Annotated in this window: 40 protein-coding genes and 2 pseudogenes; 4 read left to right on the plus strand and 38 right to left on the minus strand. The window is 37.7% G+C overall.

Annotation, left to right across the window (positions count from 1 at the left end):
* Positions 1 to 547 precede the first annotated feature (547 nt).
* The 18 genes and pseudogenes from ACFFIX_RS23815 to ACFFIX_RS23900 form a co-directional block, all read right to left on the minus strand.
* A complete protein-coding gene (locus ACFFIX_RS23815; RefSeq protein ID WP_378938530.1) occupies positions 548 to 1,543 on the minus strand; it encodes a hypothetical protein in 996 nt (331 codons plus the stop codon).
* A gap of 536 nt (positions 1,544 to 2,079) precedes the next feature.
* Positions 2,080 to 2,193, minus strand: a pseudogene (locus tag ACFFIX_RS23820) (5-dehydro-4-deoxyglucarate dehydratase); the annotation flags it as partial.
* A gap of 191 nt (positions 2,194 to 2,384) precedes the next feature.
* A complete protein-coding gene (locus ACFFIX_RS23825; RefSeq protein WP_378938532.1) occupies positions 2,385 to 3,065 on the minus strand; it encodes a GntR family transcriptional regulator in 681 nt (226 codons plus the stop codon).
* Between the two features lie 79 nt (positions 3,066 to 3,144).
* Positions 3,145 to 4,440 (minus strand): Nramp family divalent metal transporter, encoded by a 1,296-nt coding sequence (locus ACFFIX_RS23830; protein ID WP_378938534.1) that lies wholly within the window; start codon positions 4,438 to 4,440, stop codon positions 3,145 to 3,147.
* 278 nt (positions 4,441 to 4,718) lie between these two features.
* Positions 4,719 to 5,711 (minus strand): 2-hydroxyacid dehydrogenase, encoded by a 993-nt coding sequence (locus tag ACFFIX_RS23835; protein ID WP_378938536.1) that lies wholly within the window; start codon positions 5,709 to 5,711, stop codon positions 4,719 to 4,721.
* A gap of 21 nt (positions 5,712 to 5,732) precedes the next feature.
* Complete coding sequence (gene gucD, locus ACFFIX_RS23840) at positions 5,733 to 7,190, minus strand: alpha-ketoglutaric semialdehyde dehydrogenase GucD (RefSeq protein ID WP_378938538.1); 1,458 nt, start codon at positions 7,188 to 7,190, stop codon at positions 5,733 to 5,735.
* 115 nt (positions 7,191 to 7,305) lie between these two features.
* Positions 7,306 to 8,226, minus strand: coding sequence for a dihydrodipicolinate synthase family protein (locus ACFFIX_RS23845; RefSeq protein ID WP_378938540.1), 921 nt, complete (start codon positions 8,224 to 8,226; stop codon positions 7,306 to 7,308).
* 27 nt (positions 8,227 to 8,253) lie between these two features.
* The gene (locus ACFFIX_RS23850; RefSeq protein WP_378938542.1) at positions 8,254 to 9,030 is read right to left on the minus strand and encodes an HpcH/HpaI aldolase family protein; all 777 of its coding nucleotides are present in this window, start codon (positions 9,028 to 9,030) and stop codon (positions 8,254 to 8,256) included.
* A 497-nt stretch (positions 9,031 to 9,527) separates the two neighbouring features.
* On the minus strand, positions 9,528 to 10,859 hold the full coding sequence (locus tag ACFFIX_RS23855; protein ID WP_378938544.1) for a TRAP transporter large permease subunit: 1,332 nt from the start codon (positions 10,857 to 10,859) through the stop codon (positions 9,528 to 9,530).
* 171 nt (positions 10,860 to 11,030) lie between these two features.
* The gene (garD, locus tag ACFFIX_RS23860; protein WP_378938546.1) at positions 11,031 to 12,566 is read right to left on the minus strand and encodes a galactarate dehydratase; all 1,536 of its coding nucleotides are present in this window, start codon (positions 12,564 to 12,566) and stop codon (positions 11,031 to 11,033) included.
* A 78-nt stretch (positions 12,567 to 12,644) separates the two neighbouring features.
* On the minus strand, positions 12,645 to 14,006 hold the full coding sequence (gene gudD, locus ACFFIX_RS23865; protein WP_378938605.1) for a glucarate dehydratase: 1,362 nt from the start codon (positions 14,004 to 14,006) through the stop codon (positions 12,645 to 12,647).
* 29 nt (positions 14,007 to 14,035) lie between these two features.
* The gene (gene gucD / locus ACFFIX_RS23870; protein WP_378938548.1) at positions 14,036 to 15,499 is read right to left on the minus strand and encodes an alpha-ketoglutaric semialdehyde dehydrogenase GucD; all 1,464 of its coding nucleotides are present in this window, start codon (positions 15,497 to 15,499) and stop codon (positions 14,036 to 14,038) included.
* A 71-nt stretch (positions 15,500 to 15,570) separates the two neighbouring features.
* Positions 15,571 to 16,509, minus strand: a complete 939-nt coding sequence (gene kdgD / locus ACFFIX_RS23875; RefSeq protein WP_378938550.1) for a 5-dehydro-4-deoxyglucarate dehydratase — start codon at positions 16,507 to 16,509, stop codon at positions 15,571 to 15,573.
* 209 nt (positions 16,510 to 16,718) lie between these two features.
* Entirely contained in the window at positions 16,719 to 17,726 is a 1,008-nt protein-coding gene (locus ACFFIX_RS23880; RefSeq protein ID WP_378938552.1) for a tripartite tricarboxylate transporter substrate binding protein, read from the minus strand.
* A 73-nt stretch (positions 17,727 to 17,799) separates the two neighbouring features.
* The gene (locus tag ACFFIX_RS23885; protein ID WP_378938554.1) at positions 17,800 to 19,302 is read right to left on the minus strand and encodes a tripartite tricarboxylate transporter permease; all 1,503 of its coding nucleotides are present in this window, start codon (positions 19,300 to 19,302) and stop codon (positions 17,800 to 17,802) included.
* Positions 19,303 to 19,314: 12 nt separating this feature from the next.
* Entirely contained in the window at positions 19,315 to 19,827 is a 513-nt protein-coding gene (locus ACFFIX_RS23890; RefSeq protein ID WP_378938556.1) for a tripartite tricarboxylate transporter TctB family protein, read from the minus strand.
* Positions 19,828 to 19,851: 24 nt separating this feature from the next.
* Positions 19,852 to 20,862, minus strand: coding sequence for a mannonate dehydratase (locus ACFFIX_RS23895; RefSeq protein WP_378938558.1), 1,011 nt, complete (start codon positions 20,860 to 20,862; stop codon positions 19,852 to 19,854).
* Between the two features lie 358 nt (positions 20,863 to 21,220).
* Entirely contained in the window at positions 21,221 to 21,931 is a 711-nt protein-coding gene (locus tag ACFFIX_RS23900; protein WP_378938560.1) for a FadR/GntR family transcriptional regulator, read from the minus strand.
* Between the two features lie 283 nt (positions 21,932 to 22,214).
* On the opposite strand from ACFFIX_RS23900, the gene ACFFIX_RS23905 reads away from it, so the two are divergent.
* The 3 genes from ACFFIX_RS23905 to ACFFIX_RS23915 all read left to right on the plus strand — a co-directional run bounded on the left by ACFFIX_RS23905 (position 22,215) and on the right by ACFFIX_RS23915 (position 25,392).
* Positions 22,215 to 23,111: a vanadium-dependent haloperoxidase gene (locus ACFFIX_RS23905; protein ID WP_378938562.1), complete on the plus strand. Its 897-nt coding sequence runs from the start codon at positions 22,215 to 22,217 to the stop codon at positions 23,109 to 23,111.
* A 195-nt stretch (positions 23,112 to 23,306) separates the two neighbouring features.
* Positions 23,307 to 23,981, plus strand: coding sequence for a hypothetical protein (locus ACFFIX_RS23910; RefSeq protein WP_378938564.1), 675 nt, complete (start codon positions 23,307 to 23,309; stop codon positions 23,979 to 23,981).
* 346 nt (positions 23,982 to 24,327) lie between these two features.
* A complete protein-coding gene (locus ACFFIX_RS23915; RefSeq protein WP_378938566.1) occupies positions 24,328 to 25,392 on the plus strand; it encodes a M14 family zinc carboxypeptidase in 1,065 nt (354 codons plus the stop codon).
* Positions 25,393 to 25,460: 68 nt separating this feature from the next.
* Here the strand turns inward: ACFFIX_RS23915 and ACFFIX_RS23920 are convergent, their stop codons facing one another.
* From ACFFIX_RS23920 to ACFFIX_RS24010, 19 genes and pseudogenes are all read right to left on the minus strand, one after another.
* On the minus strand, positions 25,461 to 25,850 hold the full coding sequence (locus ACFFIX_RS23920; RefSeq protein ID WP_378938568.1) for a hypothetical protein: 390 nt from the start codon (positions 25,848 to 25,850) through the stop codon (positions 25,461 to 25,463).
* A 3-nt stretch (positions 25,851 to 25,853) separates the two neighbouring features.
* Positions 25,854 to 26,660 carry a hypothetical protein gene (locus ACFFIX_RS23925; RefSeq protein WP_378938570.1) on the minus strand — a complete coding sequence of 269 codons (807 nt, stop codon included), beginning with the start codon at positions 26,658 to 26,660 and terminating at the stop codon, positions 25,854 to 25,856.
* Positions 26,661 to 26,830: 170 nt separating this feature from the next.
* On the minus strand, positions 26,831 to 27,808 hold the full coding sequence (locus tag ACFFIX_RS23930; protein WP_378938572.1) for a 2-hydroxyacid dehydrogenase: 978 nt from the start codon (positions 27,806 to 27,808) through the stop codon (positions 26,831 to 26,833).
* Between the two features lie 70 nt (positions 27,809 to 27,878).
* The gene (locus ACFFIX_RS23935) at positions 27,879 to 29,012 is read right to left on the minus strand and encodes a glycerate kinase (RefSeq protein WP_378938574.1); all 1,134 of its coding nucleotides are present in this window, start codon (positions 29,010 to 29,012) and stop codon (positions 27,879 to 27,881) included.
* 225 nt (positions 29,013 to 29,237) lie between these two features.
* Positions 29,238 to 29,564 (minus strand): ATP-binding cassette domain-containing protein, encoded by a 327-nt coding sequence (locus ACFFIX_RS23940; RefSeq protein ID WP_378938576.1) that lies wholly within the window; start codon positions 29,562 to 29,564, stop codon positions 29,238 to 29,240.
* A gap of 18 nt (positions 29,565 to 29,582) precedes the next feature.
* Positions 29,583 to 29,711, minus strand: a pseudogene (locus ACFFIX_RS23945) (molybdenum ABC transporter ATP-binding protein); the annotation flags it as partial.
* A 23-nt stretch (positions 29,712 to 29,734) separates the two neighbouring features.
* Positions 29,735 to 30,037, minus strand: a complete 303-nt coding sequence (locus tag ACFFIX_RS23950; RefSeq protein ID WP_378938577.1) for an ATP-binding cassette domain-containing protein — start codon at positions 30,035 to 30,037, stop codon at positions 29,735 to 29,737.
* A gap of 255 nt (positions 30,038 to 30,292) precedes the next feature.
* Positions 30,293 to 31,072: a fumarylacetoacetate hydrolase family protein gene (locus ACFFIX_RS23955; protein ID WP_378938579.1), complete on the minus strand. Its 780-nt coding sequence runs from the start codon at positions 31,070 to 31,072 to the stop codon at positions 30,293 to 30,295.
* A 41-nt stretch (positions 31,073 to 31,113) separates the two neighbouring features.
* Positions 31,114 to 32,310: an NAD(P)-dependent malic enzyme gene (locus ACFFIX_RS23960; RefSeq protein ID WP_378938581.1), complete on the minus strand. Its 1,197-nt coding sequence runs from the start codon at positions 32,308 to 32,310 to the stop codon at positions 31,114 to 31,116.
* Positions 32,311 to 32,355: 45 nt separating this feature from the next.
* Positions 32,356 to 33,699 (minus strand): (Fe-S)-binding protein, encoded by a 1,344-nt coding sequence (locus ACFFIX_RS23965; protein ID WP_378938583.1) that lies wholly within the window; start codon positions 33,697 to 33,699, stop codon positions 32,356 to 32,358.
* Positions 33,700 to 33,718: 19 nt separating this feature from the next.
* Positions 33,719 to 35,155 (minus strand): FAD-binding oxidoreductase, encoded by a 1,437-nt coding sequence (locus ACFFIX_RS23970; RefSeq protein ID WP_378938585.1) that lies wholly within the window; start codon positions 35,153 to 35,155, stop codon positions 33,719 to 33,721.
* A gap of 13 nt (positions 35,156 to 35,168) precedes the next feature.
* On the minus strand, positions 35,169 to 37,064 hold the full coding sequence (locus tag ACFFIX_RS23975) for a sigma 54-interacting transcriptional regulator (protein ID WP_378938587.1): 1,896 nt from the start codon (positions 37,062 to 37,064) through the stop codon (positions 35,169 to 35,171).
* Between the two features lie 139 nt (positions 37,065 to 37,203).
* Positions 37,204 to 37,929 carry a 3-isopropylmalate dehydratase large subunit gene (locus ACFFIX_RS23980; protein ID WP_378938589.1) on the minus strand — a complete coding sequence of 242 codons (726 nt, stop codon included), beginning with the start codon at positions 37,927 to 37,929 and terminating at the stop codon, positions 37,204 to 37,206.
* Positions 37,930 to 37,962: 33 nt separating this feature from the next.
* Positions 37,963 to 39,129 (minus strand): pyridoxal-phosphate-dependent aminotransferase family protein, encoded by a 1,167-nt coding sequence (locus tag ACFFIX_RS23985; protein WP_378938591.1) that lies wholly within the window; start codon positions 39,127 to 39,129, stop codon positions 37,963 to 37,965.
* Positions 39,130 to 39,395: 266 nt separating this feature from the next.
* Positions 39,396 to 40,202 (minus strand): enoyl-CoA hydratase, encoded by an 807-nt coding sequence (locus ACFFIX_RS23990; protein ID WP_378938592.1) that lies wholly within the window; start codon positions 40,200 to 40,202, stop codon positions 39,396 to 39,398.
* A gap of 80 nt (positions 40,203 to 40,282) precedes the next feature.
* The gene (locus tag ACFFIX_RS23995) at positions 40,283 to 40,807 is read right to left on the minus strand and encodes a gamma carbonic anhydrase family protein (RefSeq protein WP_378938594.1); all 525 of its coding nucleotides are present in this window, start codon (positions 40,805 to 40,807) and stop codon (positions 40,283 to 40,285) included.
* 53 nt (positions 40,808 to 40,860) lie between these two features.
* Positions 40,861 to 42,078: a CaiB/BaiF CoA transferase family protein gene (locus ACFFIX_RS24000; RefSeq protein ID WP_378938596.1), complete on the minus strand. Its 1,218-nt coding sequence runs from the start codon at positions 42,076 to 42,078 to the stop codon at positions 40,861 to 40,863.
* A gap of 345 nt (positions 42,079 to 42,423) precedes the next feature.
* Positions 42,424 to 43,698, minus strand: a complete 1,275-nt coding sequence (locus tag ACFFIX_RS24005) for an SLC13 family permease (RefSeq protein ID WP_378938597.1) — start codon at positions 43,696 to 43,698, stop codon at positions 42,424 to 42,426.
* A 641-nt stretch (positions 43,699 to 44,339) separates the two neighbouring features.
* Positions 44,340 to 44,984 carry a GntR family transcriptional regulator gene (locus tag ACFFIX_RS24010; RefSeq protein ID WP_378938599.1) on the minus strand — a complete coding sequence of 215 codons (645 nt, stop codon included), beginning with the start codon at positions 44,982 to 44,984 and terminating at the stop codon, positions 44,340 to 44,342.
* Between the two features lie 248 nt (positions 44,985 to 45,232).
* Between ACFFIX_RS24010 and ACFFIX_RS24015 the strand changes: the two genes are divergently transcribed.
* Complete coding sequence (locus ACFFIX_RS24015; RefSeq protein WP_378938601.1) at positions 45,233 to 47,407, plus strand: FUSC family protein; 2,175 nt, start codon at positions 45,233 to 45,235, stop codon at positions 47,405 to 47,407.
* A 256-nt stretch (positions 47,408 to 47,663) separates the two neighbouring features.
* Here the strand turns inward: ACFFIX_RS24015 and ltrA are convergent, their stop codons facing one another.
* Complete coding sequence (gene ltrA / locus ACFFIX_RS24020; protein ID WP_378938603.1) at positions 47,664 to 48,983, minus strand: group II intron reverse transcriptase/maturase; 1,320 nt, start codon at positions 48,981 to 48,983, stop codon at positions 47,664 to 47,666.
* Between the last annotated feature and the right edge of the window lie 932 nt (positions 48,984 to 49,915).

Raw genomic sequence — 49,915 nt, forward strand, 5'->3', positions numbered from 1 at the left:
AGCGTGATCCACCTCGTCCTGCAAATGCGAATCGTACGTTAATCTTAAAGACTGTACTGACCAGGGTGCACTTTCTGCAGAATGAAAACGAGGCATTTTATTCACTTCAGACCCGAAAAGTGGTGGTTAGCTTTTATAGAAGCTTCCTGACAGTTGCTTCCTTATGAACCTAAAATTGGTTATTAAGATTGGTTGGTGTGTTCGGCATGCACAAAATCCAAGAAATAGTATTTGACATAGTACGCTAGACATATAAAAAAGCGCATCAACTCAATGCTGCTCGCTTCTTATTAACTTATATATAAAGCCCACTATTTTTCATCAGACCGCTCTAATTGACCATCTCATATTTTAGTAAAACGAATGATTGATACAAAGAAATACAATACTTTGATTTTTCATCAACTACTGATTAGACACCACGTAAACGTTAGACCTGACCTGAGGCACTTAGGCCAGTCGCAATGATTAATCTTTCAATTGTTGGAATTTCCACAAGTAAAGGTAAATATCTGTCTTGTTCGGACTAAACCCGATTGTTTAGATTTCAACTTAGAATACTATTAATTATCGTTAAATAAATCGCTGCTCCTATAAGAACGTAAATACCAAATAAACCGTTCGTATAAATGCCTACATAAAAAGGAGTACGGTTAACGATACGGGCAGTAATCATGTTTGGCGGTGAAAACGGGGATATCATGGAACTTAACCACCAAGCTAATAAGATGGTCATCGCATAAATCACAGGCACTACTCCAATATTCTCCCAATCTACAGTTGCAGTAATGATAGTGATTGTGACCAAATGATGAACACCAGTTATAGCAATAGCGACAACTACGAGATTAAAGAGAATAATGAACAAAAAGACAAAAAATGGTGAATTTCCTGGTAATGTTGGCAAATGTATTTCCCAACTTATATTCATAAGAGTACTTGCAAAAAAACCAATTGAAATAAACAAAAAGGCTTCTTCACGTATATTCAGTAAATCCTTCGTAACAAATTTTTTCAACGCTCTCAGATATGACATAAACTTTCCAAATACAACACACCAAAGGAAACTAAAAACGATACTTACTAATGAAATGATTAAAATAACATCATAATTAGTAAAATGACTTAGCAATACTACAGATATTACTAATAAGCAAAAATAGAATATAATGATTCCAATCGTGAGTATATCATTTTTCGAAAAGGTAACGAGGTTTTCTTCATTTGGCTTATTAATTAAAAAGCTAGCAATCCAAAATAATAATACAATAATAGTAAAAAACAACCCAATTCCAAGAATGAGCGCAGGGCTGCTACTACTGTATGCAATCGCAATGGAAAAGGCAGAAAAATAAGGTGACCAAAAAGCAGCAGAACTAAATGATCTACTCAATATTGCTCCAAACGTCACGGGAGACCTTTTCATAGAATCAGCAAAAAACTCACCAATTACACGAATTCCGCCCACATTTATAAAGGAGCATAAAATAAAATTACTAATGATTAACATAGGCGATAGACGTTCATAGGGTATCTCTCTCATTTTTGGTATCAGCTTTTCTAAATACCTTCCCGACTCGATAGGAACTTTTATAAGAGGAGTACAAACAAACAGCGCAATAAAAATGGTATGAGAAATAAGGGCATCTATTACATTTTCAACTGGTATTTTATATTGGAAACTTAAGAGTAAGCTTAAGATAAAAAAAGTGGAATAAGAGATTCGTAGAAGCCCTGAAGTTTTGATTACTAAAACAATCAAAAGTATACCCACGCATACAACCAACAGAATACGTAATCCGAATATATCAAAAAAAGATATTATGATGCTTGAAACTGCAATCAACAATAAAAAAATAATGTGTGTAAGGTTAAGTAAATTCATAAATCTCCCATCCATCGGTCTTAAAGCTTCAGCTATAATATTAGATGATTGAAAAAGATCAGTCCTGTAGGCAAGATACCTCTCAAGTGTACGATCAATACTTTAAAAGTATGCTTTCATGCCTACAGAGACTCACTGTTTTATTATTTATTAATGTGTACAGGATATTTTTCTAGTGCTTTCTTTAATATGGCTTACAACTGTCGATAGTGTTCTTTCTCAACTGGAATTAATAGTGGTCTCACTGTTGAACCAATAGGCAGACCTATGATTTCCATTCCAGCCTTTATGAGGGAAACATTATACCCTCCTGTTCGTCAAGTCTCCCGTTCTCATCAAATGGAGTGATAGGGAAACCAAGGATTCCTGAAGGAGATTTTCTTTGAATATTCATTAATAAAATCCTTTAAAATAATCATTTGATATTTGATATATCAACAAAATCTAAAGAAATCTACCAATACGAAAACAATACCTTAATTGTACACAATCCTTAGTGTTATTCAACCTTGCCGTTCTTTTGTTTTAATGCAAATGTTGTAGAACGATTAATGTGATTACGCATTGCATCTTCTGCTCCAACTGCATCTTGCTCTTTGATCTTTTCGAAAATGAAATAATGGTCTTGAAAAGCTCGATCGTGTTCATCTGTAACAGACAATGCTTTTTTACGGAAAAACTTGTCAAAGGAGCAAACCGCATCTATCTGGTTGGAGATGTAATTATTCTTTGCAATTTGTTGAATGAAATCATGAAAAGTAGTATTATATTTTTCCAACATTTCTCTGTTTTTTTCTTGAGTATAGAGTTTCATACTTTTAATAGTAGATTCAAGTTTTTCTAATTCTTCATCAGTCCTTTTAATGGCAGCTAAACGTGCGGCAACACCTTCAAGCGCCGCCCTTGCCCATCTAATTTCTTCCACGGAAGTCATGACACTTGTAGATACAAAGGAGCCTTTTCTTGCTTGTGTAACCACTAATCCATCTTTTTCAAGTTGTCTTAGAGCTTCTTTAATTGGTGTAGTACTTACTTCAAACTCTTTTGCCAGTTCTCTTTCTCTCAAATGAAAACTAGGTTCGTATTTTCCATTTAATATTGCTTCTTTAAGTTCTTCATAAATCAACTCTCTTACGGAGCGTGATTGCATACTTATCTTCTTTTTAATATCTTCGTACATTTCTACTGTGCTCCTTCTGAACAATGTTACGTCTAGTATAGCATTAGAAACTATATTAGATTAACTGTAACAAAATAAATTAAGCAAAGAAACTTATAATTATTTGATACGATCCCCAAATTGCCAATATTGTTGTAGCTACTAGCATGATGTTTTCAAACCAGTTATTCGTATGTTTGCCTAAATATTTCTTCTGATTAGAAATGATGAGTAGACCAATAGAAATTGCTGGTAAACCTACTACATTTAGTGCATTCGTAAATAGTGTAAGAGCTACAAATCCAGTAACCCCTGGGATTGACCAGATGATTGGGGAAACAAGCAGAAACAAACTGATCCATTTAAACTTCGAATCACCCTCTATTTTCTCATCTTTTGTCAATACCTTATTCGTAACCTTATAATAACAATCCGTAATTACTTTTGCATAACCATTTGCGGTTCCAATTACACTACTGTATAGGATTCCAAAAACACCTAAGTAGAAAATCCAAGATCCGAGATCACCCATGTACATAGATAAAGCACGAGATATATCCTCTACGCTTTCCACTTGAATACCATTCGGACGAAGTATTTCAGCACCAACAACCCAAATTGCTAAATTGAGGATAATGGCACAAATAAATCCAAATAATAAATCGTTACGTTGAATTCTTTTATGAACTGGCTTCGTCCAGCCTTTATCTTGTAAAAAATAAGGATAAATTAGATTTGTAAGTGAACCAGCTACTGCACCGACTAATGAAATTGCCACAAGAATTACACTGTAAGCACCAGTCTCATCTGGTAAGCCAAATCCAACCGTGCCCTTGAGAATGCTTCCAACACTAGGTCCACTATATACTGCCAAGCCTACAAAACAAAAAGTTAAAATACCTAATAAAACTTTCATGACTAGTTCCACTTTTTTATAAGCATTTCTTCCCATAATAAACAAACTAGCTAATACGACAACAATTGACCAAATGAATGCGTTGCCGAATCCAAACATCCATGCAAGTGCAATTCCTGAGCCTTTTATCATTTGTGCAACAATTAAATGTCCGATAACTAAGCCAGCAATCCCAAAAAAGATTGGAAAAAGCTTGTGGATACGTGAATAGCCATCTAAAATAGTCATACCTTGGTTATTGTAAATTTGGAAGCGTCCCATAATATTACAAATCACAAACCGAATTAATAGTGATGCAGCAAGAAGCCACATTAGGCTATACCCATAGTTGGAACCTGATACAGATGAAGTTACAAGGTCACCTGCACCCATCATGGTAAGTATCATCACAATTCCAGGTCCATACATTTTTAAAGCTTCCCACATCTTTTGCAATTGAGTCTTGTCATGTTGGACGTTAATTTCCTTTTGTAATTCCATTTTCATTAAACCTCCTTATCGATAACTAGTAATGGTAGAATTTTTTATTCGCTAAATTAACACACTAGAATTACTTTCAAAGAACGATTACTCCCAATTTTGTTTTAGTAAATAAATATAAGTAAAAATGAAATCGCTTACAAAATTTTAGTGCCTTATTCCTCACAGTAAATCCGTTTCACCCCCTTTAAATGAAGCTCACACACATAATATTTATAATATTCTGAATCATTTTTACGGAAGAATATAAGAATTCCCCCTATCTACCCTGAAAAAATTTATATTCTATTCCATTCACTTAGCTTTAAAACATCATGATTTATTAGACTAGGTGGCGTTTCCCCTTTTAAACCTTTGAGTAAGTTCTCTACTGCTAGATTTGCCATTTTGTACCTTGTTTCAGTAGTTGCTGAACCAAGGTGAGGCAGCGTCACAACATTTTTTAAATGACGAAGTGGACTTTCTAAGTTCAAAGGTTCTTCCCTGTAAACATCTAAGCCTGCTGCTAATATTTCCCTATTCTCTAGGGCTTCAATTAACTCATCTTCATTTACAAGTGCTCCTCGAGACCCATTAATAAAAATGGCACTTTTCTTCATCAAACGGAATTCTCTTTTTCCAATTAAATTCACTGTCTCTGGAACAAGTGGTGCCATCACACAAACGAAATCTGATTGTGCCAACAAGGAATCCATACTAGCATACTCAGCGTTTAACTCTTTTTCAGCAGAAGTGTTTCGTGAACGATTGTAATATAAAATGTTCATTTTGAAACCATAATGCGCCCTTTCAGCAATGGCACGTCCGATTCTTCCCATTCCAATTATACCTAAATTTTTATGATGGACGTCCACACCAAACAAGTCTTCTGTGATTTTATCTTTCCATTGACCAGATTTCACATAATGATCTAGCTCCGGTATTCTTCTAGCCGTTGACAACAGTAGTCCAAATACAGTGTCAGCAGTCGTATCTGTTAGGACGTCTGGTGTATTTGTGGCCATAATACCTCGTTTGGTTAGTTCATCAATATCTAAATTGTTATATCCTACCGAAATATTCGTGACAACTTTTAGCTTATGTGCATGATTCAATAGTTCTCGGTCTACCTTTAAACCGGATCCAATAATCCCTTCAACTTCACGCAAATCATGGGAAAAATCAGGTTCGGAACTAGATTCTAAGTCATATTGTTGTACATCACAATTTTTTTCTAATCTTTCCAGTAAGTCATCTGGTAACCGGCTATATAAAATAACTTTTGGTTTCATGTCATCCCCTCACATTCCATCTTAAAGTGTTGGTGTAATCGTTATTGTCTTAATAGAGGTAAAAAACTCAATTGCTGCTGTACCTTGCTCCCTTGAGCCCGAACTAGATTGTTTCATACCACCGAACGGAGCTTGGAGTTCAACCCCAGCACTTTCTCCATTTACTTTTACCATCCCTGCTTGTATTTCTCTTACAAATTGTAAAGATTTCGCGAGGTCTCGTGTAAAAATAGAAGCGCTTAAGCCAAATGATGAGTCATTCGCCTGGGTCAATGCATCCTCTAGAGAGTCTACCTTTATCAGGGCAAGGACAGAGCCAAAAATTTCTTCACGGGCAATGGTCATATTATTTGTAACATTCCCAAATACTGTTGGTTCGATGAAGTGACCTTTGTCATACGCTGGTCCATGAAGTCTCTTACCGCCATAAATCAACTCTGCGCCTTCTTCTTTTCCCTTTTCAATATACTTCAGGACTTGTTCCAATTGGGCGCTTGACGAAAGTGGGCCCATATATACGGATGAATCTAAGCCAGAACCGACTTTAATAGCCTCAACTCGTTTAAGTATTCTTTCTTTAAACTCATTATATATGTCACTATGCACATATACTATACTTGTTGCCGTACACTTTTGACCTGTATGCTTCATTGCTCCATTTACTGTCAATTCTTCAGCTAGATCTAAATCCGCATCATCCAAGACAATGGCTGGATTCTTCCCACCCATTTCCAACTGATATTTTGCTCCTCTTTCGATTGCCCCTAAAGCGACTTTCTTTCCTACATCATTTGAACCTGTAAAAGTAATGCCATCAATATCTTTATGTTCAATAAAAGCATCTCCAATGACTGAACCTTTGCCTGTAACTAAATTAAATACACCTTTTGGAATACCGCCCTCATGAAATGCCTCGGCGATTTTAACTGCTGTAATGGCGGTTTCTGTTGCAGGTTTAAATACAACGGTATTCCCATAAACGAGAGCTGGCGCGATTTTCCAAACTGGTATAGCAATAGGGAAATTCCATGGACTAATCACTCCTACCACTCCGAGTGGCGCTCTTGTTGTATAAAGTAAATTGTTACTGTTTTGAGATGGGATGACATCTCCCGTTTTCCTTAAACCTTCTTGTGCAAAAAATCGTAAAATAGACACCGCACGTGCCACTTCACCCTTAGTTTCGGCCAATGTTTTTCCCATTTCCTTTGTAGCTGTAATTGCAATATCTTCTATTCTAGTTTCTAGAACATTAGCAACTTCATAAAGAATATTACCTCTTTCAACAGACGAAGTATTCTCCCATTTTTTTTTGGCTTCTTTGGCCGAATTAACAGCACTATTTACATCATCAACCGAAGAACTCTGCACATAACCGGCGATTTCATCTATGTTAGCAGGATTAACACTTGGTATTGTTTCACCATTACTTCCAAAAATCCAATCGCCATTTATATAGTTCAAATAGACTTGGCTCATTTTTCACAATCCTTTACATTTAATTATATAAAACTATTATCATATTTCCCTACATCATCTATCTATGATTCGCTTTTTAAAGAGATAGTTGATAGTCACAGCAGTGATTTTCCTTTTATACCATCGTTTTATTTAGTAATCCCCAGCTTTGAAGAATTTTTGCTACTGCTAATTTGTCACTTTCATCCAACTCCGCTACTGGAGGTCTTGTAACACCTGCGGTAAAACCTATTTGTCTAAGAGCTTCTTTAATCACTGCTACATTATTTCCATCGTTGTTCTTCGCTCTTAGTTCCTCGAATGGAAGTAATTCCTCCCATATTTCCCACACCTTATCGACCTCTTTCTTTTTTAGCGCGTCTAATAATTCAAATGATTTTTCTGGGTAAATGTTAACCAATCCAGACGTAAAACCTGTTGCACCGGCAAGAAAGAAATATGGTGCCCACTTTTCGGCTGTGCCACAAATCCAAGCAAGTTGGTGTTGTTTTGGCATAGAACGGATTGTTTTTGTAAAACGAGGAAAATCATTAATTGCATATTTTACCCCAATGAATTTTTCTAAAGGTGCTAATTCTTTTAAAACATCATCACTTAGATTAGGGTTTTTAAAATAGAGAACAGTTGGAATATCAAGTGCATTTATAATTTCATGGAAGTAATCGACTGCTCCTTTATTATTGGAATAAGGATGTATTGGTTGGTGAATCATTACGCAATCTGCTCCCGCAGCTTGGGCATATCGCCCTAATTCAATTGCTGTCGGCACAGCGTATCCTATACCAACCATTACAACAGCCCTTCGATTCACAATGTCAATAACTTTTTTTGTCACCTGTTTTACTTCTTCGAGGCTCATCGCGTAAAACTCTCCGGTATTTCCTCCAGGAACAATCACTTTTACGCCATGATCAATAAGAAAGTTAATATTTTTTTCCAAGCTATTCCAATCAATTTCTTTCGTATCCTCATAAAAAGGCGTCAAGTTTATTGCAGAAATCGTGTTCAAACTTTGGATAAGATCTTTGTAACTCATAACATTGCACTCCCTAAATTTATAGATTTATAGTTTAAGTAAGTTTAGACCATTTACATATTGAGAAAAGGATTGGTTAATAAGTGAGGTTACTGTGAGTCCAATATAATCGGCTCCCCATTCCTTTCTCATTCGTGCTCCATTACTATCTTTTGTATGAATACCCACTTTCACTTCAGCCTTTCGAGCGGATTGGTAAATATGATCAATTGATTTTAAAACCTCTGGGTGATCCATTCGTCCTCCATACCCAAGCGACACAGACAAGTCTGTTGGACCAATATAGACCATATCAATATCTTTCACACTCAGGATTTCATCTAGATTCTCCATCGCTTTTTCACTCTCGATATGAATACATATAAAGGATTCTCGATTTGCATGTTCTAAATACTCATAGATTGGAACGTTTCCGTAATCAGCAGCTCTCATCGAAAAAGCAGCTCCTCTTTTACCTACAGGAGGGTATTTAACAGCTTCAACTATTCTTTCTGCTTCTTCTTTCGATTCTACTTGAGGTACATGAACACCGTGAGCACCTCTATCCATCGCTTTTAAAATTTCATGCGTGTTACTTGAAACGACCCTAACTAAAGGAGTAATTCCTCTATTCTCGGCCGCAATTACCATATGCTCGACATTTTCAGGTGAAAGTATGCCATGCTCATTGTCGATTACTACCACATCAAAATGATTTAGTGCCGCCATTTCAACGACTTGAGTAGATGGAAAGCCAATGAAAACTCCCAACCAGGGTTTGTTTGAGATCCCGTTTAATTTTTGTTTAAATTGGTTTTGATACATATGTTTCTCCCCTCTTACCTTCTTGATATATGGTATATGATATATCAGATTTTTGTTTACGTCAACAATAGAATTCTGAATTTTTTATTTATTATAATAAGTTTAATATAATTCATTATTAGGTTTTATAATAATTCCTCTTCTCTCAAATAAATTGAGTGATGACAGTCACATCATATTAGCTTTCCAAAAGTCTTCTCATTCAATTATTCTATTATTGTTTATACCTTTTTTGCACTGACTATTCTATTCTTTCTGCTAATTGTTGTAAAAAAAAGTAGCTCTTCTCTTTTTACGATTGAGTAGACGAGGATATTAGTACGAACAGCAATTAACTATATATTTTCAGATAACTGATTTTTTGTGTTGATGACAAAATTACGGGATTTCCCCTCGTCTTGAAAATAAAGGGTAATTCTATAAAAATATGATATAAGCTATGAATTCCATGGTTACAATAAAAGAATGAAAGATCGGTAATTTTCTCTTTGCCCTATTTAACGGACAAACATAATAATCCCTATACCAAGAATAGCAACGATAGATAAATGCAACCCATTCGCACGAAGACCTACTTCAAATCCTGATATCCCAACAATCCGACTAACCATCAGATTTAATCCTGAGAAGGGACTTAAAGCCGATGAAATTGACCAAGCAAGTAATAAAAGCATCGCTAGAGAAAGAGTGCTTATACCTAGCTCTTGAGCGTTCAATTGCATTGCCAAAGCGGAAATAACTGCGATCTGATGGATCCCAACATACGTAACAACAAGGACAATCACCATTACAGCTAAAGCAAACAATATAAATGATTGATTTGCGACACTAGTTAGGAATTGACTTATTTCATTCGCAAAGGTCGTTCCTTGAATTGCATGCCCCAACAATCCCGCACTTGTAAATAGCATAATTTCGTTATTCATCATAGGCACCGACTGATCAAGATATGTTCTCCAATGGGGATAAAGACGTTTCCAACTATTTGAAATAGCACCCCACATGAGTGGTAAGATAATAGAAATTATACTTACAACAACAATCATGGACCATTGGGTGAAATATTCAATCGTTAACGAAGTAAACATTAGAAAGAATGTAAACATAGCCAATTGAATGAGCTGATTACGAGTTCTATTTTCTAAAGGAATTTCTGGATCTGATGGCCTATCTAGCGGATACCGACGCTCCCAAATAGCAAACAATACATTCCCCACAAGCAATGAAAGAAAGGATATTCCTAATCCATACAATATATATTTGCCAACTGGCATTTCCAAGTAGTAAAGAACCAGAGTTACAGAGGCAAAGTACGGTGACCACATGACAGCAGTGGAAAAACCAATTAAATAGCTTTTAGCAGACATGGCCGATGGGAGTTTAAGATCTGAAAGGAATTCACTTATAATTCGGACTGAGCCTAAGCTTAAGATTGGACTTAATATGAACAAGGTAGTTGTTATACCAGCAAATAGTCTTTGCGGATGGTTCAATAAATTTCTAAGTAATGAATCAACTGATTCGAAATAGCCTCCCAGTTTTAGCGGAAGAGAAAGAAGTGGAGCAAGAGTAACAAGGCATAGCAATGGCAAAATTAATAAAATTCCTTCACTAATTCCATCTAGACCTGTTCCCTTATTGATTTCTAGGATCATCCCTGTTCCCATCATGATGATACCAATCCAACGAGGAAAGCCACTTGAATTCATAGTACTGATGATAAACGATAACAGAGCGAAAACTACTACAATATATTCCAACCAAATTAGATCAATGAAATAATGAATCAAAAACAGTACACACATCGATAAAATGAGATAACTTCGCAAACAACTTTCACTCCTTTTAAACCAACAAGAAAAAGGTCTTCCCACAGACAATGAAGTTGTTGGTCAAGAAAAGCATTTTTAACTGGGGCGGTTATTAGGAATGATTCTATTTTTTAATATAAACCAATAAAGGCATCCTTCTATTAAGGATAACCTTTCATGAAAAAATAGTTATGTTACTGGAGCGGGATTGAACAAACTTAAATCATTGTGTAATCCCCAGTGTTCAGCCCATGTTTGCTTACGTCCGCTTGCAACATCCAAAATTAAGTGAAAAAGTTCCCAGCCAACTTCTTCAATCGTTGCTTCTCCAGTTGCTATTCGTCCTGCATTGACATCGATTAAGTCACCCCATTGTTCCATTAAGGAATTTCGAGTTGATACTTTTATCACGGGTGCCATTGCCAATCCATAGGGTGTTCCTCGTCCCGTTGTGAAAACTTGAAGATGCATCCCAGAAGCTAATTGCAAGGTTCCACAGACAAAGTCGCTAGCCGGTGTCGCTGCAAATATTAATCCTTTATGTGTTGCCTTTTCTCCAGGAGACAAAACACCTGAAATCGGGCTGCTTCCTGATTTTGCAATTGAACCAAGTGATTTCTCCACCACGTTGGCTAAACCGCCCTTTTTATTGCCAGGTGAAGGATTTGCACTACGATCCGCGTCTCCTTTTTGTAAATAATTATCATACCACTTCATTTCTCGAATCAACGCAGTACCTACATCTTCATTAATTGCTCTCGGTGTTAATAAGTGAACGGCATCTCTAACCTCCGTAACTTCTGAAAATAGGACTGTTGCCCCTGCTTGAACCAGTAAATCTGCTGCATAACCTACAGCAGGGTTTGCCGTGACACCAGAGAATGCGTCACTCCCTCCACATTGTAAACCAACCACTAAATCGGAAACAGGACAAATGACTCGTTGCCGATCATTTAATTTTTCTAATCGCTCCTCAGCCATTTCAATAATCGTTTGAACCATTTTCGTAAATCCCTGGTGATCTTGAAGTGAGACAATGTTAGCTGTATCACCGTCCGGTACTAACCTTTCAGGAAGTAGCTTTTCACATCCTAATCCAACAACCATGATTTCACCACCAAAGTTCGGATGAATCGCCATGCTTTGAATCGTCCGAATTGGTATTTTTGCCTCCGGTGCATTAATTGCAACCCCACACCCGTATGTATGATTTAACGCAACTACATCATGGACATTAGCATATTTGGGGAGGATCTCCTTTTTAATTCTGCTGACCGCATAATTTAACACTCCTGCAACACATTGAACACTTGTTGTAATACCAAGGATATTTTTAATTCCCGCGCTACCGTCCTTATTTCGATATCCTTCAAAGGTGTGTCCTTCAAGAGGGGGAAGCAAATCCGGCACTTTGTCTGAAATGGACAATTCATCTAACTTCGGAGGGGAAGGGAGCTTTACTAACGATTCGTCAATCCAACTGCCCTTTTTTATTGAAGTAACAGCATACCCAATTACTTCACCATAGCGAATAATCGTTTGATCTTGTGTTAAATCTGTCAAGGCTACTTTATGGCCTTGAGGTACATTTTCTTTCAGTTCAAGCCCACAGGGAAAAACAGTTCCTTGTTTTAATCCCCCATAATTAACAATTATCGCAACATTATCCAGTGAATTTACTTTGATGTAAAGCGGGACTTCGTTTAGTTTTCCGTTTATAGACATAAAAGATTTCTCCTTTGCTCAAATGTTTTTAAGAAGGAAACTACGAAGCTCTAAATCATTTACGAGTTCAACCTCAACTTAATTTTGCACGAGACACGGACGCTTGTTATCAAACTTCCAACCAGGTACTAGATACTGCATAGCTACAGAGTCATCACGAACACCTAAACCCTCTTTGTTGTAAAGTTTGTGGGCCTTCTCAATTTCCTCCATATCGATTTCAATCCCTAGACCAGGCTTATCAGGAACATTTACAAAACCGCCTGCAATCTTAAATGGTTCTTTTGTCAATCGCTGACCATCCTGCCAAATCCAATGTGTATCAATCGCAGTAATTCGCCCTGGAGCAGCTGCCGCAACATGAGTAAACATTGCCAAGGAAATATCGAAATGATTATTAGAATGAGATCCCCATGTCAATCCCCAATCATGACACATTTGTGCAACACGAACTGAGCCTTGCATCGTCCAAAAATGTGGGTCTGCTAATGGAATATCCACAGAGTTCAACAGAATTGAGTGTCCCATCTGACGCCAATCAGTAGCAATCATATTTGTTGCTGTAGGTAGACCTGTTGCTCTTCTGAACTCAGCCATTACCTCTCTTGAGGAATACCCATCTTCAGCTCCACATGGATCTTCTGCATATGCCAATACATGGTGCTGATCACGACATAACTTAATGGCTTCCTTCAAAGACCAAGCCCCATTAGGATCTAAAGTAATCCTCGCATTCGGAAAACGATCTGCTAGTGCGGCAGCTGCTTCTATCTCTGCCTCTCCTTTGAGTACTCCTCCCTTTAACTTGAAATCATTAAAGCCATAACGGTCATGAGCAGCTTCAGCAAGACGAACGATCGCTTCAGTTGTCAATGCTTCTTCGTGACGCAACCTAAACCAGTCGTCTTCTGGATTAGAATTACTTAAATAAGGCAGATTGGTTGAGTTCCGGTTCCCAATATAAAACAGATATCCTAAAACTTCGACTTTATCACGCTGTTGGCCTTCACCAAGTAAAGCTGCAACAGGTACATTAAGATACTTACCTACAAGATCAAGAAGGGCTGCTTCAAGTGCAGTAACAGCATGAACTGTGATTCTTAAATCAAATGTTTGTAATCCTCTACCACCAGAATCTCTATCCTCAAATTGTTTTCTTACAGAATTAAGAATCATATTGTACTTTCCAATCGATTGTCCAACTACTAAAGACTGTGCATCTTCCAATGTTTTGCGAATCTTTTCACCCCCAGGAACCTCTCCTATACCTGTGTTCCCAGAGTTATCTTTCAGGATTACTATGTTTCTGGTAAAGAAGGGGCTGTGCGCCCCACTAAGATTAAGCAACATACTATCGTGACCAGCAACTGGTATAACCTTCATTTCAGTAATGATTGGAGTACTAGATGCACATTCCTTTGCTACTTGTTGAGATGTTATTTGTGAATGAATAGGACTCACCTCGCTATTTATTTTACAAAAACAGTCTTAATTGATGTGAAAAAGTCTTTAGCTGCTTCTCCTTGTTCACGAGAATGAGAGCTTGATTGTTTCATACCACCGAATGGAGCCTGCAACTCAACTCCTGCACTTTCTGAATTAATACGAACAAGTCCTGCTTCCATGTCCTCAATAAACGAAAGCATGCTTTGAATATTGCTTGTGAAAATGGATGCACTTAAACCAAACTGAACATCATTAGCAATCTGAAGTGCCTCTTCTAGATTATTAACTTGAATAAGAGCTATCACTGGGCCAAAGATTTCTTCTTGAGCAATGGTCATCTCTGAAGTAACATTTTCGAAGATGGTTGGCTCTACGAAAAATCCATTTTCGTATTCTTCTCCCTTTAGACGATTTCCGCCTGCAAGTAGTGTTGCTCCTTCTTTCTTTCCTATTTCAATGTATGATAGGACTGTTTTTAGTTGGTCTTCATTCGCACATGGTCCCATCCAAATTCCTTCTTGCAAGCCATCACCTATTGTAATTTCTCTTGTTTTTTCTACTAATTTTTCTTTAAAAGTTTCATAGATTGCCCTTTCAACAATTACACGGCTTGTTGCTGTACATTTTTGTCCTGTGGAACGAAATGCGCCACTAATTGTTGATTCTACTGCAAGTTCTATATCTGCATCAGCCGCAACAATGACTGGGTTTTTTCCGCCCATTTCTAGTTGATACTTTGCTCCACGAGCTAATGCACCTTGACCAATTGATTTCCCAACCTCATTAGATCCTGTAAACGTAATTCCGTTTACATCTGGATTATCTGTAAGCGCTTGACCAATGACTGAACCTGATCCTGTAACCATATTTACTACACCTGGTGGAATGCCAGCTTCCTCAAAACACTGAATCACTTTTGCACATGTAACCGCTGTTTCTTGTGCAGGCTTGATCACGACAGTATTACCATAAATAAGCGCTGGTGCCATTTTCCAAATTGGAATCGCAACCGGGAAGTTCCATGGTGTAACGACTCCAACAACTCCTAAAGGCACGCGACTTGTAAACATTAATGCTTTACTATCAGTTGATGGAATCACATCACCCACTTTGCGCATACCCTCACCAGCATAATAACGAAGAATTGCAACACCTCTAGCCGTCTCACCTTTTGCTTCAGGTAACGTTTTGCCCATTTCAAGAGTCATACACTTTGCAACCTCTTCTAGCTTACTTTCTAAAACATTAGCCGCCTTATGCAAATACGACCCTCTTTCACTACCAGATAGCCTTTTCCATGTTTTTTGTGCTTGCTTTGCGACAGAAACTGCTTTATCTACTTCTTCTTTCGTCGACATTTGAAGGTAACCTACAACCTCGTCTTTGTTTGCAGGGTTTATACTAGGCTTCACTTCACCTGTTGAAGAGCCAACCCATGAGCCATTGATATAGTTTAAATACGTCTCTTTCTTTGTTTCTACAGTCATTGGAATCCTCCTGTTAATTAAAGTAGTTTAACTACAATTCTGGCACTGCTTATATTTCACCAAATAATAGACTACAAGTTACTAGTTTCTTTACACTCAACTGGATATTTTTTCAAAGCTAACGTAATTATACTTTTTAGTTGCTCATAATGCTCTCTCTCAACAGGTACACATGGTGGTCGAACTGTATTGGCTACTGAGAACCCTTGAATTTCCATTCCTGCTTTAATCAATGAAACAGCGTACCCTTTTCTCGCTTTACGAATTCGGTTAATTGGAAGCAGAATATCAACATAAATTTCTTTGACAAGCTGCTCATTTCCTTCAAGTAGAGCATCAAAATAAAGTTTTGAAATATGTGGCATGTAATTTGACATTGCAGAAGAATAAGAGTGGAAACCAATTCTTGTGTATGCTGGCATTGTGATTTCAGCGAATGGCATCCCATTTAACCATTCAAGTCGATTTCCAATTGTCTGTGTCATTTCCAAATTTAATTCCATATTTCCATGACCATCTTTTAATGCAACGATTTGTGGAAATTCTTCTACTAATCGTTGTAGAGTCTCTAACTGTACGATTGCATTATCTCGGTTGTAGAGAATTGCATTTAAGTTACTATTTTTGACGATCGTTTTATAGTAATTGTATAAACCTTCTTGTTCACCTTCAATTAAGTACGGTGGAAGTATTAAGTACCCATCTGCACCTAAGTCCTCAGAAAGTCTAACTAACTCAACAGCATACGCAATATTTCCACCTACTCCGGTATAGACAGGAACCTTTCCACTAGCAACAGACACCGCAGTTTTTACCATTGTTTGATATTCTGCTTTACTTAATGCGTGAAACTCACCTGAGCCACAAGCGATAAAGATCGAACTAAGTCCCTCCTTGATTAAGAAATCTATATTTTCCGCTAATGCTTTTTCATCAATGCTTCCGTTCTCTTTAAAAGGTGCTGTCGGAAATCCTAAAATTCCAGTTGGAGATTTTCTTTCTGTTGTCATCATGTTTCATCCCTTCTATAATAACAGAGTATTCAATTTGTCCATTTGTCTTACAATTAAATTAAGTGTAAGACATATTAAGTATGTCGTCAACTCGAAACAATACATCAAAGCTTTGTCACCATGCTTACTAAAATAGATGCCCTTAACGTCAATCGAAATGTTATGGGCATCCAGATATTTCGGTGAAAATGATAGATTAGTTAGAATTACTCTTGGTTTAGTTCTTTATATATGTCTTCCGTTTCCTTAATATAATCAAATGCATCTTTTGGATTAAAATAAGTTGGTGACACTAGGAATTTCTCAGCTTCTTGAACATATTCCTCATCGTTTACTACGTTCTCAACCGCCTTTGAAAATACTTCAACAATTTCATCAGGTGTATCTGGACTGAAACCATAGAAGAAGAACTTTTCGAAACTACTGTTTACATCTTGCTCTATAAATGTCGGAACATCAGGCATTAAATCGACTCTTTCTTTAGCCATAATTCCAAGCGATCTCATATCTCCAGATTCAATATAATCTTGGACTAACCCTAGAGAAGTTGGAACAATATCAACATGTCCACCAAGAAGTGCAGCAACTTTGTCAGATGCACCTCCAACGTCAACGATGTTAAGTTTGATATCTTGATCTTTTTCTAAAGCTAATAATTGCAAGTGAGTAAACCCTCCCACCTCAGTCGCAATTGAAACTTCTCCTGGATTAGCGCGTGCATACTCAACCATGTCTTGTAGGTCTTCAAACTCTGAGTCACCGCTTACCAAAAATGTGTTTCCTTCGTCTAAGATCGGTATTCCTGCTAGTTTATAAGAATCATAACTATAATCAACTAAACCTAGAATTTTGTTTAATAATAATGAATTATGGAAAAACAACACAGTATGACCATCAGGATCAGAATCTAGCACTTCTTTAGCACCAACAGTACCACCAGCTCCAGTCACATTAGAGATAACAACGGTTTGACCTAATTCCTTTTCTAAATATTTACCTAGTAATCTTGCATTTGCATCAGTATCCCCACCAGCTCCAGCCGGAACAACTACTGTGATTGGCTTAGTAGGATAATCACTTGCACCTTCTGAGTTTCCTTCAGTTTTTGAACTACTAGACTCACTAGATCCTTCTTCACTTGCACACCCTACAAACATAGCGGCTAAGAAAAGCATAGTCATGACCAAAAGCAACGTTTTAAAAGACTTTTTCAAGATAGACCCTCCCCAGAGTTTTTGATTATATTCCAATAGAAATATTTCTATTAAAATCGATTTGGTTACAACCTTAGATTCCTAAAGTGTTTGAATCTAATTTTTTCTTTTTATAGTTGCCTCTTATTTTTAAAATGATTGACAAGAGAGCAAGGCTTAAGAAAAGTGCAGCAATCGGTTGAGTTAAAAATGGTAAAAAATCACCTTTTGTGTACATAAGCCCGCGACGTAAGTTTGTTTCAAGTAGTGGGCCTAAAATAAAACCAAGAATAATCGGTGCTACAGGAAACTTAAATTTCAACATAATATAGCCGAGAACCCCGAAAAACAAGAGAGCACCTGCATCAAACAAACGATTATTCACGCCTATTGCTCCAACTACACACAGCACCATAATAACCGGCAAGAGTATATATTGAGGAATACTCAGAACCCTAGTAAAAACTCTCATCCCCCAATAGAGGAACGCAATCATTGCGAAATTAGCAATTAATAATGCTGCAAATATTCCATAAACGACGTCCCCGTTGTTTTGGAAAAGTAATGGACCAGGAGTTAGCCCATGGACGACCAACGCTCCAAGAAGAAGTGCGGTAACAGTATCACCTGGGATTCCTAGGGAAATAAGCGGTATCAGTGCTCCACCTACAGCAGCATTATTTGCCGTCTCAGATGCAACTACCCCATCAGGAATACCTTTCCCAAATTTTTCAGGAGTTTTTGATTGGTTTTTTGCGGTCACATACGCGATAATATTGGCCGTTCCTCCACCAATACCAGGTAGAATTCCAATTCCTGTTCCTATCAAACTTGATCTTAATCCATTCCATCCTTGCTTGTAAAAATCACGTAAGGAAAAACCAAAACCTTTCATCGCATATTGTATTGATTGCCCTTTTTTTATTTTCGTTTCAGAAACGTTAATGATTTCCGATACAGCAAACAATCCAATGAGAACAGGCAATAAGTTAAATCCTGCATCAAGTGCACTATTCCCAAATGTGAACCGTGGAAACGCATCAATCGGTGCTGCTCCTACCATTGCTAAGGCAATACCCATTAATCCAGCCAATAGCCCTTTAACTAATGAATTACCTGCCAAACTAGAAATCATTGTTAAGGCAAATATCGTGATTGCAAAGTATTCAAACGGTCCAAACTTAAGGGCAACCTTTGCTAAAGGCGGTGCAAGTAACATTAAAATCAAGATACTAAATAGCCCGCCTAAAAAAGAAAACACGATCGCATATCCAAATGCGGCCCCTGCTCGCCCTTTTTTCGCCATGGGATAACCATCAAAAGTTGTGGCAATTGAAGATGGCGTGCCTGGTAGCTTTAACAAAATTGCAGGTATCAGGCCCCCAGATACTCCACCTATATACAACCCCATTAATAAGGACATCGCATCAACTGGTACCATTCCAAAGGTTATCGGCAAAGCAATCGCAATAGCCATTGTCGCTGTTAACCCTGGGATCGCACCAAATATCAACCCCACCACTACACCTGCAAGAATAAAGCCCATAGTCTTAAAATTTAAAACTGTAGAAAAACCATCTACAAATAGTTCAAACATATAAACACCCCCTTAACCTAGAATTCCAGCTGGTAGCATTAGGTGAAAAACTGACTTAAAGCAGAAATAAACAGAGATAGAAGTAATGATTGAAACTCCAACAAATAAAGGTATCTTCTGCTCTTTTTTATCTGCTAAAAAATACATTTGTAAAAATAGATAAACAGCTGTCATGATAAGAAAGCCAACCGTTTTCAATAGACTAATATAGACAATCATTAAAACGATCGTAAGTACGACTGCTAATGGACTGATCTTTCTATTTGCATCCTCTTGCTCATCTTCGTCTTCTTCAACTTCCAACCTTCTCTGATTCATGTCCTTCGACTGTTTCATTTGCTTAACCGAGTTGACTAGTAGAACTAAACTAAGTACGAATATTGCAATAGCAATTATTCTTGGCATAAAGTCTGCACCAATTTTCGATACAGTTAATTTTTGTATACTGTAAGTTGCGACATACATTACGATCGAAACCGCTATCAAGAAAACGCTTCCATAAATATCTTTACTTAATTTTAACATCTTCCTCCCACCCCCTTTTTTATTCTATCCTTCAAATTCAACTAACGCAGCCAGTAGTGCTTTTATGTAACCAATCGAATAGGCAAAACCTACACTTCCATAACTCCAACCAATATTCGAATGAGCCCAATTACCATTTAGATCTGGGTTATCGCCTTCCATCATGGGTACATGATCAGGATTCAAACAGCCTTTATAACCAACTTTTCTAAGCTCTAGCAATATCTTAAACATGTTCATATCTCCATCATCTAACAAAGCCTCTTCAAATGCTCCAGCTGTTGGTAAGGTTCCTCTAACATTACGGAAATGAACGAGGAATAGTCGATCTTTTCTTCCGTAATGATTTATCTCATTTAAGACTAATGGACTCCCCCCCTCTTCAGCACGTGTCCCAACACAATAGACATAGCCAACATTACTGCTTGGAAATTCATCTATAATGCGACGGTAACCTAGACCTCCAAAAGGCGTATCATGGTTTGGTGAATCTGACGGATGCATTCCTATTCTCACACCATAATCTTCACAAACAGGTACGAGCTCAGCATATGCATCACGGAAACGACTCCACCATTTCTCATGTTCTTCGAGAGTAGGAGTTTCATACTCTTCCTTGTTAAAACCTAAGCTCTCGCCACGAGCAATGGCTCCCCCTCTTTGTCTAGCTTGGTAACTCTTTGTCATATAATTGAAAGTGTCTCCTTCAAATCTCTGTCTGACAATCGTAATACCAGCCTCACCGAAAACCTTTACCGCTTTCACAGAATTTTCTAGTTCTACTTCACTTCCATCTTCATTGTTCATAAACTTTTTTGAGAGATCAGGTAGTGTCACTCGGTTAATGTCGAGGCCAAAGGACCGAACTCTTCGTTTCATTTTTAATAGTTCGTCTAAATCTGGATAACCCTGTTCTTTAACACCAGGAAACGAAGACCCTGTACCAAAATCAACACAGTCTACTCCTAATTGGCACATTTGTTTCAAGTCACCCTCAGTTAAATCAAACTTCGTTGTCGTCACGGATACTTTCATTATTTTTTACCCCTCCTGCGAATTAAGAAGTGACCGCCACTATAAGTATGCGCTTACAAGTTTAACAATTTTTTATAATTATATCTTGTTGGTTTAATTGTAAGACAAATAAAATATCAAGTCAACGTAAAATTTTATAAATATTCAAACTAATCTAATTATCAAGGTTTCACTTGAAATTTTAGTTGATTAGTAGTGTTGGCTAAGATATATGATTTTAGATTTACACTATTTCATGCTGCTACCTACTGAATTCTTTCTTCCATATAAAAACCCGAGTAGAGGACTTTTTAATTTGTCGCTCACTCGGGCTTTAAATACTTATGAAAGTCTTTATGACTTAATTTTTTACAATCAGCTAATTGACTTCCAAGCTTTTCATTGCTTTCTTTCTAACAAAATCAAGATGACGATACATGGTGATATATGATTCTATCGGATCACGCTTTTCAAGCGCGTTATATATATCAATGTGATAGTTCAACGTATTTTCTAAATCTCTATCTTCCAATGGGATCTGCTCTAGTACTTTTTGATGAAGATTTTGTAATGGCTCGATAATTCCCTCAAAAAGTGGATTTTTTGCACTAAGTGCGATAATTTTATGAAACTCCTTATCAATTTCAGAGGAGTCTTCTGTTGGTAAATTTTTCATTACTTCAATTGTCTCTTTTAACTTTTCTAAATCTTCATCCGTAATTTTTTCAGCTGCTAATGTGACTAATCCTAGCTCTAATGCGACTCTTGTTTCAATTATAGAAGGAATATCACCTACCGAAAGCGCTAACATCATAGAAAAGGGTTTACTTCCAATCTTATCTGAAAAGAATGTTCCATTACGAGTTTTTCGGTTAACAATTCCTAGTACCTCAAGAGAGGTTAAAGCTTCCCGTATAACAGGCCTGCTAACCTTACAGATCTCCATTAACTCTAGTTCTGATGGTATTCTATCTCCTGGTTTAAGTTGTCCCGACATTAGTAATTCAATCATTTCATCAATTACTTGTTTTGAGAGCGTTTTTCGACTAAGTGATTTTATATCTATTGCTGGCTCTTTACTGTTTTCCATCATCCTACCTCCCTTACTAACAATATACATCTTTATTTTTTTATTTGTAAGACAATTTTATAATATTATGTTATTTAAATTTAATTGTCAAGTGTCATCCTTCGAATCTACAACGTTTTTAAGAGAATGGTTCACTTCTTAAAGGAGCTAACTAATTGGATTTCTGTTACGAAAAGGACACACTTCATGTCAGAATTTTAGGCTAATATCTTTACAAAGTGTCTATACACCTCTTTTCTTCTTACATATTATGTAGTACAAAGAAAAAATGAGGTGAAAAATTTTGAGCGATTACTTACTCTGGTCAGAGACACCCTACGCGCGAGAAGATACAACTCCTACTAATCCGGTCACACCCCTTGCAGGTTCCTGGTCTCTCTCTTATCTAAAGCGAGGCAGAAACGGGGATTTTCTTGATCCAAATGGAAGAATAATGCAACTCCCAATCAAACATCCTAATCAGGTTGACTTTGAAAAGGAGTTACGTACAGTCCAAGATGCGTTAAAGAATTTGACACCTACTCAACGAAATATTGGTATTTATTATGGAACTGGAGCCCCTACTAAACAGTGGACACCAGTTATCGATCGTTTAATTGATACCTATGGAGTTGGCCCGACGCATGCAGCACGGATCATGGCAGCTGTACAAGGTGCGATTAATGATACGATGATGATCGTTTGGGATTTAAAATATCGATGGGATGTAGCTAGACCTGATCAATATGATCAAGAGATGAGAACATTGTTATGCACACCACGTTTTCCAACGTATCCTTCCGGTCATGCCACGATGTCAGGCTGTACAGAAGTTCTGCTTAGCTACTTTTTCCCGGAAGAGGCACGAAAGCTTCACAAAATAGCTGAGGACGATGCGGTTAGTCGATTGTATGCGGGCGTTCATTTCCCTTCAGATAATGATGAAGGGCTCCAATTAGGTAGATATATTGGAACAGTTATTGTTAACCATATGAAAACACAACGTGATCGTGATTATAAAACGATTGACCAACCATATAGAGATTACAAAAATGCAGTGATTTTTCCTGACAAGTACAAACAATTCATCCCCTACGATTTCTCAGATGCTTGTAGTTCTCTAGTAATGGATAAGAAGAAGAAGCCTTATTCACGTTATGATGAAGGCACACCTGATTCCAAACCAAAGCTCTATTTATAAACCTCTTCAAGTTGAAGAGGTTTTTTTTGAATCATTTTATTCCCTAGCCCACTAGAGTTCGTAAAACTACGCAAAAAATAAAAACCACAATGTTTGTTTAGCCTTTTTTAAAAACCAATTACCTTCACCTAATCATCCTGTCCTCTTCATTAATAAACTGTATTAATAGTTTAAACATTAAGGGGTTATATAACTTTGGCTACTTATACAGTTTATGTGTATGGAATTTTCACTAGAGATGCCCTTTCAGGAGAAAATGGGAAACGATGTCGTACTCGATTAAATCAAGATATTCGTACTGCTAATCAAACATGGAAGGTTGGGGGAACAGATATTATCAATTTTGTTTCAGGGGGAACGTTTTTCTCTCCACTACTTCTAAACGCCACTTCACTGACAAGTAGTGAAACGATGAGTAAAGGTGGAGCGGTTGATTCATTAATCCAACAAACGAAACGGCACACTAACCATAGAATGGCAATTTATGTTGTTTATTTAAGTGGCGATTTTTTTGCTGGAGGAAGACAAACTGTAGGTGTTGCACTCCCAGATTTTGAAGATTTCAGAAATGAATCCGATTTTAAATTATTTGGACACATTGCACTGTCAGATCGAGCAGCTGATACTTATACATTGGCACATGAGGTAGGACATATTTTATTCACTCGTTTTCATTCTGCGCAAAATCAATTTATATCTGATGATCCTTCTGGGCCATATATTCATCCTCAAACAGGGAGAAAAGATCCCTCCCATAACAATGAAAGGAACAATATTATGTATCCTGCTATCCCGTCGGTTCATCCACTCATTACATCCCAACAATGTCATAGAGCTAGGCAGAGTAAGGTAGTCTTTGTGCGAGACTAGCCTACTTTGCCTAGGCGCTTTTTAGGGCAATCTACAATTATTGGTACATAATAGAATTTTTTCGACAATATTTTCTTTCGTGAGCCTAGTTGAAAAAATTTATATGACTTTTACCTCTACTAATTGCAAAGTTAATAGAACTAGTTAATTGTCTAATAGATTCTCTTCTCTGGTTTTACGAGCATTTATTTTCCCCCTCAGTTCTGCACGCTTCTTTTCTCATAGAAAAACGTGTCATAACTTTGGGTGTTTATCGCTATTAACAGTTGGAGGTTTAAACGATAGGATTAATAGAGAGTAAGTTACTTTTTGTAACTATACATACAAAATGGATTGGGGAGATTTGATGAATTTAAAAAAGAAAGTCTTGTCTGTATCATTATCTAGTTTATTGGCACTTGGAGCTGTTTCTGCGGTTGCTATTCCAGTTGGAGCGGTTGGTGAAGGACCAGGAGCTGGGAATGGATCAATTCAAACTTCGATCCTACATACTTATGAGAGTATGGTAGATTACCTTAAAACACAAGACGGTAAACAAGAAGCGATGGAGCTAGAAGTAATCGGTCAAACTGTAAAGGGCCGCGATATTTACTTAGCTAAATACATCTCTAACCCGAATAATCCTACGATTCTCTTCTTAACTCAGCAGCACGGAAATGAACAACTGACAACTGAAGGTGCACTTGAATTCATTAAACATTTGGGTACTAATAAAACAAAAAGTGTTCTGGATAACGTAAATATAATGGTGATCCCAATGTTAAATGCAGATGGTGCGATGGGAGATGTCAACTTCTCCCTCGATAACTATTTAGCAGACGGAGATCGTCACCTTACTCGTTACAATGCAAACGAGGTTGATTTAAATCGCGAACATGCGAAAGCAACGAGTGATATGGAAGTTGAAGTAAAAGCTTTACATGAAAATGTGTTTGAAAAATATGAGATTGACTACATGATTGATTTGCATCATCAAGGTACTACAAGCCAAACAGAAGGTGAATTGGTTTCAGGTTCAATCCTTCACCCAACGAATTCGCAAGTAAAACCAGAAGTCTTGGAAGGTTCTAAGAAACTGGGCGCTGTTGTATATAATGCAATTGAAACTACTGGCTGGGGTCATATTGGTAAGTATAATGGAGGTTCTGGCGAAAATATTGGTCGTAACGGAGCAGCAGTTCGCTATGATATTTCGACGCTGCTATTTGAAATGCGTGGGATGTCTGATCACTATATCGAATCTTACGCTTTGGGACAAAAGAGTAATGGGTATTTAATTAGACAAACCATTACAACTCTTGATTCAGCGGTTCGAGCAATTGCTGATGGTTCCATAGAATCGGCTGATACAAGTTTCTGGGACACACTCCCTACTCAAGCATCAAGACCAGGTGAAGAATCTGACGAGTAGGATTAAATGCATTTAATGCTAAATAAGTCAAAACGGAACCTTTTTGTTAAAAGGTTCCGTTTTGAGGTTTACTTCATAATCGGTTTCATAGTTACTTTTATTCGTCCAATTAATTCAGAAGAATATTTTTCGTCTATCTTTTCATTAGGCCCCATAATTTCTACGTTAATTGAACTCCCCTTTAACTCTTTTCTAGGTAAGTAGTGTTTATCAATAACAGTTTTTTCATTGTAAGGCAATCTTAAACGTTTTACTGCGGGAGCAAAATGTGTGGACTCTGCGGGTTTGTATACAATTTCTTTTGATGAGAAAGCAACAGGCAATTCGACTTCAACTTTTTCCAATGCTATATGAAGTACCGAAGCATCGCTATCTTTGATTCCTTTAGTCGCATCCACAAAATCGAAACTTTTTTGGACTTCATATTGCAACATCACAAGAAAATCTTTAATTTCCATGACTTAAGCGTCTATTGAAGGAAATGTTTCTGTTCGGAACTGGATTTTAACACTTCCCAAGACATCAACATTTACATTCGAGGCAGCGGTTGATTTTTCATTGACAACACTGACATTCAGGTTGCTACTACGATAACCTCCGGACAGGCTTCCTCCAAAAAGTTTACCTATGCTCCCACCAACTGCTCCTCCAAGACCCCAACCCGAGGATCTTGTGTTATAGTTGTTGTTCGTTTTCTCGTAAGTATCTTGCGTATCAACATGGAAAGTTAGTTTTGTAAAAATTTCACCGTTTGTCACTACCACTTTTTGCATACCGATTTTAAGTATAGTTTTGATAAGGTCATATGACTCTTTTGCTGATTGCTTTAGTTTAGCTATTACAAGCAATCTTAAATTTTCATTTGTAATTGATCGAGTCCCACTTTTTTCGGTTAAATTATCAAAAGACTTACTTTCATTACCAGTAGTAATCGTTACTCCGGAGAAGTGTTCCATCATATTATTATACTGGTCATCAGTTAATGCGTGGGTAGAAGTGGTTGGCTCCAATTGGAAAATTTCTTTAATATAACTATCTGCTTTAGTATTTAACTCTTCTTGTCCGTTTGCTCCAATAACCTCTGCTTGATAATCTTCAAGCGTTTTAGCTACAGATGATACAAACTCAGCATATGCTTTTAATTGTTCTATAGAGCCGTTCAAAATTACCTGATAGACTCCTCTTACTAGATCCACCGTAAAATCAACAAACCCAATTTTCTCCAATTGTGTCGCTGCAGCTAAAGCTCTTTCACCGGCGTTAGACAAATAGTCCCCTCATCTCATCTAGAATGCATTAAGAATTTTACGACTTCAAAAATATCGCAAAGAATATAAATATTTTATGTAAGAAGTCTATCCCTTATGACAATTCTTCTAGTTTTGAAGGCTTATGAGAATTCCATTAATGAAGATACCAGAGGCTACTTTTTATATCGTTAACTTTTCACTATCTGATTCACAAGATTTTTAGGTTCTTTCCCACTTAACCCCTGCAGTAAATTATCTGCGGCCAATTTTGCCATGTTCTTTCTAGTGGTGATACTTGCGCTACCTATATGTGGTATGGCAATTACATTTGGAAGACTTAATAAAGGGTTTTCCATTGAAATTGGCTCTTGCTCAAAAACATCTAGTCCCGCTGCCCAAATTTCACCGTTTTTCAAAGCTTCATATAAAGCTTCTTCATTGACAACTCCACCGCGGGCTGTGTTAATTAAGACAGCTGTTTCCTTCATAAGAGCAAGTTGTTCATAGTCTATTAAGTTCTTTGTTTCTGGTGTTAAGGGAGTTAGCACACATACAAAATCTGATTCCCGCAGTAGAGAATTCATATCGGTATAACTTAATCCTAGTTCTTGTTCAAGCTCTTCTTTCCGACTTCGATTATGATATAGTAGCTTCATATTGAATCCTGCCGCTCTTTTAGCTAAAGCTTCTCCAATTCTACCCATCCCAATTATCCCTAATGTTGAACCATAAATATCTTGGCCTGTCAAAAGCATTGGCGACCAGGTTTCCCATTTGCCTTCTCTTATATAATTGGACGACTCAACAATTCTCCGGGCAGTTGCCATTAAAAGCGCAAAGGTTAAGTCAGCTGTTGTTTCGGTTAAAACACCTGGAGTATTTGTGATCATAATACCCTTTTTAGTTGCTGCCTCAACATCGATGTTATTGTATCCAACAGCCATATTACTTACGATTTTTAGATTTTTAGCCTTTTCGAGAAGTGGTTCATCAATTGTTTCAGTTAACAAAGAATACAGTCCATCTACGTCTTTAATTTCTTGCTCTAGTACTTCTCGTGGAACAGGGATATCTTCTTTTTCCCACATTGATACTTCACATACCTCTTTGATTTTATTTACAATTTCATCTGGCAGCTTTCTAGTAATATACACTTTAGGTTTCATGTTTCATTTCTCCTTTGAAATTCTAATCTTATTTGTACTAATTCTCAACTTTTGAAGGTTTTTATCGATATTAACTAAACTGTTTCACAATACTCATGATCTGAACAATTCGATCCTCTGCCCAATCCGGGGCATTTTCTAGTGCAGAGTCCAAAGTACATGGACCAGGTACTATAGAAAATCCTGCAAGTACACCTAATTTCGAAAGTTGGGAATGGTTAAGATCTAATCCTCCACATAAAGCGATAACAGGAATTTCATATTTGTTGGTAATTTTCGTTACTCCTGCAATCACCTTTCCTGAAAGAGTTTGAGAATCTAATTTACCTTCCCCCGTAATAACTAAATCCACTCCTTGAACAATTTCTTCAAAATTGATTGAATCCATGACAACTTCAATTCCAGACTTCAACTCTGCCCCTAGAAAGGTAACGAGTGCAGCTCCCATTCCTCCAGCAGCACCCCCACCAACGATTTCGCGCATGTTGATATTCTTTTGTTTGAAAACTACTTCACTAAAATTATAAAGGGCTTCATCGAGTTGTTCGACCATCTCAGGAGTTGCTCCTTTTTGTGGACCAAAAACGAATGAAGCTCCCTCTAGACCACACAAGGTATTCTCTACATCACTCGCAATTGTAAAAGAAGATTCTTGTATTCTTGAATCGATTTCAGAATCATCCAGAAATGATAAATTAGAAAGCACATCAAGAGTATTTTTTAATTCTTGTCCAATTTCATCGTAAAATTTAACTCCTAATGCGTTTAACATTCCAGTACCACCATCATTTGTAGCACTTCCACCTAGGCCAATCACAAATTTACGGTAGCCTTCACCTAAGGCATGTTTTATTAGTTCACCGGTACCATAACTTGTTGCTAGTAGTGGATTTTTTTCCCTTTCAGATACTAATGGTAAGCCTGATGCTTGGGCCATCTCAATAATTACTGTTTCATTGTCACCTAAGATTCCGTATGATGCGTTTACTAGTTTTTGTAAAGGTCCTTGTACGCTCGTCATCATAACCCGACCACCAGATGCATAGACCATGTTTTCCAGCGTTCCTTCACCACCATCAGCTAACGGAATTTCGCTTATGTTGGCATCGGGGAAGACCTTTAATACACCTTTTTTTAAAATTGAACACAATTTCGGGGCTGATATCGAGCCTTTAAATGAATCTGGTGCAATGATAATATTCACTTTTCCCCCTCGTTTCATATGTAGTTTCTTTATACCCTGAGTTTAAACGGGCTAACTTCCTGAAAAAAATAAAACCTCATAATTATTATCGGTCTATTTAGGTAAAGATCTATGGACTATTTTACCACTTTCAGAATATTTTTACTATTATAATCATTAGTTGATAGAATAAGATTTAACCTTAATCCAAAACACTCTCAACAGTTTTTTTCGATAAAATCTATTCTACACTTTCTCTACCAATGATTTAATACGCAACCAAGGGCGATCATTCTCCCACTCTAGTAATATCGGGAGACGAAACGTTTTCTCTAACAACGTTTCTGTTAGTATCGTTTTTTTATCTCCTTTAGCTATTACACTACCAGAGTTTAGTAACAAAGCGTGGGATATAGACGGGACAATCTCCTCTATATGGTGTGAAACATATACTATGGTTGGCCCACCAGGTGTTGTGGTCAATCCTTCAATGGTCGATAAAAGCTCTTCCTTAGAATAGATATCTAATCCATTACAGGGCTCATCCAAGATTAACAACCGTGGTGCAGACATTAATGCGCGTGCAATCATTGTTCTTCTTTTTTCACCTTGAGAAAGAGAACTAAAAAGTTGATCGCCTAAAGATCTTATCCTAAATTGTTCAAGTAGTTGAATTCCCTTGACTATATCCTCCTCGGTAATTTCCTCAAATAATCCAATAGAAGCATATTTGCCACTTAATACTACTTCAAGCGTTGAAACCTCTCATCTAATGAGGAACTCACCCACCCAATGGATTTGCGTAATTCAGGAATATTTGTATGCCCAAAATGGTTGCCTAGTACAGTAACCTCTCCACTATTTGCCCAAAGGTATCCTGTAATAATCTTAAGAAGAGTTGTTTTTCCTGACCCATTTAAACCTAGAAGCGCCCAATGTTCACCGTTTTGAATATCCCATGAAACCTCATTTAAAATTTGCTTTCCCCCTCGGTTCCAGACAATGTTCTTAATAGAAAGTACGGTGTTGCTGTTCATTTGATTCATTTTAATCCTCCTCGTCAATGAAGGCCAACATTGCCTTAATTTCTACTAAACCTCACTTTAAAAAACAACTTATCATCGCATACAGTATACATAATTTTAGTCTGATAATACACAATTTTCTAAAAACAGTCAATGTGTTAGACAACTAAATACACTTTGGTTTTGGCTGGCAACTTAAATGAAAGATCTTCAATTAGAGTGAGTTATCCTTTAAAAGTAGAAAAACCACGACGTTTAAGCCATGGCATATTATGTCTAATTAACCTCGATTGTTTCTTTTGCAGATACAAAGGTATTACGAAGAGTCCCTATTTCTTTAATTTCACATTCTATAATATCACCCGCTCCTACAAATTCAGCACCAAGAGGGGTTCCTGTTAAAATGACATCGCCCTTTTTTAAAGTCATTACACTTGAAAGATAGGAAATCATCTTGCGAATCGGAACAATCATTAATTCAGTTGCACTGTTTTGCATTTCTACATTATTTACTCTCGCTTCTATTTTAACGTTAAATGGATCAAGCTTAGTCTCAATGAAAGGACCTAAGGGAGTAAACGTATCAAATGATTTACCAATCGTCCTTGTACCATCTTCACTGAAATATTGAGGTGCTGTAACATCATTTCCTATCGTATAACCAAATACATAGTCTAATACATCTTCTTCGGCAACATTTTTAGCGTTTTTCCCAATAATGATCGCTAATTCTGATTCAAACTTTACATGGTCAATTGCAGCAGGTATAACGATTTCTTCTTCAGGGCCAATGATTGTTGTTAATGGTTTAAAGAAAAATACAGGTACTTCAGGTAATGTAGTAGGAAGATCTTCTACCTTACCAACATAGTTCACACCAATTCCAATTATTTGATTTGGCTCTAATGGTGCTAAATATTTTACTTCATTCGCAGAAAATAATTGATCTGTGTTTTCCCATTCTCCAAACATATCACCCTTGATTACCTTAATAATGCCATTAGTAATAACTCCGTAAAATACTTCCGAGTCTTTAGCAAATCTAGCAAACTTCATAACACGATTCCTTTCATTCTGCACTATTTGAGTTGCGTTATTTAGATAGACAAATTTTCTACTCTTCTAGCAACTCCTGTATCCATAGCAGCTTGTGCAACTGCATCTGCTACTGCTTCGACCACTCGACTATCAAAAACATTCGGGATGATATATTCATTCGTAAGCTCTTCAGGGTCAACTAAATTTGAAATGGCATATACAGCAGCTAATTTCATCTCTTCATTTATTTCAGAGGCGAAAACCTTTAATGCTCCCTTAAAAATCCCAGGAAAAGCAAGAACATTATTGACTTGATTTGGTAAATCTGATCGTCCAGTCCCGATAACTGCTGCACCCGCAGCTATCGCTTCAGCAGGCATAATTTCAGGATCAGGATTCGCCATTGCAAATATAATTGGATCCTCTTTCATTGTAAGAATCATCTCTTTTGTTAATGCCCTCGCAACAGATACACCAACAAACACATCTGTTCCTTTAATCACTTCCTGTAATGAGCCTTTTAAATTGTTTTTATTGGTTATTTTCGTAATCGATTCTTTCATGTCATTCATGCCATTACTGCGCCCCGAATAAATTGCACCCTTAGAATCGCACAGGATAATGTCATAAACTCCCATGTTAAAAAGTAATTTTGTTATGGCAATTCCTGCTGCTCCAGCACCATTAACAACAACCGTACTATCTCTTAACTTTTTGTTAACAAGCTTTAAGGAATTAATTAATCCGGCAGCTGTAACAATAGCTGTTCCGTGCTGATCGTCATGGAAGACTGGGATATTCATTTCTTTCTTTAATCTTTCTTCAATAATAAAGCAATTTGGAGCCGATATATCTTCTAAATTAATCCCACCAAACGTTGGTTCCATTGCTTTAACCGTTTGAATAATTTGTTCAGGGTCCGTAATATTTAAACAAATTGGGAAGGCATCAATATCAGCAAATGCTTTAAACAGAGCTGATTTTCCTTCCATAACAGGCATTGACGCTGCTCCGCCAATATTTCCTAAACCAAGAACAGAAGTCCCATCGGATACAATAGCTACTAAGTTTCCTTTAATCGTATAATCATATACTTTTTCAGGGTTCTCGTGAATTTCTTTACATGGTTCTGCGACACCTGGAGAATAGACTAAACTTAAATCATGGGCATTCTGCACATCTACCTTTATGTTTACGCTTAACTTTCCTTTTGCTTGCTTATGAAGTTCTAAAGACTGTTCTCTTATCGTTCGCATACCTTCATCTCCTTTTAGATGGATGTTTCTAGCTCTATTCCGTTTTTAAACGCTTTCTGCTCTTTCAATTGATTCAACCAAATAATCAACAACATGCTTAGCTTCAATGACTTTTTCCATACCTTCCTTATGAATGCCTAATTTCATTTGCAAAAAGCACCCAGGGTTGGCGGTTATCAGTACTGCAGCTTCCGTTTCCTTCACCTTTTTCATCTTCTTATCTAAAATTTGATTAGCCAACTCCGGTTGTAATAAGTTGTAAATCCCTGCTGAACCGCAACAAAACTTCTTTTCAGGAAGTTCAACGTATTCAACATCCTGTATACGCTTAACCAGTTTAGCTGGTGCGTCCTTCACCTTCATAACGTATTGAAGATGGCAGGAAGGCTGATAGGTTACACGTTCACCTTTACCAATTGTTTTTGGTAAATCCCCTTTTTCATGAACGATTTCACTAATGTCACGAATCTTCTCAGAAAATCTTTTTGCTCGTTCCAACCATTCAGGATCCTCTCGAAACAACTCGACGTACTCTACTAGAGCAGCACCACAACCACCGGCATTTGAAATAATATAGTCGACGTTCGCATTTTCAAAAGCCTCTATGTTGGCCTTTGCTAGTTCGATTGTTTTATCTTTTTTTCCACTATGATGGTGCAAGGCACCACAACACATCTGCGACGTGGGTGTTACGACATCAAAACCAGTTTTAGATAGTAGTTTAATAGAGTTTTTATTTGTTTCTCTAAACATTACATCCATAATACACCCTTGGAAAAACGCAACCCGACCCCTTGATTCATTTTGCTCATTTGCACGAGGTGTATACTCAGGGTGAGGCTTTCTTTTAGCTGGAGGTAATATATCAGGAGTAATTCTTTCCATTAATCGCATCTGTTCTGGGAACAGTTTCATAATTCCTATACCTCTTGTTACCGTCTGTAAGCCACTTTTTTGATAAATCCATAGTAAATCCCCAACCGTGTTCAATCGTTTTTGATTTGCTAATACTTTATCAAAGAAAAAATCTTTAAAGGAGCGCACGGGGTATGCCGGTTGTTTTATATCAACTTTTTCCCCTCGATCATGATACGTCGCCATTTCAGTCGTTGCTGCAATTCTTTCTTTGGCAAGCATGACGATGTCAGGAACCTGTACGTCTATTGGGCATACATCCACACAAGCGGAACAAAGCAGACAGCGATCCAGTTGATCCTTAATTTCTTGGTCCACCGTGATTTCTCCGTTTAACAAGCTACGCGCCATTAACACCCGGCCCCTTGGACCATCTGCTTCTCTTCCCGTTATATCAAGCGTGGGACATACACCACGACATGCGCCGCAACGCACACATGTATTCATTGACTCTTCCGGAGTTAATGTTTTCACGTTGTCTCACCTCTAGTTTTTAGTTTGGTAGTGCCATCTTCCCTGGATTTAAAATGTTGTTGGGATCAAGCGTTCTTTTAATTGCACGCATAACTTCCATGGCTGGACCATGCTCTACATCCATATATTTCGCTCTGACAATTCCTACACCATGCTCTGCAGTTGTTGTGCCCTCCATTTTGATCGCGAGCTGATGAATATCATCAATCATTTTTTGAACGTTTTCCATTTCTACTTCGTTATTGAGATTTACAACTGGACCTGTATGCATGTTTCCATCACCGACATGCCCGTAAATACCGCAGATTATTCCGTACCTCTTTGCGATGTTATGGATCTCACGTAACGTTTCAGGTAAACGGGAAATCGGAACACATATATCTTCTCCCCCATACACTCGGAATCCACCTGGCTTCAAGAGACCTACTGATGCACCGACCAGTTTTCTTGCTTGCCAAAGCTGTTCACACTCTTCAGGTTCGTCACTAAATTTCAAATAGTTGGTATATTTTTCAACTACTTTCTTTAATCGATTTACCTGGGACGAGACTTCTTCAATCGCTCCATCTACTTCAAATACGAGAACTGCTTCATTGTCGAGAGGCAGTCTCAGTTCTGGCTTCATCATGTTCACTGCTTTCGTACAGTTAAAATCCATGATTTCAATCGCCGAAGGTTGCAAACCTGAAGAGAAAACTGCGTTAACTGCATCCCCTGCATCTTCTAATCTTTCAAAGGAACAAAGAACAATTCCTCTCGACACCGGTAAAGGTAATAATTTCAAACGAAGACGAGTCACAATTCCTAGCGTTCCTTCTGAACCAATCATTAGATGAGCCAGATCATAACCTGAAACAGATTTTAATGCTTTTGATTTGGCACCGCCCGTTACAATGATTTCCCCAGTGGGAAGGACAACTTCCATCCCAAGGACGTAATGTCGGGTTACACCATACTTTACAGCACGAAGTCCACTCGAATTATTCGCAACCATCCCACCTATCGTACACATGTTGGCACTACCTGGATCAGGCGGAAATCGTAATCCATAAGGTTTCAATGCTTCGTTTAAATCGTTCTGTACAACACCAGGCTCAATCATCACTTGCATGTTTCGGTAATCAATATCTAAAATCCGATTCATTTTTGAAAGGTCCAACATGATTCCGCCTTTTGTCGAGACAGCGCCACCTGTTTGCCCAGTGGCAGCTCCTCTAGGATACAACGGGATTTTGTATTCATTGGCGAGCTTAACACATTCACTAACCTCTTCTGTCGAAAGAGCGATAACAGCTACCTGAGGTTTTTTTGGATGCATTTGAGTTTCGAAGGATGCATCATAAGAATAAGTCATCATATCGGTATTGCTTGTCAGAATGCGATCTTCACCAAAAATAGTGATTAAACGTGAAATGACTTTTTCGTCTAAAGGGGGTATTGTCATAGTTTCCTTCATAAGTCATTCTCCTTTATTTGTTATTTATTTTTCTCCATAAAGTCGTACGGCCTATTCCTAAAATCTTTGCGGCTTCCGTTTTATTTCCATTCACCTGTTCCAATACATCTAGAATATATTCTCGCTTATAATCCTGAAGACTCCCTTGATCATGCACATTCGAATCTCTATGACTATGCTCGTTTTTTATCGTTAAAAAGTCCTTACCACCGGCTATCATTACTGTGTCTCCATTTATTACCTTATCCAGCGAGAGTATCATTGTTCTTTCAACAATATTTCGGAGTTGACGAATATTCCCGGGCCAGTGATAGCTTTGCAAAATCCCCATCGCTTCGGCATCAAAGCCAACTATATCTCTTTGAATATTTTGCTTAAGCTCACCTATAAAGTAATTAGCCAACAATGGAATATCATCGATTCTTTCACGTAATGCAGGAATCATAATGTCCAGGATATTAAGACGATAATACAGATCAGCACGAAATCCTTCTTCTTCAACCATCTTTTCAAAATCACGATTGGAAGCTGCGATCACTCTCGTGTTTATCGGTATCACTCTCTCATCACCAAGTCGCATCACTTCACCTTCTTGTAGCACCCTTAGAAGCTGTGCCTGCAACGGTTCAGCCAACTCACCAATTTCATCGAGAAAAATTGTCCCTTGATGAGCGAGTTCAAATAAACCAGTTTTTCCACCTTTCCTTGCTCCCGTAAAAGCCCCCTCCACATAGCCAAACAATTCACTTTCTAACAAATTCCCTGGTATCGCTGCACAGTTAACCGCAACAAATGGTCCTTCTGAACGTTTACTATAGCTATGTATCAAGTGGGCAAATACTTCTTTACCTACACCTGTTTCACCAGTTAACAATACGGTAGAGTCAACCTGTGAATACTTTTTCACTTTATCAATCGCTGTTTGAAAAGTTTTGCTTTCTCCAACGATGTTGTCGAGGCGATATTTAGTCACATGTCCACGATGCAATAATTTTTTTCTAATTTCCTGCTCTTGCTGCTGTAACTTTTGAATTTCCTGGAAGGTACATACAGCTCCAAATACTTTATCCTCGTGGCGGATTGGAATTCGATTTATGATAATTTTGACACCATTCTCTTCCTCAATTCGGTTCAGTTCCTCCTTACCTGAAGAAATAACCTTTTTCATCCCTGAGTTTACGAGAATATCATCGATCGACTTTCCAACGACTCGATCATACGGAATATTCAGAATACTATGGACAGATGGATTACACACAGTAATAATCCCATGTTCATCGACGGCAATTACCCCATCTGCAATAAAGTCTAGAATTGCCTGTAATTGCTTCGTCCGTGCTAGTTCAGAACGTCGAACCTCTAGTAAGCTTTTCGCTTCTTTAATTGCCTGGATAACAGATTCTACACCGGATGACAATATCACGGTTTTTACGTTCGTGTCTTTTACTTTATTGACATAAATGCCTTTTCCAATTAGAACATCAATCTTCCGGTCCAGCAGAGTTTGAACCCCTATTTCTACTTCTGATAAAGACTCTATTCTGTATTTTTCAATGGTACAGCCAAGCGCAGATTCAATACTTTCAATTCCTTGAAGAACGTCAAGAGTATCGGCTATCCCAATTTTTTCACCATGTTTACGTGCTTCCATAATCGTTCGTAATAAATCATAGCCGGTAATAGGAATCTGTACGACCGGAATACTTACTTCCGATTCGATAATTCTCAGTCCTACCGTTCCTCGACTAATAATCACTTCTGTCCCGTCTTTTTCAAACTTCTTAGCCATAGAAACGGCTTCATCAAAATTAACCTTCAGCACGGGAATCGTTTCTCCAGTTTTTCTACAGGCTTCCTCTGCAACTTTCATTAATTCCTCAATTGGGGCTAGAATAGCGAACTCAGACATATGAAAACCTCCATATTCACTTCACATTTGGAAAGAGTTTTATCTATATTGTAAACGATCTCAACCATATGCCAAGAGAAATAAAGAGGATTTAATAGATTACATGACTTTCATTGCTTTCTTATTCATATTAGGGTAGCTAATGTACCTCAGGAATACAATGTGCTTTTATTTTAACAACACTTTCGACTTGCCCATTTGGACCATCAGGAGAAATAATACCCAGTGCACCTCCTGAATCGTGAATAAATCTAGTAATCCTTCCTCGTCCTTCATGATCTAGCTGTTCGATTGTGTTTCCACCAACAATAATCCCACAACCTACTAAACTATCTTCAAAATAATCCAATAAATAGTCACATATACCTTCAGCGTTTGCACCACTTTTTAAAAAACCGCTAATTTCAATATAGACCGTTTCTGGAATAATCATCTCAACTTTTCCAGTACCGAGACAACGAGCCATTGATGATGGAGAAATAATGAGAGGAACAGCTCCAAAAGCTCCAAGTACACCAATAGAGCGATCAACCCCAGCAACAACTAGGTCATGTAGATTATTCTGCTTCCCGATCAGCAAATCACTTAAGAAACTCCCACATTTATCAAGTATTTTCAACCCATTAACATCACAGAAATCTTTCATTTCCGTCCTTTGGTTAAAAGGAATATCAGGATCTAATTCAAAAATGGTCTGAGAAGGATAAAGAACTTTTTGATAACCTAAATCGCGAAATTCGTTGATGACACTTAAAGCACTGTTTTCAGAGATGAACATAAAACTAGGCTCAAGTATCACCCTTTCTCTTGGAATGACTGTATCGAGATTAGCTTTCTGAGCTAAATTTTTCTCTATAATATTCACTCATCCCATCACTCCTCCTTTAAAAGATTCCTTTTAGCAATTCGGGTTTTCAAGCCAATGCCTTTGTGCTGCTGATACCCCAGCACCAAGTTCAACTGAGTGACCGCTCTTTTTCAAACTTAATTCAATTGCTGCAAACATTTTTAACATATCAGCCGCATCGGTATAGCCCATGTGACCGAGACGGAGCAGCTTATTTTTGACTTTGCCAAGACCTCCACCTAGTGCGATATGAAACTCCTCTCGCATCATCTTCCTAAATTCGTCAGCATTCTCTAACTTCACTGCAGTTAAGGTTGGGCTTGCCGCAGAATCATCGACTAACAATTCAAGTCCTAAGGCGCGAACACCAGCACGAGTCATATCACGAAGCGCTTCATGGCGTCTATATTCGCTCTCAATACCACCGCTTCTTTCGATCATATTGCATGCTTCTAGCAATCCACAAACTAGAGCAATGTTTGGTGTATAAGGTGTCCCAACTCCAGCTTCTATGTCTTTTCGATATAACTTTAAATCAAAGTAGAATGACGGGCATTGATGTTTCTCAATTACGTCCCAAGCTTTATTACTCATTGTAATTAGAGCAAGACCCGGCGGCTGCATTAAAGCCTTTTGTCCTCCAGTTGCAACAATATCGATCCCCCACTCATCCATGTAAAGCGGTGTACCTACAATAGAACTTACCGCATCAACCATGAAAATAGCATCCGTGTCTTTAACAATAGCCGCGATATCTTTAATATTATTTATTGCCGATGTAGACGTTTCACAATGAGTTGCAAATACCGCTTTAGCTTCTGGATTGTCTTTTAACGCTTTTCTAACATCCTCAGGGTCAATAACCTCTCCCCACTCAGCATCAACACGAATAACTTTACAACCTAAATGGGTAGTAATTCCTTGCAGGTATTCGCCAAAGTAACCAATCACACAAAGAATGATGGTATCATTCGCTCCTACCGTATTAATTATCGCCGTTTCTAATGCAGATGCACCACTTGCTGTAAGTGGAACAACCATATTTTTTGTTTGAAAAATGGTCTTTGCTTTTTCAATCGTTTCCTGCAGCACTTCTTGAAATGCTGAATTGCGATAGTCCATCATCGGATGGTCGAAACTTCTTAGCATTGCTCGTTGAATCTCTTTCGGTACCTGAACCGGTCCTGGTAATCTTAAATCCATTTTTTCTTCAAACATTATGTTTCTCCCCTTATTTTACAGATTTTAATTTTTATAATTTTCTCTACACTTATTCTAATGCAACTATTGTGCCAACTTAAAAAGCCTTTAATAATCAGATTGTTTCACTTAGTAGATTGTTTCGTGTTTCTTTTTGAAACGAATATGGAACAAAAAAACGTTTCAATTGAAACATTTATTAGTTCCAAGCCTCTCATTCTACAAAAAAAGGTAACGAATTTATTCCGTTACCTTTTGTAAATGTTACTTTAACTTAGTTTTGTTTATTTCCCCTCCCAAACGGGTGAACGCTTCTCGATATAGGCTGCAACTCCTTCTGCAAAATCCCTGCTTCCATATACCTTAGAAATAATATCGTCAAACTCATGTTCAGAATTAATCAAACCGTTATTCTTGTTAAGTCTATAAATAGCTTCTTTCGTTGCATCGACCGTTAGTGGAGCATTCTTACTAATTTTAGTAGCAATCTCTAGGACATTATCAAAAAATTCTTCTTCTTCAAAGATAGCTGTTAAAAAACCAATAGAAATGGCTTCTTCAGCGGAAACAAGTCTGGCGGTATAGAGTAATTCCTTGGTGCGCATGGCACCTAGTTCCTTTACTAACCTTTGATAGTTTTCGAGACTTAGGCAGTTTCCTAGTGTCCGAGACATAGGGGCTCCGAATCGTGCCTTTAGCGTTGCGTAACGTAGGTCACAAGCTGTTGCGATAATCATCCCCCCTCCAATCGCGTACCCATGAACTGCCGCAATCGTAGGTTTTGGAAATGCTGCCAACTTATTAATAATACGATCAATTTTTATTTCATAGTTAATACCATCCTGACCAGTAAATCCTTTAAACTGACTAATATCTGTACCTGCTGCCAACGCCTTATCCCCATCACCACGAATGACTAGTACGCGAACCTGCGTATCATCTGCAAGAGCTGTTAAATATTCTTCCAGCTGCTGATACATCTCCCAAGTCATCGCATTAAGTGCGCTTGGCCGAGATAGAGTCAACTGAGCAACCGCACCAAAACGTTCGAGAATGACTTGCCCAACTTCAATGGTATTTTCAACAGACATGCTTCATCTCTCCTTAAATATTTTTTTGACCTATAGCCTATTCATTTGAGAAAAACAGTGAATTCTTAGGTTAGAAATATCTATACGTGCTGCTTTATATTTTGTTGGCTGAATTGTTGACCCTTTTTTACATAATGCTTAGCTCCATCTTCCATTCTTGCTACATTATCTTCTGACAGTTTTTTAATCGGTTTTGCTGGGACACCCGCAACTAGTGTCCACGGCTCAACTACTTTTCCCTCACCCACGACAGCTCCGGCTGCGACTAGTGCTCCCTCTCCAATAATCGCGCCATTTAATACCGTTGCCCCCATTCCAATTAATGCACCCTTTTTTACAGTGCATCCATGCAAGATAACATTATGGCCAACTGTTACATTTTCTTCGATGATAACTGGAAAACCTTCGTCAACATGGATGACTGAGCCATCCTGAATATTCGAACCCTTACCAATTTTAATCGTTTCATTATCTCCTCTTAATACTGCATTAAACCAAATTGTTGCGTTCTCATCCGCAATAATCTGTCCGATTAACTGAGCACCAGGGGCTACATAAACTGATGAATGCAATTGAGGCATAATTCCATTAAATTCGTGAAGCATTTTATTCATCCTCTCCTTTGTATGAGTTGGCTTTTCGGTTACTTGTTACACGTTTATCGTGAATTTTCAGCAACTGGTGAATACTGCTTTACGGCACCTTTTTCTATGAATGATTGTATATTTTCTGTGGAATATCCAAGTTTTGATAATACTTCTTCCGTATGCTCTCCTAATAGAGGTGCAGCAGTTTTAATTTCAGCCTTCGTTTCAGAAAACTTCGTCGGAGATCCGATTGTTTTCATTTTCCCTAGTAGTGGATGCTCCAGTTCCTGAATCATTTCTCTTTCGAGATAGTGTTCATTATTGACTGCTTCTGCAAAGTTATTGATTGGCCCTGCAGGCACACCAGCCTGTTCACATTTATTTATCCAATAGCTTGCATCCATGGTTATTGTAATTTCTTCGATTTCTTTTTCTAGCTCTTCAACATGCTGATGTCTAAGGGAATTTGTTTGGAATCTTTCATCATTCAGCCATTCTGGTTTTGCAAGAACATGTTCACAAAACTTTTCCCATGTTCGTTGATTTGCACATCCTACCATCATAAAAGAGTCTTTCGCTTGAATCGCTTGATAAGGAGCAGACACCCGATGTCTCCAACCGGATGGTTCCGGAATTGTTCCATTTGCAAAATAGGCAGCAGCTTCCCACGTAAACCAAGGAAGACCACACTCTGCTAACGAAATATCTACTTGTTGCCCTTTTCCCGATTTTAGTTTGTGAATGTATGCAGCTAAAATGGCATAAGCTGCAGTAACTCCGGCACCAATATCATAAACTGCTACACCTGATTTCAAGGGTCTCTCACCTGGTAGGCCAGTCATGCTCATTAACCCCGTCATTCCTTGGGCTACTAAGTCAAAACCACCTTTATGCGAATAAGGACCCGTTTGCCCGTAGCCTGAGATCGAGCAATAAATAATCCCGTCATTCAACTCTTTCATCGATTCATAATCAATTCCTAATGATTTTGTTACACCTGGACGGTAATTTTCAACAATAATATCTGCTTCTTTCGCTAATTCATTGAATATCTTTTTACCTTCTTCAGACTTCAAATTTAAGGCTACACTCTTTTTATTTCTGTTAATTTGAAAGAAACAAGTGGATTCACCATTCACATAGGGACCCATTTGCCTAGAATCATCTCCACCTTGAGTCTTCTCTATTTTAATTACCTCGGCACCTAGATCAGCCAACACCATTGTACAATACGGACCAGCCATAATTTGGGATGCATCTAAAATCTTTGCTCCTGTTAGTGGACCCATCTTTTCATTCACTCCTTTTATGTATACTGTATACAGTATACTTTAATAGTTATTATCATAATCTTCAATGTTCACAAAGTCAATGAATTTTCTGATTATTTATTTATCTTATAACGCATACTGAGTCTGAAATTTATATATTCTGATGTTATAAAAAATTGCTGACTCAAAAGGGTTAGCTATTTTAGCGACCTTTTGAGACAGCAATGCGAACATCTAATGAAGGATTTCTGTTGCGTCTCCTACAATAAAGTGATCTCACTATTGTTTAGCGTTCCCATTGGTAACGCTCTCACTTTTTGTTGATGAAAATCTCAATGATTCCAAGAAAGGTATGTGCTAGTATTAGCCCCAAGGTACTCCAATTAGTACAAATACCAACCAAGCTAGACCTGGCGCAAGGACTACTATGAAAGCAGCTACTGTCAAGAGTTTCGTATAAAATTCACGTTCATTCATACCTTGAGCGTTCGCTACCAATAACGCTCCACTTGTAGAGAACGGACTTAAATCAACAATACTTGAAGCAATAGAGATTGCTGCAATAACACCAACGGACGAGACAGTCGGATCTTCAAGGATAGGTGCTGCAAGCGGAATAATAGCCGCCAAGAATCCTGTAGTTGAAGCAAATGCCGAGATTATTCCGCCTACATATGATGCTGCGAGAGCGGCGACAACAGAGCTTTCCACCGATGCTATTAGCTCTGTCAAATAATCGAGAGCTCCAATACTTTCAAGCACTCCTACGTACGTCACGATTCCTGTAATCATAAAGATTACCGTCCAAGGCAAGGTCGCAAGTACCTTTGAGTTCTTTTGTGGAGCCATCAATGTTAACACAAGGCCCACTATAAGAGCAGAAAAGCCCATATTCATTTCTAGCACAAGAGCCATCATGATCAAAACACCTATACCTAAAAGTGTCATTCCTTTATACCAAGTTAACCTGTTTTCATTACGTTCCATACCGTCTTCCAAAGTAGCCGCTACTAAAACCTGTGATGAGTCCTGCTTTAGCAAGCGTAACCCTCCCATAGCGACGTACAAAATTGCTGAAGCTATCGTGCAAAAGAGGACTGTATTTAGGAAGAGTAGTCCCGGCTCATGCGGAATGGCACTCGTTTCCATAACTCCTTTGACGATCAAGCCAAAGAGATTAAGAGGCGAGAAGGCGCCAGCAGTCGATCCAATAACAACTAAGCAACCCATCATAACAGGATTTATTTTATATTGAGCAGCTAATTTTAATGCAATTGGAGCAATGATCATGACACAAGCAGTAGCCTGTGTGCCAATGCTTGACAACAGAATCGCTAGCCCAAACATGACCCAAGGGATCAGACCGATGTTCCCTCTGACCAATTTCAGACCCCAACTAGTGATTAAGTCAATGGTTCCGTTATTCTGAACAATAGCGAAGAAGAAGGTAACCCCTGCCAGAAGAACGAACAAGTCCCCAGGATATCCAGCAAAAATAGCGTCAACTTCCATCCCAGCAACAACAGATCCAACAAAGAAAGCCGCAACAAAGCCCAAAAGCCCAATATTTATCGGCAATAATGTACCGATGACGAACATCAGTAAAAGTATAAGGATTGCAATGAGTTCTATGCTCAAGAAATTTCCCCCTTAATTTTCAAGTAATTAATCCCATCCTATTTTCTAACGCAATTTTTTAGTCTTGTATGAATTGATACACTTCTGCATAACTGATAAAGTAATATTTTCTATCAATTTAATACAAGTCTCTCAATCTTGTAATACTTCCCATCTCTTTAACTCACATACGTCAAATAACTTCTGTACAGGACCAATCTTACTTTTCTCCTCATTGCTAGCGCTTACATTTTTCTTTAAACTGTTAATTCAAAGTGCTTCTGTGTTAAGATTAAGACTAAGTATCATTTTTTCACATGCTATGTACATGGCCATATGTACATAGTTTTTTTATGTGGAATTCTCCCTTTCTCACCTCCGCAATTAGTGTATTCAGTGTGCAGTATACAATTACATATTAATAACTAATAATGATAATGTCAATGATTTTTCTGATAATTAAAAAAATATTGTTGTTTTACTAAATTCATATTCTTTTTATACTAGTCACCCTAGTTATTTTGAATAAAAAACCAAGTGTGATTACGAAAGCTAATGACAAATCCCCCCATACCCAAGGTAAATCTATCAAAATAAGGCAACTTATTAATGAATAAAAAAAAAAAACAAACGCAGTAAACGTTTGTTTTTTTTACTCAATTTCATTGAAAAAAATCCAATCCTCTTTTTTGATCGTTTAATAGATGGCTCTCTACTTCTAGAACAGATTGATCTATATCTCTGGATTTAATTGCTTCGAACAGCTTAAGGTGTTCTTGAAAGATTTCTAGGTTGTATTGTGGTTTTTTGTTTATTTTGGCACGATAGATTAACAGCAGTGATCGAGTATGATCTAAGAGTTGCACCAAATGCTGATTAGAGCAATTTATTATTAACAATTCATGAAATTGAGCGTTCAACTCTAGAACTTTAAAGGAGTCACCATCTTCAATTGCCTGCTTCGATTTCATAAGAACTTCATAGACTTTCTCTAATGCATCTTTAGTTATTTCGTTTACCATTAATCGAACCACTTCTTTTTCTAAAACTAATCGGCAATGACAAAGTTCCAGAAAATCATTTTTGTTTAATTCGACTACCTTCATAATCGAATGATCCTGGGTGATCAATCCTTCATTTTGTAGCTGTCTCAAAGCTTCCCGCAAGGGTGTCCTGCTTATCTTATATTGCTCAGCAAGTTTAGACATGACAATCTTTTCACCAGGCGGAATTTGGCCTGTCAATATTAACTTCTTGAATTCCCGATATACCTGCTGGTACAAAGGTTGAACAATGTTGATTTCCAATGTCAATCCCTCATTTCACAGTAAACGATATTGTTCTATGTGTACTGAATACAATATATGTTACAGGGGTTTTCATAAATATGCAACTTGAAAGAATTATTTAAAGTGATCGAAGTTAGTACAGAGCTATCTGCAAATAGACAGTAGTTTTAAACTATCTATTTAAGATTCAAACTCAAATGCCTAGGGTAATATAATAGAGGACTCTTGGTTTAATAAATATAAAACTAAAGGTAGATGTTATGTTAATGAGAAGAATACATATAAAACACCATTGGCTTGGGAGGCTAATTGCGTCGGATCCGGGATATAAAAGGCTTCAACAAGCTGGTAAAGCTACGATAAGTTTAATAACCGCTGTTTTTACAATGATTTTTATTATGAGAATAATGGGATTTGATCTTCTCTCTCCAGCCATTGTGTCCGGAATGGCTGGACTGTTGGGGATCATGACAGTGATGGATGATACTGAAAAGGAGAAGAGAATAACTACATTACTCCTTTGTGTTCCAGCCATGATCGGTATCACCTTGGGGTCCATCTTCATGGACCATACTTACACAATAGATGTATTGATGGTTCTTGTTATTTTCAACACTTTTTACTTAACACGGTTTGCCGTCCGCTATTTTTCACTTGGCATGATACTCTTTATGACCATATATATATCTTTCATTATTAAAGTAACGCCTGATCAGTTGCTATGGTTTTATCTTGGATCAATCATTGGCACAGCCTATGCGTATTTCTTTAACTTTCATGTTTTTAAAGATTCGGCACAGGTTTTTAAAAGAGGTATGCGCTCCTTTCATATCCAATCGAATCTCTCTTTTTCAATTCTAATTAAAATAATTGAGGACCCGAAAGCCAATCCTAAAAGGTTAAAGAGTCTCAAACAGAACGTCCGTAAACTCAAAGAATACGCACGCTCTGTCTCTGGTGATTTAAATGCTCACGATGTGGAAAAAATATGGCCAGGACTTCAAACTTCCCAACTTAGACTTTATGTGTTTGATACCACAATGCTCGTCGAGACGTTGGCCGTTTCAATTCAAAAGCTCAAAAGTGCTGATGCCCTCGAGTATGAAGAGTTAAGAAAACTCCTCGTTTGGGTGGTGAAAGCACTTCGAGATGCAGAAGTACTGAGCCAGAACTACGAAACCCACCATTTAGAGGAAGCAGAGAAAGCTGTTCAAGCGTTAAGGTTCCTATTAAGTGATTTACACAATTTAGACGATAAATCACAGAGTTGGCTATACCTCATTCGTCGAATTGAATCGATTACCAATCACGTAATTGAAGGTGCGGTGACGTTTCAGCACGCCTTACAGAATCCTGATATGAAAGAAAACCTACTCTTAAACCCAAAATCTAGTGATGAAGATGAATCCAATACAGTAGAAGAGAAAGGCTTAAAGCATTCAACGAAAAAAGCTTATCAAGCGTTGGTTGCAGGAACATTATCTATTATTGTTGGACAAATGATTTCTCCCTCACAGCCATACTGGGTGCTTCTGACAGCTTTTCTTGTCCTTTTAGGAACAGAGTCAGTTGGAAGAACGTATACAAAAGGAATTCAGCGTTCACTTGGAACGATAATCGGGGCTGTTATTGGATTTGCTTTTGCAAAGGCTCTATCAGGTCATACGGCCTTAGAAATTTCATTATTGTTTATTGTCACTTTCTTCGCTTTTTATGTATTTCCTGTTTCGTATACGATGATGAGCGTATTTATTACGATGATGGTCGCTTTTATGTATGATCTTTTGCTAGGGGGAATATCTCTTCAATTAATGGGAGCTCGCGTTTTAGATACATTTGCTGGTGCAGCCATTGCAATCTGTGCCTCTTACTTTATTTTCCCAAAGAAAACAAAAGATAAAGTAGCCGATTCATTGGAAGAATTCTTAAACAATCTGCAACCATATGTCACAGACTATGTCAGAAGTTTTCGCGAAGAGATTAACGTAAAGGGACTAGCAGATCAAACCTTTGATATTGATCAGAAAATGCAAGACATAATAGATCAATCGCAAACTCTCCTAAAGCGACCTGGCGCCCTAAGTTCCTCAGGAATTGCTAGATGGATTACCATTTTCACAGCGATCACTTATTATGCAAAACATTTAGTCGCTTCATCCTATCGGAAGAATTTTGATTATCCAGAAGAGCTCGTTATAACCTTTAATAAAATGGAACAAAAAATCGACCACAATTTTATTACCTTAAAAAAATTAATTAATGGAACTGAACGAAATGGAATCATTTATCGTTTAGAAAAAGAACGTGAGCAAATTGAGCGACTTGCACCAAGTAGCAAACAACAAGCTCACAGCGACTTGATTCACCATCTCTATTACGTGTGGCGTATCAACCAATCGTTAGTGGTGTTGGGAGTTGATTTGGGGGCGAGGGACGAGTGAAAAACAATAGAATGACTAAGATGGGAGTTACCACTAATCTTAGAGAGATTTAGCCTAGTAACTTCTTCTAATATTTCCAGTTCACTGTTGGGGAAATAATAGATTTTTCAAACGCGCATCTCTAATAAAATCGAGTAGAGGGAAAATAAACTAGTTTATTTTCGCCCTCCGGGTAGAAAGGCCGCCCAATTGGCGGCTCAAACCCCCACAGAACCCGGCGTGCGGATTTCCCGCACCGGGCTCTTCAGAAATTGCTTCACAGCTTAGCGTACATCTTCAATTTCGAGTATGGAATTGAGAGTTTAGGACGCTCTAAAGGAAAAACCGACTTAATTTTATTGAATTTTTCCCATGTTATATAGCTCTTTTGACTTCTACTACTTAACATTCTTCTCCAATAACGTTCCGTTATTTTATAGATTTTAGTTATAGCCCTAAGATTACCAGCCATTCCATAGTAATTATAGTGACCTCTAAGAATTTGATTTATCTTTTCAGTTTGGTCTTTTATCGACCAATGTCTGATAATACGAAGCACTTCTTGGATCTTATTTACACTTCGCTTAAATCTAGTCTTTTCGGTTTTCCTACCTACCATGAAATTACCTTTACGGTTTTTAGTACAATAATGTGTAAAACCTAGGAAGTAAATTGTTTCTAATTTTCTCCCTCTTTGTTGGGCATGTTTACTGGCAAACCGTCCAAACTCTACTAGCCTAGTCTTATTAGGCTCAAGTTCTAACGAGAATTTCCTTAATCTTTTCTTAAGGACTTCCTGAAATCTGACCGCATCAGAACGATATTGAAAACATACTACAAAATCATCTATATACCTTATTAGGTGTGCTTCACCTTTTAGCCTTGGTTTTATTGCCTTTTCAAACCATAAATCCAATACATAATGAAGGTAAATGTTGCTTAACAGTACACTTATTGACCCACCTTGTGGTGTTCCAGTTTCGCTAACCTGTATTTCCTTACCTTCCATTACACCTGCTTTTAACCACCTTTTAATTAGACTAATAATCCTAGGGTCACCAATTCGGTGTTGTACAAATTTAATTACCCAATCATGGTCTAGGGTTCCAAAGAAGTTCTTGAGATCAGCTTCCAACACCCAGCTAACCTTCTTCCCCGAAATAGTTTCATTAAGTGTAGCTAAGGCATTATGTGCCCCTCTATTTGGTCTACCACCGTATGAACAATTTAGAAAGTCTTGTTCATAAATTGATGAAAGTACCGTTGAGGTACTTCTTTGTAAAGCTCTGTCCGCTACCGAAGGTACCCCAATAGGCCGTTTTTCAACTTTTCCCGGCTTGGGTATCCAAACCCTTCTTACTGCTGGAGGTTTATAGCTGTGTCTGTGGATTGATTTCATCATTCCTCCAACCCAATTCTCGAACTCAACTATAGCCATATCTCTTGTCGTACCATCGATACCTGGTGAAGTGTTCCTTGGCATATGGTTTAAGCTAGTCCAAATCAGTTCTTTTGTAATGTGATGTGATAATGATGTAAATTGTAGTTTTGTATCTTGTCGAGCTTTTACTGCTATTCTCTCTAATCCAGTTGTCATGATTGGTTTCTCCTTACTTTGAATTAAGGACCGATATCTTCCATTGAATGAAGCTCATGTTTCCTTAGATTGATTCAATTTCTGCTAACCGCTTCCCCATGTAATAGGCTTTCCCTATCTCAGAGTACTATCAGTTAGTAAGACTTCCAATAAACCATCGAATTCTCCTTGCTTTGTGGGCTTGTTGAATTCTTATCTATATTTTATAGAAGTTTATTGGATCTCCCTTGTTCCCAAGGAATCCATTGATGACATGCCGTAGGTACGAATCCCGGGAGTAATGAGAATACCCTTGCCTTTAGCGGTTATTTCATTATTGCCTTCCCCATTGAGAGAAAAGGTCGGCTACTCCACATCACGTTTGATTTCGGGACTAATTATCCTCTTCACTTTATTCCGGCCTGCCATCTTCCTGTCTACGCTTCGCAGTACACGTTACCGTGCAACACGCAAGACTCGGTACAAGACTGCTGGCTAGGCATTATCTAGACGACTATCTCAAGTCGTATGTATTCCTTGAACTTTCAAGGCGCAACCCTCACAGAACCGTACGTGAGTCTGTCTAACAATTTAGCGGATTTTTTGCTTATTTAAGAAGAAAAGGATTTGGACTTATTGATGGTCAACTCATCGCTATTAATGGAACAAAGATAAAAGCTAGCAGCGCAAAAAATAAGCATTATAATGAAAACATTATAAAAAAGAAACTAGACTATTATGAGTCGAAAATTGAAAACCACATTAGTGATTTCCTAAACACAACAGAAAACGATGATATGAAACAAAAAATCAATGAGAAAATTGAGTGTTATCAAGAAAGAATTAAGCAGTTAATTAACATAAAAGAAGATCTTAAAGATAAAGGGATAAAACAAGTCTGTTTAACTGATCCTGACGCAAAGTCTATGAAGAATAACGGTAAATTTGAGGTT

Origin of the sequence: Metabacillus herbersteinensis, from assembly GCF_042433335.1 — a bacterium.
Lineage (GTDB): Bacteria > Bacillota > Bacilli > Bacillales > Bacillaceae > Metabacillus > Metabacillus herbersteinensis.

What these genes read in the sequence shown, in the direction of transcription:
- gucD (WP_378938538.1), bottom strand. Translation starts at nt 7,190, where the DNA reads ATGAGCCAAGTCTATTTGAACTATATAAATGGCGATTGGATTTTTGGA.
- gucD (WP_378938548.1), bottom strand. Translation starts at nt 15,499, where the DNA reads ATGACTGTAGAAACAAAGAAAGAGACGTATTTAAACTATATCAATGGC.
- ACFFIX_RS23895 (WP_378938558.1), bottom strand. Translation starts at nt 20,862, where the DNA reads ATGAAAGTATCCGTGACGACAACGAAGTTTGATTTAACTGAGGGTGAC.
- ACFFIX_RS23995 (WP_378938594.1), bottom strand. Translation starts at nt 40,807, where the DNA reads ATGCTTCACGAATTTAATGGAATTATGCCTCAATTGCATTCATCAGTT.
- ACFFIX_RS23825 (WP_378938532.1), bottom strand. Translation starts at nt 3,065, where the DNA reads ATGTACGAAGATATTAAAAAGAAGATAAGTATGCAATCACGCTCCGTA.
- ACFFIX_RS23830 (WP_378938534.1), bottom strand. Translation starts at nt 4,440, where the DNA reads ATGGAATTACAAAAGGAAATTAACGTCCAACATGACAAGACTCAATTG.
- ACFFIX_RS23970 (WP_378938585.1), bottom strand. Translation starts at nt 35,155, where the DNA reads ATGAAGGAAACTATGACAATACCCCCTTTAGACGAAAAAGTCATTTCA.
- ACFFIX_RS23815 (WP_378938530.1), bottom strand. Translation starts at nt 1,543, where the DNA reads ATGAGAGAGATACCCTATGAACGTCTATCGCCTATGTTAATCATTAGT.
- ACFFIX_RS24000 (WP_378938596.1), bottom strand. Translation starts at nt 42,078, where the DNA reads ATGGGTCCACTAACAGGAGCAAAGATTTTAGATGCATCCCAAATTATG.
- ACFFIX_RS23960 (WP_378938581.1), bottom strand. Translation starts at nt 32,310, where the DNA reads ATGCGAACGATAAGAGAACAGTCTTTAGAACTTCATAAGCAAGCAAAA.
- ACFFIX_RS23940 (WP_378938576.1), bottom strand. Translation starts at nt 29,564, where the DNA reads ATGTCTGCACCACGGTTGTTAATCTTGGATGAGCCCTGTAATGGATTA.
- ACFFIX_RS23885 (WP_378938554.1), bottom strand. Translation starts at nt 19,302, where the DNA reads ATGTTTGAACTATTTGTAGATGGTTTTTCTACAGTTTTAAATTTTAAG.
- ACFFIX_RS23955 (WP_378938579.1), bottom strand. Translation starts at nt 31,072, where the DNA reads ATGAAGTTTGCTAGATTTGCTAAAGACTCGGAAGTATTTTACGGAGTT.
- ACFFIX_RS23890 (WP_378938556.1), bottom strand. Translation starts at nt 19,827, where the DNA reads ATGTTAAAATTAAGTAAAGATATTTATGGAAGCGTTTTCTTGATAGCG.
- kdgD (WP_378938550.1), bottom strand. Translation starts at nt 16,509, where the DNA reads ATGACAACAGAAAGAAAATCTCCAACTGGAATTTTAGGATTTCCGACA.
- ACFFIX_RS23920 (WP_378938568.1), bottom strand. Translation starts at nt 25,850, where the DNA reads ATGGAAATTAAAGATTTTCTTGTGATGTTGCAATATGAAGTCCAAAAA.
- ACFFIX_RS23930 (WP_378938572.1), bottom strand. Translation starts at nt 27,808, where the DNA reads ATGAAACCTAAAGTGTATATTACTAGAAAGCTGCCAGATGAAATTGTA.
- ACFFIX_RS23950 (WP_378938577.1), bottom strand. Translation starts at nt 30,037, where the DNA reads ATGAATCAAATGAACAGCAACACCGTACTTTCTATTAAGAACATTGTC.
- ACFFIX_RS23915 (WP_378938566.1), top strand. Translation starts at nt 24,328, where the DNA reads ATGAATTTAAAAAAGAAAGTCTTGTCTGTATCATTATCTAGTTTATTG.
- ACFFIX_RS23845 (WP_378938540.1), bottom strand. Translation starts at nt 8,226, where the DNA reads ATGAGTTACAAAGATCTTATCCAAAGTTTGAACACGATTTCTGCAATA.
- garD (WP_378938546.1), bottom strand. Translation starts at nt 12,566, where the DNA reads ATGTCTATAAACGGAAAACTAAACGAAGTCCCGCTTTACATCAAAGTA.
- ACFFIX_RS23900 (WP_378938560.1), bottom strand. Translation starts at nt 21,931, where the DNA reads ATGGAAAACAGTAAAGAGCCAGCAATAGATATAAAATCACTTAGTCGA.
- ACFFIX_RS23850 (WP_378938542.1), bottom strand. Translation starts at nt 9,030, where the DNA reads ATGTATCAAAACCAATTTAAACAAAAATTAAACGGGATCTCAAACAAA.
- ACFFIX_RS23990 (WP_378938592.1), bottom strand. Translation starts at nt 40,202, where the DNA reads ATGTCTGTTGAAAATACCATTGAAGTTGGGCAAGTCATTCTCGAACGT.
- ACFFIX_RS23985 (WP_378938591.1), bottom strand. Translation starts at nt 39,129, where the DNA reads ATGTTTGAAGAAAAAATGGATTTAAGATTACCAGGACCGGTTCAGGTA.
- ltrA (WP_378938603.1), bottom strand. Translation starts at nt 48,983, where the DNA reads ATGACAACTGGATTAGAGAGAATAGCAGTAAAAGCTCGACAAGATACA.
- ACFFIX_RS23975 (WP_378938587.1), bottom strand. Translation starts at nt 37,064, where the DNA reads ATGTCTGAGTTCGCTATTCTAGCCCCAATTGAGGAATTAATGAAAGTT.
- ACFFIX_RS24015 (WP_378938601.1), top strand. Translation starts at nt 45,233, where the DNA reads ATGAGAAGAATACATATAAAACACCATTGGCTTGGGAGGCTAATTGCG.
- ACFFIX_RS23835 (WP_378938536.1), bottom strand. Translation starts at nt 5,711, where the DNA reads ATGAAACCAAAAGTTATTTTATATAGCCGGTTACCAGATGACTTACTG.